Below are 41,537 nucleotides of genomic sequence, written 5' to 3'. Positions count from 1 at the left end.
CCGGCCTGCTCAACGGCAACCAGCTCGGCACCACGCTGCAGCTGCCGATCAACATCAGCGGCAACGCCGTCTCGCTGCTGGGCCTCTCGAACGCCTCGAGCTCGGGCGGGGCGCAGGCCTCCTCCTGCTGACCTCCCGCTGACGCTGGTGGCGGTATCCCCCTGATCCGCAAGCGGTCCGCCGCGAATGTTGGAATTTCGCCTCCGCGTCGGCTAACCTGAACGATCGTTAGGTATGAACGATCGTTCAGGCAGCCGACGCGGAGGTCGCACCATGGAGGGTGATGCCCTCAACCAGACGCGCAAGCGGGTCGAGGCCGGCGGCGGGGAGAAGTACCACGCGGCCAACGCCGCGCGCGGCAAGCTCTTCGCCCGGGAGCGCGTCGCCCTGCTCGTCGACGAGGGGTCCTTCGTCGAGGACGGGCTGTTCGCCAACGCGCTGGCCGACGGGCTGCCGGCCGACGGTGTGATCACCGGCTCGGCCACCGTCGACGGGCGACCGGTCTGCCTCATGGCCAACGACTCGACCGTCAAGGCCGGGTCCTGGGGCGCGCGGACCGTCGAGAAGATCATCCGGATCATCGAAAAGGCCTACGCCACCGGCGTGCCGATGGTGTACCTCGTGGACTCCGCCGGCGCGCGCATCACCGACCAGGTGGAGCTCTTCCCCGGCCGGCGTGGCGCCGGGCGCATCTTCCACACCCAGGTTCGGGCCAGCGGCAGCATCCCGCAGGCCTGCGCGCTCTTCGGGCCCTCCGCCGCCGGCGGCGCCTACATCCCCGCGTTCTGCGACGTCGTGGCGATGGTCGAGGGCAACGCGTCGATGTATCTGGGCTCGGACCGCATGGTCGAGATGGTCACCGGCGAGAAGACGACCCTTGAGGCGATGGGCGGCGCGCGCGTGCACTGCGCCGAGAGCGGCGTCGGGCACTTTCTGTGCAAGACCGAACAAGAAGCCATCGATGCCGTACGCCGCTATCTGTCCTACCTCCCGTCCAGCTGGACGTCGGAGCCGCCGGCGGCCGAGGCGCGGGCCGAGACCGGCCTGCCCGAGATCCCGGGCAACGAGCGGCAGGCCTTCGACATGCGCAAGGTCGTCAAGGGCCTGCTCGACGAGGGCTCGTTTTTCGAGATCCAGGCGCTCTGGGCGCGTGAGCTCACCGTCGGTTTCGGCCGCCTCGACGGGCGTACCGTCGGCGTCGTCGCCAACAACTCGATGTTCAAGGGCGGCGTGCTCTTCGTGGACTCCGCCGACAAGGCGACCCGGTTCGTCCAGCTCTGCGACGCCTTCAACGTGCCACTGCTCTTCCTCGCCGACGTGCCGGGCTTCATGGTCGGCTCCGCGGTGGAGAAGCAGGGCATCATCCGGCACGGCGCCAAGATGATCACGGCGATCTCCGAGGCGACCGTACCCAAGATCTGCGTGGTCGTGCGCAAGGCCTACGGGGCCGGCCTCTACGCGATGGCCGGCCCCGGCTTCGAGCCCGACGCCACGATCGCCCTGCCCACCGCCAAGATCGCGGTCATGGGCGCCGAGGCCGCCGTCAACGCCGTCTACGCCAACAAGATCGCCGCGATCGCCGACGAGGACGAGCGGGCCGCATTCGTCGCCGCGAAGCGCGCCGAGTACGAGCGCGACATCGACATCATGCGGCTGGCCAGCGAGCTCGTCGTGGACACCGTCGTGGAGCCGGCGGCGCTACGGGGTGAGCTGGTGCGCCGCTTCGCCGCGGCCCGGGCCAAGGACCGCGCGTTCTCCCGCCGTCGTCACGGCGTGACACCCGTCTGAAGCGCCGACTTCCAAGGAGGGATCACGATGGTTGACTTCACCCTTACCGAGGAGCTCGAGGCGCTGCGCTCCAACGTGCGCGATTTCGCCCACGACGTCGTCGCCCCGGTGATCGGCGGCTACTACGAGCGGCACGCCTTCCCCTACGACCTGGTCCGCCAGATGGGCAAGATGGGGCTGTTCGGGCTGCCCTTCCCGGAGGACTGCGGCGGGATGGGCGGCGACTACTTCGCGCTGTGCATCGCGCTGGAGGAGCTCGCCCGGGTCGACTCGTCGATCGCGGTGACCCTGGAGGCCGCGATCTCGCTCGGCGCCATGCCGATCTTCCGGTACGGCACGCGGGCGCAGAAGGAGCACTGGCTGCCCAAGCTCACCTCCGGCGAGGCCCTCGCCGCCTTCGGCCTGACCGAGCCCGGCGCCGGGAGCGACGCGGGCGGCACCCAGACCCGCGCGGTGCTCGACGAGGCGACGGACGAGTGGGTGATCAACGGGTCGAAGGCCTTCATCACCAACTCCGGCACCGACATCACCGCGCTGGTCACGGTCACGGCGGTGACCGGCGTCAACCCGGACGGCAGCAAGGAGCTGTCGGCGATCATCGTGCCGAGCGGCACGCCCGGGTTCACCGTCCAGCCCGGGTACTCGAAGGTCGGCTGGTGCGCGTCCGATACCCACGAGCTGAGCTTCGACGATGTGCGCGTGCCGGCGGAGAACCTGCTCGGCGAGCGGGGCCGCGGTTACGCGCAGTTCCTGCGGACCCTCGACGAGGGCCGGGTCGCGTTCGCCGCGCTCGGCGTCGGGCTCGCGCAGGGCTGCGTCGACGAGTCGGTCGCCTACGCCAGGCAGCGGCAGGCGTTCGGCCGGGCGATCGGGGAGTACCAGGCGATCCAGTTCAAGATCGCTGACATGGAGAGCCGGGCACACACCGCGCGGCTGGCCTACTACGACGCGGCGAGCCGGCTCGTCAACGGGCGGGACTTCAAGCGCCAGGCCGCCATCGCGAAGCTCTCGGCCAGCGACGCGGCGATGGTCAACGCGCGGGAGGCGACGCAGGTGCACGGCGGGTATGGCTTCATGAACGAGACGCCGGTCGGCCGGATGTACCGTGACGCCAAGATCCTGGAGATCGGCGAGGGCACCTCCGAGGTCCAGCGGATGATCATCTCGCGCTCGATCGGGCTGTAGGCGCCGCCTACACCGGCCACGTGTGGACCGGAACGTTCTCGTGCAGCCCCTCGGAGTACCGCAGCAGCATTTGTCGCAGCGCCAACGGCCGCTCGAGCCGATGGCGCTCCTGTAAGGAACGCACGACCTCGGTCTGCCAGGCGGCGCCGTTGCGCCCGGTGCGACATCGGCCCTCGATGACTCCGAGCAGCCGGTCCCGCGTCTGTGCCGGCACCCCGAAGCGGTCCAGGCCGGCCTCGGCCAGCGGCAGCAGTTCGCGCAGCACCAGGTCGGTCACCGGCACCTCGCCGCGCTTCGGCCACCAGACCCGCGCGTCGAGCCCCTCGCGAGCGGCGGTGTGGAAGTTCTCCTCGGCCGCCGAGAATGGCATCTGCGTCCAGATCGGCCGGTCCTGCTCGCATAACGCACGGACCAGGCCGAAGTAGAACGCGGCGTTGGCGAGCTGGTCGACCACGGTGGGGCCGGCCGGCAACACGCGGTTCTCGACGCGCAGGTGTGGGCGGCCGTTCATGATGTCGTACACCGGGCGGTTCCACCGGTAGATCGTGCTGTTGTGCAGACGCAGCTCGCCCAGGCGCGGCACCCCGCCGGCCTCGAGCACGGCGACCGGGTCCTCCTCCTCGGTGATCGGCAGTAACGGCGGGAAGTAGCGGACGTTCTCCTCGAACAGGTCGAAGATCGAGGTGATCCAGCGCTCGCCGAACCAGACCCGCGGGCGTACGCCTTGCGCCTTGAGCTCCTCCGGCCGGGTGTCGGTGGCCTGCTCGAACAGCGCGATGCGGGTCTCGGCCCATAGGCGTTTGCCGAAGAGGTACGGCGAGTTGGCCCCCACCGCCACCTGCACCCCGGCGATCGCCTGCGACGCGTTCCAGTACATCGCGAAGTCCTCGGGTGCGACCTGCAGATGGAACTGCACGCTCGTGCACGCGGACTCGCCCGCGATGGAGTCCGACTGGGCTTCGAGCCGCTCCTGCCCGCGGATGTCGAGCGTGATGTCCTCGCCTCGGGCGTTGATGATCTGGTCGTTCAGCAGCCGGTACCGCGGGTCGTTGGACATGTTCGCCAGCACCAGGTGCTCCGGGCGCAGCGTGGGCAGGATGCCGATGAGCACCAGTCGGGCGTCGGACTTGCTCGCCCGCTCGTCGGCGTGCACGAGGCTGGCCAGGATCTCCCGCTCGTACACGTCCAGGCCGTCGCCCTCGATCACCCTCGGGGCGACGTTGATCTCCAGGTTGAACTGGCCCAACTCGGTCTGGAACGTGGGGTCGGCGAGATCGGCGAGCACCTCGGCGTTGCGCATGGCCGGCTGGGCGTCCGGATCGATGAGGTTGACCTCGATCTCCAGGCCGGTCATCGGCCGATCGGAGTCGAACCGGAAATCGTTGAGCATGAGTGCGAAGACATCGAGGCAGCGGCGAACCTTCCGCCGGTATCGAGCGCGGTCCTCACGCGAGAAGGCTCCCCGTGTGACATCCTGGCCCATACCTGCCCCCTGGCCCCTCTTGGACCCCTCACGTTAGGAGTAGTCGAGAGGCACCGCTAGGGACAAAATGGACACACCGGCAGCCGACGGTGAGCAAAGCCTTGCGGAGGGTGGGAGATTTCGCCCACCCTCTGCACGATGACCAAACTCCGGCGCTTCGGAAATTTCTGTCTTGCCGGTTTCTTGGAGCGCGGCGGCTCAGGGCTGGCGCACGCCTTCGGCGCCGATCTCGATCTTGACCTTCCGGCCGACGAGGACGCCGCCGGTCTCGAGGGCCTGGTTCCAGGTGATGCCGAACTCCTCGCGGTCGATCTCGGTCGTCGCGCTGAAGCCGATGACCTCCTGGCCCCACGGGCTCTTCGCGTGCCCCTCGAACTCGACGTCCAACTCGACCTCGCGCGTGACGTCGCGGATCGTGAGGTCGCCGACCAGCTTGAACTCGTTGCCGGACAGGCCCACGACGCGCTTGCTCTTGAAGGTCAGCGCCGGCCACTGCTCGACGTGCAGGAAGTCCGGGCCGCGCAGGTGCCCGTCGCGGTCGGCCACGCCGGTGTCGATGCTCGCCGCGTCGATGCTCACCTCGACGTGCGACTCCAGCGGGTTCTCGGCGATGACGATGCTGCCGCTGGCGCTGGTGAAACCGCCGCGCACCTTGCTCACCATCAGGTGCCGCGCGGTGAAGCTGACCCGGGTGTGCGCCGGGTCGAGCTCGAACTTGCCCGGCGCCGGGATGGTGAGGCCCTGGTACTCGCGGGTGTTGGCGGGTGCCGTCATGGTGACTCCCTCGGTTGTGCGGTGTTGAAGAAGATTGCCTCAGCAAATGTACACTCAGCAGAGTCTTGTTCGTCAAGTTCTCTGCTAGACTGGCACTGTGGCCGACGAGATGCTGGAAGATCCGCGAATCACCGCCATGGGCCTGTTTGTGGAGGCCTTCACCGGGGTGAACGCGCGGCTCAACGTCCAGCTGGCCGAGCACGGCCTCGGCACCGTCGACTTCGAGGTGCTGGTGCGCCTGGCCCGCTCGCCCGGCAGTGAGCTGCGGATGACCGACCTGGCCGCGCAGACCGGCCTGTCCACCAGCGGTGTGACCCGGGTCGTGGACCGCCTGGAGCGCGACGGCCTGGCAATGCGCCGGGCCTGCCCGACGGACCGGCGCGGCTCGTTCACGGTGATCACGCCGGGCGGTCTCGCGAAGATGCGTGACGTGCTGCCCGGGCACGTGGCGCTGATCGAGGAGTGGTTCACCGGACGGCTGAGCCCGGCGGAGCTGGACACCCTGCTGCGTGGCCTGCGCACGATTCGCGACGCGGTCCGGCCGGACGCCACCTCGGGTGTCCCGTCGCTGCGCCCCGCTGCCTGATCGCCGCGGCGCTCGATGCGCCGACCCATGCCTCGATGCCTCATCGGCGTTTGCCGGGTGCGGGCCGGGATGCCGTCGCTGTGGGTCAGGTTGTGCACCGGCAGAATTACCGGCAGGTCCGAGTTCACTGTGGGTACAAGTCGGAAATCTCGGTCTTTTGGCTTTTCTGCTGGGATAACGTTCGCCGCCGGGGAGGCTCGGCGCGCCCCGGCGGGGCCGGCACGGACGAAGCTAGGTGGGCAGGCGTGTCAACGCGCCCAGGGGGTCTTCGTCCGTGCCCTTCAGGGTTGAAAGCAGCCGGTGCTCTCGCGGCAGCAGCGTCGCGTGGGTGCGCTCCCGCAGGCCGGCCAGATCCTCGAACGCGCGGTCACGCCGGTCCGGCCCGGCGGTCGCGGCCAGACCGGTGAGCGCCTCGAGCACGTTCCGGACGTCGTCCCGGCCGGCGAGCAGGTCGGCCGCGGACTCGAACGCGTTCGCCGCGGCGGGACGGTCGCCCCGCGCGAGCGCCAGGTAGCCCTCGATCATCGCCGCCGCACCGGCGCCGCCCGCAGACTCGGGAAGCTCGGCCAGTTCGGCCAGCATCGCCGTCGCCTCGGCCGGGCGGCGAGTCTCCGCGAACGCCTTGCCGAGGGTACCGAGCACACGCACGCGGTGCGCCGGGTCGCCGACCTCGGCGATCGTGGCCGCGGCGCGACGGGCCAGGTCGACCGCCTCGTCGAACCGCCCGTCCAGCCGTGCGATCTCGGCCAGGTTCGCCTTGGTGAGCGCCCGGATGCGCGCATCGCCGGCCTCGGCCGCGCGCCGGCCCGCCTCGGTGAGCCGGCGCGTGGCCGCCGCGAGGTTGCCGGCCAGCACGTCGTCGAACGCGAGATTGTTCTGCGCGACGGCGATCTCGCGCACCCGGCCGGTGCGAACGGCCAGGCCCAGCACGTGCTCGTTGTGCCGGCGCGCCTCGTCGGTGCCGCCGAGCGCCTGCCAGATCCCGGCTAGCAGGGCCCTCGCGGTCAGCTCTCCGGCCACGTCGCCGCGCCCGGTGATCACCAACAGTGCCTCCTCGGTCGCGCACAGCTCGCTCACCCCCTGGCCGTGCGCGGTGGCGAGCATGGCGGCGCCGATCTGCGCCAAGGCACGCACGGCGGGATCGCACTCCCGCGTGCGCCGGTCGTCGAGCAGCCGGCGCAGCAGCTGGTGCGCCTCCACGTGCCGGCCGCGCAGCAGGCACCAGCGCGGGATCGCTCCCGCCAGGCGAAGTGCGGTCTCCGGTTCGCGGACCGCGGCGTAGCGCAGCGCCGTGCGGATGTCGCTGTTGAGGTAGTCCAGGCGGGAGACCGCAGCCGCGCTGTCCGGGCCGGTCAGCTCGGCCGAGGCGCGCACGGCCACGCGGGTGATGACCTCGGCGTGGCGCAGCCGGGCGACACGCAGTTCGCCTGTCTCCGCGCACCGCTCGGCGGCGAAGTCGAGCACCACGTCGAGCAGCCGGAACCGCAGGTCGCCCGGCCCGCGCACGCTCACCAGGCCGAGGCCGACGAGCCGGTCCAGGACGGCCTCGACGTCCTCGGCCACACCGTCGAGCAGCGCTTCCGCGAGCTCCACGGACCACCGCCCGCGAAACATCGCCAGCCGCCGCAGCGCGGCCTGCTCCCGCTCCGCGAGTAGCTGATAACTGGCCGCGACCGCATCACGCAGCCGCCGCCCCGCCGGGTCCGTGGGTGCGAGGTCCAAGAGCCGGTTGCCGTACCGCGACAGCAGCTCCGGCAGTTCCAGCACCCGGCAGCGGGCGGCTGCCAGTTCGATCGCCAGCGGCAGCCCGTCGAGCCGGCGAACCAGCTCGGCGATCGGGTGGATCTCGTCGTCGCGGGCGGGCTCGCGGCGTACCAGCCGGAGCCGCTCCACGAACAGCGCCACCGCCGGCACGCGGCGCAGCGCGGCCACGTCGAGGGCGGTCAGGGCGACGTGCGGCTGACCGGGCGGCACCTCCAGCGGCTGGACCTGCCAGTCGACGGCCCCGGGCAACTCCGCCGCGACGGGCCGGCGGCTGGTGACCAGGATGCGTATCACCGGCAGCCGGGCCCGCAGCCAGCCGATCGCCTCGACGGCCGCGCGCGGCGAGCGGTCGATGCCGTCGACGACGAGCAGGGCGGGCAGAGCTGGCACAGCGGCGGTGTACCGCTCCACCAGCTCCTCGGCCCGGGCGACCCCGAACACGGCGGCGACTGCGGAAAAAATGTCGGTGGGCTGGGATATGTTGGTGATGCTCACTGAGACGGCGGTCCAGCCAGACGCCGCCGCCGAGTGCGCCACGGCATGGGCGAGGCCAGTCTTGCCGACGCCGGCCATGCCGATGAGTGCGATCAGTTCGGCGGCCGACCCGGGCCGTGGGAATGCTCCCTCTGCACCGGCGACGCCCCTGTCCCAGCTCTCGTCAGTTCCCCAGGCATCGCCCATGGCGCCGTGGAGCCCTCTGTCGCCTCGCCCGGAGATCGCGTTCGCCGCTCCTCGGGTCGCCGCCGCCTGGGTTGACGGCATGCCTAGCAGCGTGAGCAGTTCGGCAATGTCGGCATCGCGGCCGATGAGCGGGGGCAAGGTCGGCAGCGGCAGGGTGGTCGGCGGCCCACCGGGCATCGTGGCCACGGCCGGACCCACGGCTGGACCCACGGCCGGGTCGTGCGGTGGCGTCGCACCTAAACCGCCGGTCGATCCCCGGTGCGGCGGCGTTGAGCCGGGACCGCCGGTTGATGCCCGGTGCGGCGGCGTTGAGCCGGGATCGCCGGTCGATGCCCCGTATGGCGGCGTCGGGCGGTGATCGCCGGTCGATGCTTCGTGCGGTCGTGTCGGGCCGTGGTCACCTGTCGGTGTCGCGAGCGGCGGTGTCGCGCCGCGCTCGCCGAGGGCTGGGCCGTGTGCTTCTTCGGGTCGCTGGTGTCCGTGCGGCTCCGAAGGGCGACGTCCGGGGGATCGGTCGGTGGCGGGTGCCGCGGGATTCCGGGGGCGGGCGTGGCGCATCAGGCTGCCATGGCCTGCGGTGGGTCGCAAGCCGGTGCTCACCGGGCCGCTGTTCATATGTTGGGGCGTGCTCGTGTGATCAGGCGGGCGACCCGCCGGCGAAGCCATCGAACGGTCGCCGGGCGGTGTGGGCCACGGCGCTGCGGGTGGGGGCGCTGTCGCAGCGCCAGGCCGTGTGGGCCACGGCGTGGTGGTCGCGGGTGGGGCGGGGCCGGCGTGGCAGGCCTGGCAGGCGTGGCCGAGCTCGTCGGTTCCGGCGTGGATGGGCTGCGGGCCGCGTGGGTTCGGGATCGGTGGGCGGCCCGTGGCGGCGGTCAGGAACGCCTCGCGGTCGGCGCCCGTGAGGTCCAAGGCGTCGGCGAGCAGCGACACGGTGTTGCGCTGCGGACGGGCGACGCGGCCGCGCTCCAGCTCGCGGAGGGTGCGCACACCCAGGCCGGCCCGCGTGGCAAGTTCGTCCTGGGTCAGTCCCCTGGCTAGGCGGCGGGACCGCAGCGTCGCGGCGAAACCCGCTCCGGCGTTGCGCGGATCATGATCCGCAACTGGAGACATGTTGTGGAAGGGTACTGAGCGACGGGGGTCCGAAACAGGCACGCGTCGGAACCATGACCGTTGTCGGTATATCACGTAAAGACCGGTTTGCGGCAGCGGTGCGGGAAGCTCGAAGACGGTCACGTCGACGATGACGGCTCCCCGAGCCCGCCGTGGCTCGCGGGCGATTCGGCCGGCTTCCCGCGGCCGCGCTTTGTCCGGGACGTCGACTTGGCCAGCGCGATGTCGGTGGTCGAGTCGGTCGGCCAGAGCGGTGTGCCGGCGCCGGTCGAGGCCGAGGCCGACGATGACAAGGCCGACGATGACGAGCCGGCCGGGGCGGGCTCCTCGCCGGCGGTGTCCTCGGCGTAGGCGCGTCCGGCGGCGTCTGACGAGTACGTGCGGCCGACTGACTCGGCACTACCGTACGCCTGCGACGGCGCGTAGGCGTCGGATTCCAGGTCGGTGGCGGAGTTGAGCCCGGCCCCGACGGGGACCGGCTCCCGCGACCAGGAAGCGTCCGAGCCGCTCAACGGGCGCAGCGGGTCGGTGTCCGACTCATCGTCGGTGTGGCGTCGGGCCTGGGCGGCGTCGGCCTCGGCCAGCGCTGCGGCCCAGTCCGAGTACTCGGCGGCGGCGCGGTCGTCGCGCTCGGCGGCGGCCGCGCGGCGCTCGGCCCGGGACTTGGCGAGGGAGCCACGGGGGCCGATCGCCGACACGATGACCGACCCCGCCAGGCCGGTCAGCACCGCGTACGGCGCGATGACGAACGCCGAGAGGTGCTGGTCGTGCTCGCCGAGGGCGGGCGTGGCCAGGATGTAGGCGATGTCCACCAGCAGCGGGCCGGCCATGCCGGAGACCGCCACGCCGACGCGGTTGTCCCCGCGGCGACCGGCGGGCCAGGCGGCGAGGACGCCGATGACCAGGGCGATGGCGAGCATGAGCAGGGCGCCGGGCAGGTTGACCATGCCGCGGACCCAGGTCGCGTCGGTGAACCGCCAGGTGCCGAGCTGGGCGGCGGTGGCGGTGTCCCCGTCGGCGTGCACGACGTCGGCGACCGCGACCACGGCCAGCGTCCACAGCCAGGCGGACGAGGCGATGATGTTCGCGGCGATCGCCCGGGCGGCGAGCGCGCCGACCGCGACCAGCAGGCCGACGATCAGGCCGGCGATCGCGTATCCGCCGGCCGCGAAGTACGGCGCCACGTTGTCCGGCCGCGGCGTGCGCGCCGGGATGGCCACCAGCGGCACGATGATCAGCGAGCCGACGGCGGCGGCGAGCGCGATCACCACCCGCCAGGCCACGATCAGGGCCTGTCCGCCGGCGCTGTCCGGGTCGGCCGGGACGGGCGCACCGGCGCCGGCGAGCCGATCGGCGCAGATGGCGCCGATGACGGCCGAGGACGCGGCGAGCCACGCCACCCAGGCGAGGCTGCTGACCCAGACGGTGGCGCTGTCGCCGGTCGGCTGCCAGGAGATGATGCCCAGGCCGTAGCCAAGGCCGAGCTGTGCGGCACCCGCGCCGGCCGCGACGCCGACCGCCGTGAATATTGAGGTTGCCCAGCTTCGTGCCGCCATGCCGCGCAGCGTACGCCCAGCCGTCCACCCGGGCGAGTCCAGAAATCGGGCCGGATCGCCGGTGTGCTGAAGGCCGCGTGGAGTCATCTGACGCCGGGCGGGCGGGTAGGCCGGACGAGGTGGTGAACTGGAGATATGGCGAACAGCCCGGACCGGTCAGCCGACGACGACGACTCCTCGACGCAGCCCTTCTGGCCGTTCGGCGAGGACGGCGAGCGGGACTGCCACGGCGAAGAGCCGGAGCGCGAGAGTCACGAGGACGCCGAGGCCACGCAGGTGCACCGGCCGTCGGACGCCACCACGCAGGTGCACCGGCCGGCCGATGAGGCTACGCAGGTGCACCGACGGTCGGACGAGGCCACGCGGGCCAGCGGGCCGCCGGACACGATTCGGGTCGACCGGCCTTCGGAAGCGACGCGGGCCTATCGGGCGCCGGACGTGACGCGGCTGGAGCGGCCTGCGGGCCGGGACGAGCACGTGGGCGAGCGGTGGTCGGCGCGGGCCGGGGTGCCGGTGCCAGGCGATCCGTCGCCGCGGCGGCCCGCGCCGCAGGAGTGGGCGGGCGGGGAAGAGGACCCGTACCAGGGGCGATCCTGGTACAGCCCGGTGATCGTCGGCGTCATCGCGGTCGTGCTCGTCGGGGCGTTGAGCGTCGGGCTGTACCTCATTTATCGCGCCACCGCGAGCGGGCAGAACGCGCCCGGCGGGGTGGACCCGACGCCCGCCACGACCGTGGCCTCAGCGCCGGCGCCGTCGAGCGTGCCGCCCGAGTCGTCGGCGGCGCCGGCCTCGGAGGCGCCGGCCACGTCGAGCGCCGCGTCGCCGCCCGGGCGGGTCGTGATCCCGCCGCTACGCGGCTACACGCTCGCGGAGGCGACGGTGAGGCTGCAGGTGCTCGGGCTCAACCTCGACGTGCAGCGGCGGGTCGACGACTCGCTGCCGCCGGGCGAGGTGCTGTCGTCGCGGCCCGGCGAGGGCGAGACCGTGACGGCGGGCGACACGGTGACCCTGATCGTCGCGGCCGCCCCGTCGCCGTCGCCGTCACCGGCGTCGTCCAAGCCGAAGCCGCAGCCGCAGCCCAGCGCGTCCGCCAGCGGCTGACCCGAGACGTGCTGGGACGCGGGGGCGACGCATGAGGGGGGCGCGGGGTCGGCCGCCCGGCGGCCGACCCTGGCGAGCGGTCTCAAGCCGACCGTGACCGGCACGCCCGCGCGCGCCGGTGTTGTGGCGCGCTGGGTGCGGGCCGCGAAACCCGGCTGCAGGCCCTGGAGCTGGACGAAGATGGAGCGGCGTTCCACCGCGTCGCCCGCCGCGTTGAGCTGGTATCCGTCCAGCCAGGCCCATCCGTCATACGTCTGCCAGTCGTGCACTCTGATCACCCGGAACAGCATCGGCTGCGTGAACTGGACACTCGCGGCCTTGGTCACGCGCAGCACGTCACCGGTTCTCGGTAACACGGTGGGACTCCTGTCTTCGGTCGGCTTGTGAGGGGGAAGGTCGGTCACGGTGCTCGTCGCGGGGGCGGGTCCGTAACCGCCGATCGGTCCGATCGTTGGTCGCTGCGTCCACTGGAGGCGGATTGTTAAGGAAAGTGAACAATCCGTAACCCCAGCCACACGCACAGGTTGCCCGAGAACAGGGATCAATGCAACTTGCAAGACGAAGTTTCCGCCATGGGTATGAGTCGCCGAATGCCGTGCCGAGTCGCCGCGCGCGGCTTTACGCTGTTGCGCTGATCTATACGTAAGTTATCTACGTAGGTCCGGCGGCGCGGAGGTGCGACACGTGGTAAGTCGACGAGGCAGCCCGACCCTCCGGCGCCGGCAACTGGGGATGGAGCTGCGGCGGCTGCGCGAGGCCGCGCACGTGACCATCGACCAGGTCGCCGAGCGGCTGGAGTGCTCCGGATCCAAGATTTCGCGGATCGAGACGGGTCAGACCGGTGTGACCCCGCGCGACGTGCGGGACATGCTGGACATCTACGGCGTAGATCCCGGGTACGCCGACCAGTTGTTGAAGTTCGCGCGTGAGGCGCGGCAGAAGGGTTGGTGGCAGCTGTACGGTGATGTGCTCACGGGCGCCTACGTGGGGCTCGAGGCCGCCGCCGATCACATCCGCTCATACGAGGCCTTGGTCGTTCCCGGTCTGCTGCAGACCGAGGAGTACGCCCAGGCCATGATCTACGCCGCCCGTCCCGACATCGGCGCCGCCGAGGTCGAGAAGAGGGTGCGTGTCCGTATGGGCAGACAGTCGTTGCTCACTCAGGATGACCCGATCGACCTCTGGGTGGTGCTGGACGAGGCCGTCCTACACCGTCCGGTTGGGGGAGGTGGGGTCATGCGTCGTCAGCTTGAGCACCTGAGCCTGGTAGCGACCTGGTCGAACGTGACCCTGCAGGTCCTGCCCTTCTCCGCCGGCGCACACGCCGGGATGGACGGGGCTTTCACGACGTTGCTGTACGACGAGTCCGCCGGGCAGAGCTTCGTGTTCGCCTCGAATGCGGCTGGCGGTCTCTTTCTCGAGAAGGACGACGAGCTGCAGCGCTACGGATTCATCTTTGACTGCTTGCGCGCCAACGCACTCCGTCCGGACGAGTCAGTGTCGATGTTCGTGAAGCTGGCAAAGGAGCTGTAGTGAAAATCGAAGCCAAGGGCTTCGCCGTGAACCTCGACGGTGCGGCGTGGCGCAAGAGCACCCGTAGTGGTCCGTACTCGGACAACTGCGTCGAGGTCGCATTCGTCGGTGGCGCGGTGGCCCTCCGCGACTCGAAGGACAGAGCCGGAGCGGTACTGCTGTTCACGCCGGAGGAGTGGCTGGCCTTCGTCGACGGCACCAAGGACGGCGAGTTCGACCTGGCGTGATCGCACGCCGGGCGCGACCGGCCGGCCCGTTCCGCGGCGTAACGCCTGCGGGGCGGGCCGGCCGTTTTCGGCGAATCGCACCGTATTGCAGTACTTCCCCGAGCGAGATAAGGCTTCCTACTGTGAGCATTGGCCCCGAAAACTTCGCCAACGGATCGTCGAAGATCGACGACCGTTTCTCCGGGCAACTGGGTAGCTACCGTCCGGGCGGTCGCCGGGACGGCATCGGCGACGGGCCGCTCGACGAGCTGTCGCCGCCCAACGGCTCGCCGCTGGACCAGGCGTCGATGCCGCTGGACATGACGCCGCCCGAGCCCTCGCTCGTCGCGGATCTCGGACCGCTGACCGGGGGCGCGTTCAGCGCCGGATCGCTCGGTAGCGGGCCGCTCACCGAGCCGATGCTCGGCCGTGATTCGTGGGTGGACACGCCGAGCGGCTCTTTGGCCGACCACCCGCTGCTGCGCGGCCTGTTGATGGAACTGCCGCCGAAGGGCACGCCGCCGCAGCAGGATTGGCTGGACCGCTGGTTCGAGGCGGCCCACAGCATTCTCAAGCTGATCTACTCGCAGGAGGCGCGGCCGCTCAAGTAACGCGAGCGTACGCACCTGCCTGTCTATCGACAGGTCGATCCGCACCCTGTAAAAAGCAGGGAGGACTCGACCTGGGGAGGTCGGACGGGCTCCGGGGTGCGCCGAGCGCGGCCGGAGCCCGTCATGAGCACCCCGCTCCGGCGTTGTTCGACCCGTGGGGCGCGGCCGGCGTCCGCGAGTAGGGCACGGATCTCTCTCAAGACCGCCGGATAGCGGCCGATGTGGGCAGTTGCGCAAGATCAGTGAAATCGGCCGAATGTCCGATTGGTCGCGCAACGTTCGGTCGGGTGGCTTTTCGCAAAGTTGATGGTCGATCTTGAAATGTCCGCTTAGCTTGGTCGGAGTTTGCCGGTGGTGAGGGGGATGCAGGGGTGAGTGACGTGTCAGATCTGATCTTCGCGCTCGTGAGCGGCGGCGGCCTGCTGGCCCTGAGCATCGGCGCTTTCGGCGTCCTGGACGCCTACCACAAGCGTGGCATCGGCAAGAAGCGAGTCGACTGGTTGATCGGTCTGTACGCGCTCGGCGTCGTCGCGAACATCGTCGCCTACGTGATGCTCGACCGCTGGTACATCGCCGCGCCGCTGGCGCTCATGCTGTGACCGGCCGAGCGCGCCTTCGACAAGCGGGGCACCTTCAAGCGCCGCACCGCCAAGGTTGACGCCATCACGGGCCGCTGAGAGCCCACTGCGACGGCGACCGGCCCAGAATTGATGTGATATTTCCGGCAATTTCGGACACATCCGCATACCGTGGAACGACGCGAATGGGCGCCCAGAGGGGCGCCCATCGGCGTTTCAAGAGGTTGCGCAGAGCCTGCTCAGAGCTCGTTCAGAGCACACTCAGAGGCCATTCACAGCTGATCAGACGGCGAAGGTCTTCAGAGGTTCCGTGGCCGGCGGTGGCGGGGTCGCGCGCCACAGGCGGGCCTTCTGCGCGCCCAGCCGGGCCAGGTAGTTCGGGTTGAGCAGGATGTACCGCCGCCACAGCCGCTTTGGTTCGAGCCCGAGGCGCCACAGCCACTCCAGGGCGTACTTCTGCATCCACGCGGGCGGGTTCTTCAGGCCGCCGGCGTGGTAGTCGAACGCGGCGCCCACGGCGAGCATCGGGGCGTCGACGAGGGGCTTCATCGCGTAGACGAAGACCTCCTGCCGCGGGCAGCCAAGGCCCACCATGACCACGCGCGCGCCCGAGGACTTGATCCGGGCGGCGATCTGCTCCGGCTCGCCGGCCTCCGCCTGGCGGAACTTCGAGGGCTCCATACCGGCGACCTTCAGGGCCGGGAACCGCTCCTGCAGCTTCTGTGCCAGCCGGTCCAGCGTCTCCTGGGTCGAGCCGTAGAAGTACACCGGCAGGCCATCCGCGGCGCTCGCCTCCAGGACCTTCAGCGTGAGGTCGGGGCCGTAGACGCGGTCGGCGAGGCGGGCGTGGTGCAGCAGGTTGAGTGCCCACCGCACCGGCTGGCCGTCGGGGGTCACCAGGTCGAACGAGTTGAGCCGGGCGCCGTGCGCCTTGTCCTGCACGCCGGTCATCACGCCGTGCACGGCGAGCGCGGTGACGGCGAGTGGGCGTCCCTCGTGGGCCGCGCTCATCACCTTGCCGACGGCGCTGTCGTAGTCGACGGCGCTGACGTCGACGCCGAGAACGTTTCGCTTGCCTCTGTCAATCACTGTCGATCCCGACCCGTCTCAGGCTTCCGGGGTCCACTTACCGACGTTGGCCTCGTAGATCTCCTGACAGATCGTCGGTACGTCGTAGACCTGCTTCCAGTCCGGGTAGTCCTGCTGGAACCGCTCGTTGGACCCGATCCACCAGATGTGGTCGCCGACCCGGTTGGCCTCGTGATACTCACTGATCATCTCGTTGCCGGTGATCCGCTCGGCCAGCTTGAACACCTCCAGGTGCGAGGTGTTCGAGTGCCGGCCGCCACCGAGGTTGTAGACGGCGGCGCTGCGGGGCGCCCGGAAGAAGGCCTCGAACGCGGACACGACGTCGTGAGAGTGGATCGCGTCGCGGACCATCTTGCCCTTGTAACCGAAGATCTTGTACGTCCGCCGCTCCATGTTGCAGCGCATGACGTAGCCGAGGAACCCGTGCAACTCGGTGGCCGAGTGCGCCGGCCCGGTGAGCGTGCCACCGCGGAAGCAGGCCGTCTTCATGTCGAAATACCGCCCGTATTCCTGCACCATCACGTCCGCGGCGACCTTCGAGGCCCCGAAGACGGAGTGCAGGCAGGCGTCAATCGACATGTCCTCCTTGATGCCGTTCTCGTATTCGTGCCCCGGCTCGATCTCCCACCGGGTCTCGAGCTCCTGATAGGGCAGCGAGTTGGGCCGGTCCCCGTAGACCTTGTTGGTGGAGCAGTGGATGAACGGCGCCTCGATGCAGTGCTCGCGCACGTTCTGCAGGAGGTTGAGCGTGCCGCCCGCGTTGACGTCGAAGTCGGTGAACGGGTCGCGCACCGCCCAGTCGTGCGAGGGCTGCGCGGCCGTGTGAATCACGACGGCGATGTCCTTGCCGTACCGCTTGAAGATCCCCGCGACCGCATCGCGATCCCGGATGTCGACGTCATGGTGCGTGTAGGAGTCCCCGAGGTCACTCGTAAGGCGGACAACGTTCCAAGCGGTGGAGGCCTCGGACCCGAAGAACCGCTTCCGCATGTCGTTGTCGATCCCCACGACATCCAGCCCTAGCGAGGCAAAGTGCCGGACGGCCTCCGACCCGATGAGCCCGGCCGACCCGGTAACAAGTGCGACACTCACGAGCCAGACCCCCACCAGAGACGACATCCAAAACCAAAGCAGCATACCCGCGCCCAACAGTAGGTTCTGTCAAGGCGGGAAGGGCCGCCAGCCAATGCTCTTGCCCCACGGACCAGGCAGGAAGGCGCCCCAGCGCCGACCGCTGTCTGACGGGAGCAACGCCCCGCAACTGAAACGAACCGGAGCCAAAAAGCAGCCAAGCGAAGCGAAGGCGCAAGGAGCGCGAGCGACGCACGAGCCCCAGCCACCGGGAAGGGGGGTGTGGGTGGGCGAAGCCCCCCACCTTGAGCGAGCGAAGCGAGCGGAAAGGATCCACCGCCGAAATGGCGAAGTGGCCCCTGCCACTGAGCAGGAGCCACCCTCGGCGGTGGGGAAGGAGGGAGTTGAACCCTCACGCCCTTTCGGGCACACGGACCTGAACCGTGCGCGTCTGCCATTCCGCCACTTCCCCTGGTCACGAGTAACCTCGTGGCCTGGCGCGTCAGAGCATACCTCGCACCTACTCGGCGAAATCACCGGGTAGGCCTTAGGCTTCCCTGGGCGCCACGGAAGAGTAGCACGGGCCAACCGGTCAGCTTGCATACGGGCGTGCGACGTCCGGATACCATCATGACCTCGGAACCCGAGGAGGAACCGGTGAGTGTGCTGCAGCGCTTCGAGAAGCGCCTAGAGGGCCTGGTTGAGGGGGCCTTCGCCAAGGTCTTCAAGGGGGTCGTCCACCCCGTGGAGATCCTCAACGCCATGCAACGGGAGGCGGAAGCCCACAAGGCGATTCTGGCCGGCGGGCGCACGCTCGTGCCGAATCGTTACGTGATCGACCTGTCGCCCTATGACCACAGTCGGTTGGCCCCGTATGCCGCCGCGCTCGCGCAGGAGCTCGCCCAGTCGCAGGCGGAGTTCATCGGTGAGCAGGGCTGGACGGTGTATGGCGATGTCATCGTCGAGATCGAGCGCGGCGACGGCCTTGACACCGGCATGTTCCGGGTGACCGCGGAGGTTTACACCGGCGGCGATGTCGCACCGCCACCGACCCCGGATCCGTATGGCGGCTACAACCAGGGTGGCGGCGGTTACGACCAGGGTGGCGGTGGCTATGGCCCCCCGCCCGGCGGCCCGGCCCGCAACGTCCGACTGGTGTCCGGCGACGGGCGAAGCTACCCTCTGTCGATTGGTTCGACCGTGATTGGCCGGGGCGACCAGGCCAACATGCGACTCCCCGACGTCGGTATCTCGCGGCGCCACGCGCGGCTCGACTTCGACGGAGCGCAGGTCGTGCTGACCGATCTCGGCTCCACGAACGGCACGATGGTCAACGGACAGCGCGTCTCAGCGGTCGCGTTGAACCCAGGTGACATGATCCAGCTCGGCACGACCACGCTGACCTACCGCGTGGATGGATGACCGTACTTCACGTAGGCGGATCTGAATGAGCGCGTCGTAGATGGAATTCGTCATCACGGTTGCCCGGTATGGGTTGCTCGTGCTGCTGTGGATCTTTGTATTCACGGTGGTGGGAGTGATTCGCCGGGATCTGTTCGCGGGCTCGCGTTCGAGCCGGATCGTCGCCGCGCCTCGGGGGGTCGGTGCGATGACGACTCCCGGCCGTCCGGCGAAGGTCAAGCGCGGCAAGACAGCCAACCAGCTCTTCGTCACCGCCGGTGCGCTGGCGGGCACTCGCATCACCCTCGGCGAGGCGCCCATCACCATCGGCCGGGCCGAGGACTCGACGTTGGTGATCACCGACGACTACGCCTCGTCCAAGCACGCCCGCCTCGTGCCGCGCGCAGGCCAGTGGTATCTCGAGGACCTCGGCTCGACCAACGGGACCTACCTCGACAAGACCAAGGTCAGCGCACCCACCCCCGTCCCCCTCGGCGTGCCGATTCGCATCGGCCGCACATCTCTCGAGTTACGGTCATGACCCTCACCTTGCGCTATGCGGCTCGCAGCGACCGCGGTCTGATCCGGAGCGGGAACCAGGACTCCGTCTATGCCGGACCGCGGCTGCTCGCCGTTGCCGACGGCATGGGCGGCATGGCCGCCGGTGACGTCGCCAGCAACATCGTCATCGCCACCATGGCGCCGCTCGACGAAGACGTGCCCGGCAATGCCATGATCGACACGCTGCGCAACGCGGTCGATCTGGCCAACCAGCAGATCCGGGACGCGGTCGAGGAAAACCCGGCCATGGAGGGCATGGGCACGACCCTGACCGCCATGCTGTTCTCCGGCACCAAGATGGGCATGGTCCATATCGGCGACTCCCGCGCATATTTGGTGCGCGACGGCGAGTTCGCCCAGGTGACCAAGGACGACACATACGTCCAGATGCTCGTCGACGAGGGCCGCATCAGCATCGAGGAGGCCAACAGCCACCCGCAGCGCTCCCTGCTGACCCGGGCGCTCGACGGCCGCGACGCCGACCCCGAGTATTCGGTGCGCCAGGTCAAGCCCGGCGACCGGTATCTGCTGTGCAGCGACGGGCTGTCGGGCGTGGTCAGCGCGGAGACCATCGAGTCGACGCTGCGCGAGTACGTCGACCCCAACCAGTGCGCCGGCCGGCTTATCGAGCTGGCCCTGCGCGGCGGTGGCCCCGACAACATCACCGTGATCGTCGCCGACGTCACCGACGAGGACATCGTCGAGGAGCGGCCGATCGTGGGCGGGGCCGCGGCGCAGGACCGGGGCATGGCGACCTCCGCCGACCAGTCGATGTCCTCGGCCCGGGGCGCCGCGCTCTCCGCGCCGCGCCCGCCTGTGCCGCAGGACGAGCAGCCACGCCCGCAGGACTCGGTCGCCGGCCGCCAGGACGGGGAGGAGCAGCGCTCCCGGCGCCATCCGGTGCGCACCACGATCCTTCTCGTGGTGCTGCTCGGGCTGCTCGGCGGCGGACTCTGGTATGGCTGGAGCGTCACGCAGTCGCGGTACTACGTGGGCGCCACCGAAAGTGGCCGGGTCGCGATCTTCAAAGGCGTGCCCGGCGAGATCGCGTGGCTGAAGCTCGGGCACGTGTATCAGGAGAGCGCCACGCTGACGCTCGACGACCTGACACCGGCCGCACAGGGCACCGTCAAACAGGGCATCCAGGTCGAGAGCCTGGAGAAGGCCCAGGAGAAGATGGCCGCGCTGGAGGACCCGAGCGACCCCTCGCACAAGCAGGACGACTGCCCGCCGACGCAGCCTTCGGAGTCGTTCTCGGCGCCCGTCTCCGTGGCGGCGAGCTCCAGCGGCAGCGCGTCCGCGCCGGCCAGCGGCCCGGCGCACTCGGCGAGCCCGCCGTCGCCGGCCGCCGAGCCGAGCCTGCCCTCCACGCCGACCCCGGCCCCCGCGACCAGTTGTTGATCGTGTCGGGGCCGAACTGACGTGCTGAGGGGAAGAGGAAGCCAGTTGTGACCGCCACCGCCATCCCGTCGCCCATGAGCGGCGAAGCGGGCGTTTCCGAACCCGCCCGCCCGCACACCCGGCGCAACGTCGAACTGGGGCTGCTTCTCTTCGTCGTCGTCATCCTCACCGTGTTCGCCGCGGTGGTGGAGGGCAACGCTGCCGGCGAGGTCACCTCGCACTTCTGGGTCCAGCCCGCGATGCTCGCCGGCATCTTCGGCGTCGGCCACGTGGCGGTGCGGTTCCTGGCGCCGTACGCCGATCCGGTGATTCTGCCCGCGGTCGCGCTCATCAACGGCCTCGGTGTGATGTTCCTGCGCCGGTTGGACCTGGCCGGCGTGAAAGCGCCGCAGCGGGCCAACCTGGACGTGTTCGTCGGCGACGGCTTCCGCCAACTGGGCTGGACCGCGGCCGCCGTGATCGGGGCCGCCGTGCTGCTGGCGATCGTGCGGGACCACCGGTCGCTGTCACGATACGCCTACACGCTCGGCCTGACCGGCATCGTGCTGGTGCTGATCCCGGCGGTGCTCCCGGCGAAGTACTCGGCGATCAACGGCGCGAAGCTGTGGATCAAGCTGCCCGGGTTCACGATCCAGCCGGGCGAGTTCGCCAAGATCCTCCTGCTGGTCTTCTTCGCCTACTACCTGGTGCGCAAGCGCGAGGTGCTCTCGCTGGCGAGCAAGCGGTTCCTCGGCATCGATTTCCCGCGCGGCCGCGACCTCGGGCCGGTCGTGCTCGTGTGGCTCATGTCGCTGATGGTGCTCGTCTTCGAGAAGGACCTGGGCACCTCGCTGATGTACTTCGGCCTCTTCGTCGTGACGCTCTACGTCGCCACGGAGCGGGTCAGCTGGCTGATCATCGGCCTGGGCCTGTTCCTCGGAGGGGCGTTCCTGGCGTACTTCCTGGGCAAGAGCGTCGGCGGGCCGTTCCTGAACTTCTCCGAGCGCGCGACCACGTGGCTCGACCCGTTCGGCGACGCGGACGACAAGGGTTACCAGCTGGTCCAGTCGCTACTCGGGCTGGGCACCGGCGGGCTTACCGGCACCGGCCCCGGCGCCGGCCAGCCGAATAAGGTGCCCGAGGTGCGCACGGACTTCATCTTCTCCGGTTTGGGCGAGGAGATCGGCCTGTTCGGCCTGACCGCCCTGCTGGTGGTGTATGTCCTGCTCGTCACGCGGGGCCTGCGCGCCGCGATCAACGTGCGGGACTCCTTCGGCAAGCTGTTCGCCGGCGGCCTCTCGTTCACGCTGGGGTTGCAGGTGTTCGTCATCGTGGGCGGTATCAGCCAGCTCATCCCGCTGACCGGTCAGACCACGCCGTTCCTGTCGGCGGGTGGCTCGTCGCTGGTGGCCAACTGGCTGCTGATCGGCCTGCTGCTGCGGATCTCCGACGCGGGTCGCCGGCCGGCCGGCGGGGCGCCGGCGATCGGGCTCGGCGGCATCGCGACCGGAGGGGGCGGCGGCGCGCCGGTCCAGATCAAAGAGATGCCCACGGAGGTTGTGCGATGAACGCCCCGCTGCGCCGGGTCGGCGTCGTGGTGATGGTCCTGTTCGCCCTGCTGTTCCTGAACCTGAACTACCGGCAGGTGGTCAAGGCCGATGCCTACCGCACCGACTCGCATAACCGGCGGGTGCAGACGGCGGAGTACGAGCGGCCGCGCGGCAAGATCGCCGACGCGAAGGGCACCGTGCTCGCCGATGCTCAGTCCACCGGGAACTCGCTGAAGTACCTGCGCACGTACCCGCTCAAGGAGGAGTACGCGCACGTGCTGGGCTACAAGCCGGTCACTCCCATGGTGGCGACCGGCCTGGAGAGGCTCAACAACGACTTCCTCGTCGGCACCTCGGACAAGCAGGCGGCCGACCGGATCGCCAGGCTGTTCACCGGCAAGGAGCCGGCCGGCGGCAACGTGCTGCTGACCATCTCCAAGGCCACGCAGGACACCGCCTACCAGGCGTTGGGGAACAACAGGCTCAAGGCCAAAAGTGGCGCGGTCGTCGCCATGGACCCGTCGACCGGCGCGATCCTCGCGGAGGTGTCGCTGCCGAGCTACGACCCCAACCTGCTGAGCACCCACGACACCAGCGCGGCCCGCGCGAACTACAACACGCTCAACAACGACCCGGCCAAGCCGCTGCTGAACCGGGCCGTGTCGGAAGTCTTTCCGCCCGGGTCGACCTTCAAGATCATCACTTCGGCGGCGGCGATGACCGCGGACTCGTCACTGACCCCCGACTCGGTGGTGCCGGGCGGCGAGTTCTACAAGCCGCCGCAGGTCTCGGACTTCCAGATCAAGAACGCGCACACCGGCGTCTGCCCCGACCAGATCACGTTGAAGCAGGCCCTGACGGTGTCGTGCAACACGGTGTTCGCCCGGATGGGTGTGGAGCGGATCGGCGCCGATAAGCTCAAGTCGATGGCCCAGGCCTTCGGCTTCGAGCAGGAGCCCCGCTTCATCGAGGACCAGGACCGCAACTACTGCGGCGTCGTGGCCAGCCGCACCGGCCCGATGACCGCCGGCTCGGACAACCGCGTCGACCCGCCCGCCGTCGCTCAGTCGAGCATCGGACAGCGCGAGGTGAAGATGTCTCCGCTGCAAGGCGCCATGATTGCGGCGACGGTTGCCAACGGCGGGAAGCAGATGCGCCCGTATGTTGTCGACCGCCTGCAGAACTCCGACCTGTCGATCGCCGACCACACCGAGCCCAAGACGCTGCGCACTCCCATCTCCGCCGACGTCGCCCGCGAACTGCAGGACATGATGTTCAGCGTCGTGACGGCCGACGACGGCACGGGTAAGAGCGCTCGCATCCCGGGCTTGCAGGTCGGTGGTAAGACCGGTACGGCGCAGGACGGTGAGGATGCGGAAGACCACGGCTGGTTCATCGGTTTCGCCCTGAAGGACGGCAAGCCGATCGTCTCCGTCGCGGTCTTCCTCCAGAACGCCGGCAAAGGCGGCAGCGCCGAGGCGGCTCGCATCTCCGGTCTGGTCATGAAGGCATACGCGGACGAAAAGGGCATTCGATAATGAGGTGCGCGACATGTTGAGCGCCGGCACCACCCTGGGCGGGCGCTACCGCCTGGACGAACGCATCGCCGGCGGCGGTATGGGTGACGTGTGGCGCGGCACCGACGAGGTGCTCGGTCGCACGGTCGCGATCAAGGTGCTGCTGTCCGCGCTGATGGAGGAGCCCGGCTTCGCCGAGCGCTTCCGGGGCGAGGCGCGCACCATGGCGACCATCAACCACCCGGGCGTCGTCGACATCTACGACTACGGCAGCGAGAACGGCACCGCCTTCCTGATCATGGAGTACGTGGAGGGCGACGCGCTCTCCCGCACCCTCTCCCGGGTCGGGCGGCTCACCCCGGCGCGCGCCATGGCGCTCATCGCCCAGGCCGCCGACGCGCTGCACGCCGCGCACGAGAAGGGCATCGTCCACCGCGACGTCAAGCCGGGCAACCTGCTCGTGCGCCCCAACGGCACGCTGGTGCTCACCGACTTCGGCATCGCCCGTTCGGCGGCCGTCGCCCAGCTCACCGCGGCCGGCTCGGTGCTCGGCACCGCCTCCTACATCTCGCCCGAGCAGGCGTCCGGCGCCCAGGCCACCCCGCTGTCCGATGTGTACGCGCTCGGCGTCGTGGCCTACCAGTGCCTGTCCGGCGTGCGGCCGTTCGAGGGCGAGAACCCGCTCGAGATCGCGATGCGGCACGTGCGTGAAATGCCGCCGCCGCTGCCCGCGGACATCCCGCCGCCGGTGGCGCAGCTGGTCGAGCGGGCCATGGCCAAGGACCCGGCCGCACGCTGGCCCAGCGCCGCGGCGCTCGCCCAGGCCGCCCGGCGCGTCTCCGGGCAGCCGTCCGGCGGCGGCACGGCCACCGGCCCGGCGGTCCCGCCGGGCGGTATGCCGATGGGCCCGCCCGGGTCGCCCGTGGGCCAGCGCAACCCCGTCTCCGGGCCGCCGGTCTCCGGCACGCCCGTCTCGCCCGGCTATGGGCACCCGATGTCCGGCTCGCCGATGTCCGGCCCGCCGACTTCCGGCGGGGGCGGCACGCGCATCATGACCGGCGCCGTCCCGCCGCCGCCCGGCCTGGCCGCGGGCCTTGGCGGCCACGACGCGCGCGGCGCGGCCGGCGTGCCCCCACCGCCGCCCGGCGGCGACACGGCGACCTTCCTCGGCTCGACCGGCGGTTACCAGCCGCCGCCCCCGCCGGTGAACTCGGGCGCGCGCAAGCGCAGCGGCGGCAACAGCCTGGTGCTCGTCGGCATCGGCGCGGTGGTGCTGCTGGTACTGGTCGGCATCGGCGGCATCTATCTGGCCACCAAGCACGACTCCCCGCCGGCGAACAACACGGCCAGTAACGCCAGCTCGCCCGTACCGACCACCGCCGCCCCGCCGACCAGCGCAAAGCCGAGCAGCAAACTGGTGATGGTGGAGTGCAAGCCGAAGTTCCCCCAGCCGGCCGACATCTACAAGAGCCAGCTCGAGCGCAAGGGCCTGGTCGTCACCATCGAGGACAAGGCCACCAAGAACGTCATCCCGAACACTGTCGTCGAGGTCAAGCCGTGCGGCCAGGTGCCGGAGGGCACCGAGGTCACCATCTACGCCAACCGGGGCCCGCTCGAAGAGCAGCCCTCGGAGCCGGCGGGCGAGCCGACCGGCAACACCGGTCAGTCTCAGTCCCCTCCCGCACCCCGGACCAGCGCGTCAGGCTGATCCAGACTGACCGGAACGACCCGAATGTCTTCTCGTCGCAAGACGTGGCAAGGTAAGTAGTCGATGACCGAAGGACGACACGACATGACCGCCCAGCCGCGCCTCCTCGGCGGCCGCTACCAGGTCGGGGAGTTGCTCGGCTATGGCGGAATGGCCGAGGTCCATCGGGGTCGCGACCTGCGGCTCGGCCGCGACGTCGCGATCAAGACGCTACGCACCGACCTCGCTCGCGACGCCACCTTCCAGTTGCGGTTCCGCCGGGAGGCACAGAACGCCGCCTCCCTCAACCACCCCGCGATCGTCGCCGTCTACGACACCGGCGAGGAGCGCGGTCCGGCCGGCGAGGAACTGCCGTACATCGTCATGGAGTTCGTCAACGGCCGCACCCTCAAGGAGGTGCTCGCGGCCGAGGGGCGGCTCATGCCCCGGCGGGCCCTGGAGATCACCGCGGACATCTGCGCCGCGCTGGAGTTCAGCCACCGGCACGGGATCATCCACCGCGACATCAAGCCGGGCAACGTGATGCTCACGCAGACCGGCCAGGTCAAGGTGATGGACTTCGGCATCGCCCGGGCACTGGCCAGCGGCGCGACGACGATGACGCAGACGTCGGCGGTGATCGGCACGGCGCAGTACCTCTCGCCGGAGCAGGCCCGCGGCGAGCCCGTCGACGCCCGCTCCGACGTCTACGCGAGCGGCTGCGTGCTGTTCGAGCTGCTGTGCGGCCACCCGCCGTTCGTCGGGGACAACCCGGTGTCGGTGGCGTATCAGCACGTCCGGGAGGACCCGCGGCCGCCGAGCAGCAGCAATCGCGATGTCACGCCCGAGATCGACGCGGTCGTGCTCAAGGCGCTGGCGAAGAACCCGCTCAACCGGTACCAGAGCGCCGGCGAGATGCGCGCGGACGTCTTGCGTGCCGCCGCCGGCCGCCCGGTGTCGGCGCCGCCGGTGATGACCGAGGAGGAGATGGCCTCGGTCATGGCGGAGCAGAACACCGCCAACCGGCCGCCGCCGGCCTCGCGCCAGCCTGCCCGCGCCAACCAGCGGCAGAAGCGTAAGAGCTCCACCGGCGTGGTGGTCGCGCTGACCGTGCTCGGCCTGCTCGCCGTCGCCGCACTGTCGATCGGCCTCTATCTGGCCAACAAGGAGCAGCCGGTGCCGGTGCCGAGGATCACCGGTCGCACCCAGGCCGAGGCGCTCAGCGTGCTGCGGCAGTCGAAACTCAACGGCGACCCGCGGCAGGACCCCTCCCAGGACTGCCAGACCGGTACCGTGCTCACGCAGAACCCCGAGGCGGGCAAGCAGGTCAAGCCGGGGTCCCAGATCGACTTCACGGTGTGCGGCGAGCCGACGCTGGTGGCTGTGCCGCCGGTGATCCGGTTCAGCAAGGACGACGCGGTGCAGCAACTGCGGGCGGCAGGCCTCACACCAGCCATCGACTTCAAGGACGCGGTCGAGCCCAAGGACGAGGTTGTCCAGTCCGACCCGCCGGTCGGCACCCAGGTCAAGCCGGGCGCGACGGTCACGATCTACTTGTCGAAGAACAATCAGGCGGTCATGCCCAACGTGATCGACAAGACTCCGGCGCAGGCCGAGGCGCTGCTTACGCAGGCCGGCTTCACCAACGTCAGCACGCAGTCGACCTCGATCACCGACCAGTCGAAGGACGGGCTCGTGGTCGGGGCGAGCAAGACGATCAACAAGGTCTACGCCAAGACCGATCCGATCGTGCTGCGGATCGGCAAGTTCGATGACGGCGGGGGGCCGACCCCGAGCCCGTCGGGGTCGGCGTCGGTCAAGCCGAGCGGCAGCGCGAGCCCCTGATCAATTTCGAGGCGTCACTACGTTGCGTGCCCTGTGGATAACTGGCCAGTTATCCACAGGGTTGTGCACAGCCGGATCCGCTAGGCGAACGCCGCGAGCCGCCGGTCCTCGACCTCGGCGACGAGCTGCGGTGCCCGCTCCAGCGCGTCCGGCAGCCCGCAGACGGCCAGCCAGTTCGCCAGCATCAGGTGTCCACCCTGGGTGAGCACCGACTCAGGATGAAACTGCACGCCCTCGATCGGCAGCTCGCGGTGGCGCATCGCCATCACCACGCCCGACTCGGTGCGGCCGGTCACCTCGATCTCCGGCGGGAGCGTCGACTCCACGACCGCGAGCGAGTGGTACCGCGTGGCGATGAACGGGTCCGGCAGCCCGGCGAGCACGCCTTGGCCCTTGTGCTCCACGAGCGAGGTCTTGCCGTGCAGGAGCTCCGGGGCGCGGGTCACGGTGGCGCCGAACGCGGCGCCGAACGCCTGGTGGCCGAGGCAGACGCCGAAGATCGGGAGCTTTCCGGCGTACTGCTCGATCACCGCCATGCAGATCCCGGCCCGCTCCGGCGTGCCCGGGCCGGGGGAGAGCAGCACGCCGGCCGGCCTCGCCGCACCGACCTCGGCCACGGTGATCTCGTCGTTGCGCCGGACGTCGCACTCCACGCCGAGCTGGCCGAGGTACTGCACCAGGTTGAAGACGAAGGAGTCATAGTTGTCGATGACGAGGACGCGCAATCGGCTCACCTAACTCGGTAGTACAACGGGCGGCTTTGTGGCCTTGGGGCTCGTCGATGGCGGCGGCGCCGGGCTTTCCACGGTCAGATCCGCGCCGGGGTCGGTGGTCTCCACCTGGACGTCGTAGAACGGCAGGATCGGCTCGACGGCGGGGAAGACCTCATACCACAGCAGAGCGACGGCGCCGGTGATGAGCATCGCCGAGACCAGCGCTTTGAGCTGCCACTGCTTGAACGGGATGTGCCGCCAGATCCAGGAGTACACGCGCTCAGCCCTTCAACTCGGCCGGGTCGCCGGCGGAGACGGGCTGGCTGCGTCCGAGCTCGGCGTGCACGACGAGCCGCTGGTAGTTGTTGTACTTCGGGTTGCAGGTGGTCATCGTCAGCATCGCCTTGGTCGGCGTCTCGCCGGGCTTGTCGGGCACGGGCGCCACCACCTGCACGGCGGTCGGCAGCACGACCTGGTGGCCGGTGACCAGATAGACATACCAGGTGGTGGCCGTCTTGACGATCACCGGATCGCCGGGCTTGAGCTGGTCGAGGTCCCACCAGATGGCCGGCGTGCGGTGCCCGGCCATGGAGAAGTTGCCGATCTGCCCCGGCATCGCCGTGTCCGGGTAGTGGCCCGGCGCGTAGCGGATGTCGGCCGGCGTGACGCCCTGCACGATCGCCCACTTCTTGTTCAGCCGCGGGATGTGCACGGAGGCGATGACGGCGCCGTTGGGCGGCTTCGCCGCGGCCGGTGTCGCGCTGGGGCCCACCGTCGGCTGCTGCGCCCACTGCTGCTCGAGCTGGTGGTTGAGCTCGTCCTGGTGCGCGTCGACGATCGCCGACTTGCCCCAGACCTCGTAGCTGGCGAACAGCAGCACGATCAGGCCGAAGGTGATGAGCACCTCGCCCGTGCCCCGGCTGATGGCGCGCGCGACCGAGCCGAACGTTCTCCTGGTGTGTTGGGAGTACACGCTCCGGTACCCTTCCTCGGTGCGGACCGGGCGCAGTGGCACCACGATGGCGCCCTTGGGCGCCCCCGCTGCGTTTGGCTGGTCCTCGCGGGTGGGCGGGGCGGGTTCGTCGGGCCTGTCGGACCGGGGCCTCGGCGGACGTTTCCTCAGCACCGCGGTCGGGTCCGCGGAAGGTTCACCGAATTTCCGAATATAGGCGGTTTCGCCGGCGTTGGGGGCGGCTTTCGGAATTATCGCGGTCGCGTCGCCCGGATCCTCAGCCCTGATGCGGGGCAGCCTCGCGGTGGCGATGTCGTCCTGATCGAGTGCCCGGTGACGGGGGCGGTGACGGGGGTGGGGGTGGGGGTGGTGGTCCATGCCGGCCTACCCCGATCACGACCCGGACCGTGCGGCGCGCAGCGCCGTCGAGCCGTCATACGCCTTGGCCTGCACGTCCGCCTCCACACGCACCTGGTAGCCGAGCCCGAAGGTGTCGGCGGCCTCCTTGAACAACCGAACCCCCTCGGAGACTTCGAGCGCACGCTGAAGTCCAGCCTGGTCGCCGATGGCGGCGATCTCGAACGGGGGCGAATAGACCTGGCCGTCGAGCAGTAGCGTGTTACCCACGCAGCGTACCGCGCTTGTCGAGATGACCCGGACACCCATCAGCGTCATCGCCTCGGCCCTGCCGGACCACAGCGCGTTGACCACGGCCTGCACATCCTGCTGGTGAACGACTAGGTCATCGGGAGTGGCGCCGGCCGGGCGGGAGCCGTCGGCGCGGCGCGGGGCGTCGTTGAGCACGACCACCACGCCAGGGCCGCGCACGGCGGTCAGCCCGGCGGCGGCCTGCTCGGCGTCGCCGCGCTGGCGCTGCTCGTCGACCTGGCCGTCGGTGCCCGCCTGGCGCCGCTGCTGGGTGTCGATCTCGGCGCGTAGCCGGGCGGCCCGCTCCCGGGAGGCGGCGAGCTCCTGCTTGCGCGCGCCGATCAAGTTGGTCAGCTCCGGCCGGCGATCGTCGCGTAGATCGGTGCCCTTGGCGGTCGCGGCGCTGAGCGAAAAGAGCATCCCGGCCACCGCGAACACCACGGGAGTGAGCACCGACCAGGCGAAACTGCGCTCCGGGCGGCGGCGCGGCAGCATGGCGCGACCGAGCCGGCGCATGGCGCGGGTCCACGAGGAGCCGCCCGATGTGTACTCCACCACGACCCCTCCCCGCACGCGCGTGCCGACTTGACTACGCTAGTCGCAGAACATTATTCAGGCTGACGCTGGCGGAGGTGGCGGCGTCAATGGATAGTGTTGGCCAGACGACCCCTCCAGGAGAGCGCCGTGCCGAAGTCGACAGTTCGCAAGAAGAAGGTCTACACGCCCCCCGCGGAGCTACGCCCGCAGGAGACGGCGGCAGCCCGGCGGCGGCCGAGCCCAGTATGGGTGCCGGCGCTTGCGGTGGCGTTTGTTGTGGTCGGCATCGCGTGGCTGGTGGCGTATTACCTCACGCAGGGGTTCTTCGACGTCGACTGGCTATCCGCGCTCGCCGATCTGAAGTACTGGAACCTCGCCATCGGCTTCGGGTTCCTGGTGGCATCGCTCGGAGTCTTCTCCAAGTGGCGCTGAGCCACTGAGACATTCGCCCCCTCGGCCCGCCGAGGGGGCGAATGTGTCACATCTGCCGTGCAGGAGTCGATCCCGCGCGTCCCGTGGCCTAGCGTTTGCTGCGACCAACTTCACGTTACCTGCAAGTAACAGCAGGTGACAAAGGGGCTAAGGTCACCTGAGGATTGGTTCAGGCCTTGGACCGTGGGAGGCTTCGGCATGGGTGCAGTGCAGATCTTGGCGACGAGCGTCGCGGCGGCCATCACCGTCGTCGCGGTGATTCTCGTCGTGCGCACCGTGCGGCGGATGCTGGCCGTGGTGCGGCTGGGTCAGCCCGACCCGACCCGCGGCGACAACAAGGGCCTGCGCCTGCGGAACATGCTGGTCGAGACCCTCGGGCACACCCGGATGCTGCGGTGGACCGTCGTCGGTGCCGCGCACTGGTTCGTGATGATCGCGTTCATCGTGCTGTCCCTGCTGGTCATCGAGGCCTACTTCGAGGTCGTCAAGCCCTCCAACGGCCTGCCCCTGGTCGGCGCCTGGAACATCTATGGCCTGGTCACCGAGTGGATCGGTGTGCTGGGCTTCGTCGGCATCCTGGTGCTGATCGGCGTCCGGCTGCGCAACCTGCCGAGCAACCCGGGGCGGCGGTCGCGCTTCACCGGCTCGACGATGTGGCAGGCGTACTACGTCGAGTACACGATCCTCGCCGTCCTGCTCTGCGGCTTCTTCATTCGCGGCTTCAAGGCCGCCAACCACGAGCTGGAGTGGCCGACCTGGGCCGCGCCGGTCAGCCACGCGGTGGGCTCGGTGCTGCCGGCTTGGCCGGCCGCGATCAGCCTGATCGCGATGTTCAAGATCATCATTTCGATGACCTGGGTCATCGTCATCGCCAGCAACATCACGATGGGCGTGGCCTGGCACCGCTTCCTGGCGTTCTTCAACATCTTCTTCAAGCGCGACCCCGACCGGAAGGGTTCGGGCCTCGGTGCGCTGCGCCCGATGACCAGCGAGGGCAAGCCGCTGGACTTCGAGGAGGCCGACCCGGAGAAGGACCAGTTCGGCGTCGCCCAGGTCGAGCAGTTCAGCTGGAAGGGCATGCTCGACTTCACCACCTGCACCGAGTGCGGGCGGTGCCAGTCGCAGTGCCCGGCCTGGAACACCGGCAAGCCGCTGTCGCCGAAGCTGCTGATCCTCAACCTGCGCGACCACGCCTATGCGAAGGCGCCCTACCTGCTCGCCGGCGGCGGCAAGACGCTCACCGGCGAGGAGAAGGCGACCCAGGAGCAGCTGGCCAAGATCGACGTGCTGGCGCTGGCGGAGGCGGAGCGGCCTCTCATCGGCGGTGTCGACGAGCTCGGCGTCATCGACCCGGACGTGCTGTGGTCGTGCACCACCTGCGGCGCGTGCGTCGAGCAGTGCCCGGTGGACATCGAGCACGTCGACCACATCGTGGACATGCGGCGGTACCAGGTCCTCATCGAGTCGAACTTCCCGACCGAGGCCGGCGTGATGCTGCGCAACCTCGAGAACAAGGGCAACCCGTGGGGCGCGGCCCAGTCCACCCGTGACGACTGGACCAAGGGGCTGGGCTTCGAGGTGCCCAACGTCGCCGAGGTCACCGACGGCGACTTCGAGTACCTCTTCTGGGTCGGCTGCGCCGGCGCCTTCGAGGACCGGGCCAAGCGGACCACGCGGGCCGTAGCCACGCTGCTGCACGAGGCCGGCGTGAAGTTCGCCATCCTCGGCCAGGGCGAGACCTGCACCGGCGACCCGGCCCGGCGTATCGGCAACGAGTTCGTCTTCCAGATGCTCGCCCAGCAGAACGTCGAGACCCTCAACGAGGCCGGCGTGAAGAAGATCGTGGCGACCTGCCCGCACTGCTTCAACACCCTGTCGAACGAGTACGGCCAGCTCGGCGGCCACTACGACGTGATTCACCACACGCAGCTGCTCGCCCAGCTCGTCGCGGCCGGCAAACTCACGCCCGTCCAGCCGCTCGACGGCACCGTCACCTACCACGACCCCTGCTACCTGGGCCGGCACAACCGCGTCTTCGCGCCTCCGCGCGAGGTGCTCGGCGCGGTCACGGGCCCGTCCACGGACGGGGCCGGCCTGGTGGAGATGGACCGGTTCGCGGAACGCTCCTTCTGCTGCGGCGCCGGCGGCGCGCGCATGTGGATGGAGGAGCGCATCGGCAAGCGGATCAACGTGGAGCGGGTCGAGGAGGCGCTGTCGACCGGCGCGAAGACGGTGGCGGTCGCGTGCCCGTTCTGCCTGACGATGCTCGGCGACGGCGTCACGGGCAAGAAGTCCGCGGGCGCGGCCCCGGACGACGTCGAGGTCGTGGACGTGGCGTCGGTGCTGCTGAGGGCCGTACAAAAATAGGGATTCATGGCTCCGGTCCGTGCAACTTGCGACCGCTCCTCCCGTGAGACCCCAGGTCCGCGGCGCCAAGACCGCGGAGTCGCCGGGCGGTCCGAATCGGCCTAGACGGTTCGGACCGCCGGGGTTGGCTCGGATTCGCCGGTGCCGGGCGGTTCGGGCCGGGCGGTTCGGGCCGGGCGGTTCGGGCCGGGCGGTTCGGGCCGGGCGGTTCGGGCCGGGCGGTTCGGGCCGGGCGGTTCGGGTTTGTCGAGCACTCCGTGCCGCGACAAACCCGACATATCCTGATCTAGTGGGTTAGCTCCAGACCTAGCGCTGGCCGGGTCGCGTTCATGGCCAGGCACCAGCGCGACCAGACGGCTACCGCCACGGCGATGACCCGCAGGCCGTGCAGGCCCACGACCCAGGCGGTCCTGCGCGCCCGGGACCAGCGACTCCGTGTGCACGTAGGTCCAACCGGGCCCGCTTGGCCTTGGCGCTGGCGCTGCCCATGGCGATGCCCGGCCGCGAGCGCGATATACGCGCCGCTCAGCGCCGCTCCCATCGGCCTTCCTCAACACTTCGACGTGTGTGCTCGCACCGGCATCAGTGCTGCGCAAGTCGACGCAAAGCCCCCGAAAGCAGGATGACTTTCCACATATCTTGATCGCCGCGGGTCGCCGTCCGGCTCCGGTCTGTGATCCTCATCTGCCAGACTGCCATGGGCGGGTTTGGGTTCACGTGGAACAATCGGGGCACACCTGAAGGGATCGTCGCGCGAGCGTGTGGACCACACTGTTGCCCCTGCTGGCGTTCGCGCTGCTCACCGCCGCGAACGCGGGCTTCGTCGCCGCCGAGTTCTCCCTCGTGACGGTCGACCGGGCAGAGATCGAGCAGCGAGCCAACGCCGGCGACCGAAAGGCCCGCACGGTCCGCCAAGCTCTGCGCGAGCTGTCGTTTCAGCTCTCCGGCGCGCAGCTCGGCATCACCCTCGCCGGACTGCTGACCGGCTACCTGGCCGAGCCCGCGCTGTCCCGGCTCTTCGCGCCACTGATACGCCCCGTGTTCGGCTCGATGACTGACGGCGCCGGGCACGTCATCGGCCTCATCGTGGCCACGCTGGTGTCGATGCTGTTCGGCGAGCTGGTGCCGAAGAACGCCGCGCTGGCCAAGCCGATGCCGGTGGCCCGCGCGACCGCCGGCCCGCAGCGCATGTTCTCGCGGTTCTTCTCCTGGCTGATCACGCTGCTCAACGGCACCGCCAACTGGGTGGTCCGGCGCTTCGGCGTCGAGCCGCAGGAGGAGCTGGCCAGTGCCCGCTCGCCGGAGGAGCTCGGGCTGCTCGCCGCGATCTCCGCCCAGGCCGGCGCGCTGCCGAAGGAGACCGCGGTGCTGCTGCAGCGCACGATCCGCTTCGGTGACAAGCGTGCCGCGGAGGCGATGACCCCGCGCGTCGACGTCGTCTCGCTGCGTGCCGACGCCACCGTAGCCGACCTGTTGGCGACCTCGGTGCAGACGGGGTACAGCCGCTTCCCGATCTATGTGCAGACCCTCGACCAGGTCACCGGCGTCGTCACCGTCACCGACGCGCTTGGTGTGCCGCCGGTGCGCCGTCCCACGACGAAGGTCGCCGCGGTCGCCCGCGAGCCGGTCTTCGTGCCGGAGAGCCTCGACCTCGACGGCGTCCTCGAGGCTCTACGCAAGGGCAACTCGGACGTCGCGATCGTCGTGGACGAGTACGGCGGCACTGACGGCGTCGTGACCGTCGAGGACCTCGTCGAGGAGCTGGTCGGCGAGATCGTCGACGAGCACGACGTCGAGGAAGAGCCGACCACCGCGCACGGCATGCCCGACCTCACCGTCCCCGGCGCCGAGCGCACCCTGCTCGTCGACGGCGTGCTGCGCGAGGATGAGCTCGCCGAGCTGACCGGGTTCCACGTGCCGCCGGGCCCCTACGAGACGCTCGCCGGGTTCCTGATGGCGCGGCTGGGCCATATCCCGACGGTCGGCGAGACCTGGAACGAGGACGGCTGGGAGTTCACCGTCGTTGAGGTCGACCGCCGCCGCATCGAACAGGTCCGCGTCGTGCGGCCGGAGGTGCCGGTCGATGACTGAGCTGTTCGTCACGGTCCTGCTGCTGTTCGGCAACGGGTTCTTCGTCGCCGCCGAGTTCTCGCTGATCGCCTCGCGCCGCACGGTGATCGAGCCCATGGCCGCCACCTCGCGTCGCGCCCGCACCGCGCTACGCGCGATGAACGAGATCCCCCTCATGATCGCCGGCGCCCAACTCGGCGTCACGATCTGCACCCTGGGCCTCGGCGCGCTGGCCGAGCCGGCCCTGGCGCACGGCCTGCGCGGCCCGTTCGAGGCGCTGAGCGTGCCGGAGCGTCTCGTCCACCCGATCGCCTTCGGTCTGGCCTTGGGCGTGGTCGTGTTCGCGCACACGGTCGTCGGCGAGATGGTGCCCAAAAACCTGACGCTGGCCTCCCCGGATCGCGCGGTGCTGTGGCTCGGCCCGCCGATGTACGCCTTCTGCATGGCCACCAAGCCCCTCCTCGTCGCTATGAAGTGGGCCTCGCGCACGATCCTGTCCCTGTGGCGCATCGAGGCGACCGGCTCGGTCAAGACCGTCTTCACCGCAGAGGAACTGGCCGGCCTGGCCGCGCAGGCGACCACCGAGGGCCTGCTGGCGCCCGAGGAGCACGCGCGCATCGCGGGCGCCCTGGCCCTGTCGCAGCGCACGGCCCGCGACGCCCTGCGTCCCTGGGCCGAGATCACCACGATCGCCGAGGACGTGTCCCCGGCCTCCCTGGAGGTCCTGGCCACGCGCACCAACCGGTCGCGCTTCCCGGTCGTGGAGCGCGCCAGCCGCCGCGTGCTGGGCTTCGTACACGTGAAGGACATGCTGGGCTTCGTCGGCCCGCAGCGGCGTGCCCCGATCCCGTCCGAGCTCATCCGCCCGCTGGGGATAGTCCCCCCGAACCGCACTCTGGCCGAGCTCCTGCTGGCGATGCGCCGCGAGCGTCAGCACATCGTCCTGGTCAGCGACGGCCGGGTACCGCTGGGCGTGGTGACGCTGGACGACGTCCTGACCGCCGTCGTCGGCGAACCGGTGGCCGGCGGGCCGAGGCCGGCGACCCAGACCGCCTGAGCGCGACGCCCTCCTGCCGTCAACAGTGGATCCGCTGAGCTGCGTGGTCGGCCAGCGTCAGAGAACTTTCACGTGCTCACTCCTCGGCCAGCAGCCGGGCGTTTGGCAGGCTGCGCAGCGAACGGACCGGCAGGATCGCGGCCGCGACGGCCAGGAGCGTGCCGGCGAGCGCTGCGGCGGCGGCCACGGCGTTCGAGGTGGCCGTGAGGTCTGAGTTGAGCAGTGCGGCGGTGCCGAGCGCCGCGCCCACGCCCGTAGTCGCGCCGAGGACGCCGAGGGCCAGCGCCTCGTACGCGGCCAGGCGGGCCAGCGGCGAGTCCGCCCAGCCCACCGCGCCCAGCAGCGGGAACTCGGCGGCCCCTGCGGAAGAGCAACTGAGCGCGGATAAGCGAGATCAACTGGCACTTCTGGCGTTAGTGGGGCCTAGCAGGTTCCGACCAGTCGGCGGCACTCGGCCAGTGCAACAACGACCGGCTGGGCCTGGTGGGCGCGCACACCCCCGAGGTCACAGACCGTCGCGACGAAGAGGATGAATGCCGGCCTGTCCCGCGGTTTGCCGGAGGTCGGGACGGCGAAGCAGGCCAACAGATGGCTCACCGGTCACCTCCGTCGCCCTGACCAGCGCAGGCACGGCCGACTCCCGGGCCCCGCCCCATTCGCCTGAATCATCCATCAATTTCGATCTTACGTCAAGACTCAAAAAGACCGCAATCGTTGTCGCGATTGTGGTGGTAATGGGCTTATCTGATTGTCGCTCTATGATCTCTATTTCATGATCAACTATTGTCGAGGTCGATCCCTGTCGGTACCTTTCTACCGTGCGGTCAGATGAACCACCCGCCAGTCAGGTAAGCATACCGACCGGTAAGCCGAGGACGGGCCGAGGAGTGGGCCTGAGTGCTTTATTCGCTGCGCCATGCTGCCTGCGCCTCCGCCAACTCCTCGTCAGTGAACTCGCCGCGTCGAGCGACATGGTCGTCCACAATCTCCTGTGCCTTCAGCAATGCGACAGCCGGATCCCCGTCGCGCGAACGTCTCGGTACGGTGGTCGATCTCGACTGCATAGCTCGCTGCCGTGTAGGCGGCGAGGCACCCGTGTTCGCATGGTGGCACTGCCCCGATTGGTGCAGCCAGGACGAATGCCACGGCGGCGACACCTTCGACTTTGGTAACGGCGCCGACACTACAAGTCGCCTTCATTGTGGTGTCGTCTTTGCAAGCACCGTGCCCGATGTCGATGGTGGCACCATCGATATCGAGATCAAGGTAGAAGCTGTCGAAGACAGCACTGAAGGATTCCTTGCACTGCCGACCGTGAACATCAATTTCGGCCATCTGATCACCTGGGCGGACACCGCACAGCAGGTCGTCGACGCGATTCTCGCCGCGACGGAGCTTGCTCGCCGACCGCTGCCATCAACCTGATCGGCGAGCGTGGCTCCTAACTGAGTGGCACTGGCTCCCAGAAAGGCGACCCACCAGCCGTGGCGTCCGGGCTCAAGGATGGTTGAACGCGACTGCCGAAGCCGAGCAAGGAAGGTGATCGCGCTCCGAGCCCGCTCGGCTGGCTGCGGTGGCCTGATGGCTGGGCGGCTTCGAGGGTCCTGACATGCAAGCGGCCCTGGTCAGGGCATCTCTCCTGACCAGGGCCTTCGTCGTGGAATGGGTGAAAGGGACCCGAGGGGCGGGCGGGGAGCCTGTCCCCGCCCGCCTGTGCGCTGGTTGTGCGGCTACGAGTCGAAGCCCACGAGGTAGCCAAGTGTCATGTCCGGCAGCCGCACGCTGCCCAGGATTGCGCCGCCAGCGCTGAACACGGTCAGGAACGGGTCCACTGAGCTGCCGTTGCCCCGGTTCCGGTCGGCGATGAGCACCACCCGACCGTCCGCGGTGAACGCCCCGGAGATCGGCGAGCTGCCCGCCTTGTCCTGCGCGTTGTCGAGGCTGGTCACCTGGCCGGTAGCGGTGTCCACGATGACGTACTGCTCCGGCGGTGAGCAGCCGCACGATGCGGAGTCGGCCACAGTGGCCACCAGCAGGCGGGTCGACCCGTTCTCGGCTGCGACAACCTCAATGGGTTGCCGACCGGAGGGCCAGTGGGCCGTGACGGTGCGGGGGGCGGCGCCGCCATCGATAGCCACCAGGTGGTTCTTGGCTCCCGAACTCGACACCACGTACGCGGTCGCTCCGTCGACGGAGCCGGGGCTGCATTCAACGTTTCCGGTGGAGGTGCCGAGCGTCTTCCGTTCGGTGCCGTTGATGTTGACAGTCTCGAGCGTGGTGCCCTTGCCGTCGGAAGAGAGCGTTTGGAACAGCAGATGACGGGAGTCAGCCGTCCATGTGGCTCCCACGCACGCGAGCGTTCCAGTGGCGGCGACCACGGTCTTGACCTGGCTACCGTCCAGGGCACTGATTTGCAGCTTGCCGTCGAGCAGCCAGGCGACGTGCTTGTGGTCCGGCGACATTGCCATCAGTGGCGGCCCGTTCGGCGGCTGGACAGTTGGGCCCTTGACGGTCGTGATCTTCTGCCAGTCGCCGCCCGGCGCCCGGTGGAGGAGGTCGTTGGTGGCGGTGCCGTTGTTCTTGTCGAGCCGGAAGAGGTACATGCCGGGCACGGAGGCGCCGGTCGGGGTGGTGGTCGCGCTTTCGCTCGGGGAGGGCGACGCCGAAGCTGTCCTCGACGGCGAACTCGAAGCCGTCACCGAGGAGCCCGGCAGCGGCGGGGAGTTGTTGCCGCGCGGGTTGGTGGCATAGGCGGCCACCGGGATGGCAACGAGTACGGCGCCCAGCAGGCTGAGCATGGTGTAGCGGTTTCGGCGCTGGACGGCCACCGTGCGGCGTACTGCGGCGGTACCCGGAGCCTGCTCGGCGGTGCTGCGCTCGGCGGCGGCGAAGTCGTCGAAGGCGTCGTTGAGCAGGTGGTCGAACTGGTCGGTCATCATGGTCTCCTTTTACGGCTGAAGGTGGCTGGCGAGGGCGGCACGGCCACGGCTGAGCCAGCTCTTGACCGTGCCTTCGGCGACGTCCTCCTGCTCGGCGATCTCGGCCACCGACAGGTGCCCGAGATAGTGCAGGACGACGGCCTTGCGCAACTGCGGAGGGATCTTCGCGAGGGCGGCGACGAGCGCTACCCGGTCCGGTGACGGGCCGTCCGCGTGCTCCTCGCGCTGCCGGCGCAGAAAGTTCATCGAGGTCTGCTGCCGGCGCAGCCGGCTGGTGGCCAGATTCCAGGCGACCCGGCGCACGAAGGCGTACGGGTCGTCGTAGCGACAGATCTTCTTCCACTTGCCGTACGCCCGGCAGAACGCCTCCTGGACCAGATCCTGCGCCTCGGCTCGGTCGCCGAGGTAGGCGAAGATCTGTCCCCGGAGGACGTCGAATTTCGCGGCGTAGAACTCGTCGAAGTCGTGAGCCGACGACTCGGCGCCGCTCCGGTAGGTGGCCGCGGCTGGGGTTGTCACTGCGGTCACGCTGTCCTTCCTCCCGTGTCTCGCCGCCCCTGTGACGGCATGACAAACACGTGGAGGCCGGAGTCCAGGTTGCGAAGATTTTTTTGGGCGGTCCCCTGCGCGACCTGACCAGCGCGCCCGCCCCTCGCCGGCGATTGTCTTGGCGGCGATGTCCCGGCGGTACTGGGCACCGGCGAAGTCGATCCGCGACAGCGGGCGTAGACGTGCTCCCCGGCCTGCGCGAGGTCGTCGCCGGTCGCCGTGGCGCAGGGAACCCCGCCACCCGGTCGCAGGCGGCCGCATGCGTTAACGCCGTGTCTCGGTCGTCGGTGGCTGCACGCGGTCGAGTAATCCCGACCCTTCCATGCCTGCCGGTGGATCAGTCATCGCAGCCCTGAAGTCCGGCCGTTGCATGGACATCTGCAGCTGGTCGGGAATGAAGAACGGCCAGGGCACCTATGGTGACCTGGCCGTTCTATCGGAGCGGGTGAAGGGAATCGAACCCGCACTTGTCAGCTTGGGAACTGGGCAGGCTGGCGAGTGCGGACTGCGTCATCGCGGCCGCCTCCGCGAGTTCGGTTTGGCTCCAGCCGTGGCATTCGCGAAGCTCCCGAACCGCCCGCCCCAGCTCGAACGCGAGCTTGGTCGACTCGTGCACGTCCGTGACCGGCTAATCGGCTTGCAGTAGCCGTTGCTTTGCCTGCCGCTGTACCGCGGTCACTAGCACGACGCCCGCCACGAGCAGCGACATCAGCATCCACGCGACGGTGTACCTGCGGCCGGCGCTCGGGCCTTCCAGGAGTCTCGTGAGGAGCATCAGCACCGGTCCGAGCATCAGCACCGCGGGCCACCAGGCGCGCCGGTCGTGCCGGCGGGTGAGCAACACGCCCAGGCCGATGGCCGCCAGTGCCAGCAGGAACCCGGCCCGGGTAAGGGTCTCGCCCTGCGGCCCGGCCAGCAGCGCCATCGCGGCCGCCGCGCCGGCGGTGCCGGTGATCGCCGCGGTGCCCCGCAAGCCGCGGCGAGCCGGTGCGGCTAGCGCCACCAGGCCGAGCGCGATCTGCGGCAACAGGACGAACATGGGCGACACCAGGTCTGACGTCACCTCGGTGGCCGGGACCAACGCGGAGGGCAGGAGCAGCGCGGTGGTCAGGGCGATGGCGACCCCGAGCGCCCAGCGGGCGTAGCCGGCCAGAGCGGCCAGTGGTACGAGCAGCCAGATTAGCCAGGTCCCCGCGTTGAGGATGTTGACCGGCCCGGCATCCGGGTTCCAGTTGGCGAAGGCGTTCGGGCCGTAGCGGTCCGAGACGCCGAACATGAAGGTCGTCCAGAGCGCGGCCAGCACGGTGGCGGCTGTCACCGCGAGGGTCCCGGTGATCGGCAGAGCGTCGGTGAGGCTGCCGGCGTTGCGCGCCCGCAGGTGCTGGCGCAGGCCACCCGTCAGCAGGTCGACGACGTCACCGGGCCGGGGCCAGCGCTGCCCGGCGGCCGCCAGCTCCAGGTAGGTGCCGACGATCTCGGGGCCGCGCTCGGCCCGGTAGCCGGCCGGGTACCAGCGCAGCAGCTTGGTGTAGCGCGCACTCAGCTGGGCGGTCATGCGGCACCACCGGCGAGGCGCAGTGCCGGACGGGCGTTGAGGCGGCTGGTCGCCGCTTCGACGGCTCGGCGCATGCGCTCCGTCTCGGCCCGCAGCAGCGTGCTGCCCTCCTCGGTGAGCCGGTAGTACTTGCGGGCCCGGCCGTCGACGATCTCGATCCGGTCCAGCGTCACCAGATTGTCGTCGGCGAGCCGGTCGAGGGCGCCGTAGAGCGTGCCGGGCCGCAGCGACAGCCGACCTTGCGACAGCTCGGTCACCTCCAGGATCAGGCCGTAGCCGTGCATCGGTTCCTTCGCCAGAGCAGTCAAGATCAGGAACGTGGGTTCCTGAAGCGGCGTCTTCATACCCGGAGACTATCGATGACATGATATCTTCGCAACGAAGATATAGTCGCGGACGTAAAATGTCAGGTGAGGGCGATGCCGTCGCGCTGGGGTGCGGTCGCCGCCGCGGCGTGGCGCAGCGCCTTCCATATCGCGGCGATGCCGGGCGTGCGCCCCGGCGGCCTGGGTAGGCGGTGAGAGTCGCGTGTTGCAGACGTTCCTCGACGATCGGGTACGCGGCGACCTAGATGATTGATGCCTTGAAGATTCGGGCGTGTGTCGCTGCTGGGTAGATGCGGGGAGGGTGTCCAAGATCGGCGTTGCTGACCCAGCCGCCG

37 protein-coding genes, 1 tRNA gene and 2 pseudogenes are annotated in these 41,537 nt (G+C 69.7%); 21 read left to right on the top strand and 19 right to left on the bottom strand.

The genetic code is table 11. The features are described 5' to 3' along the window. The first annotated feature begins 5 nt into the window (after window positions 1-5). The 3 genes from AB0367_RS28220 (at window position 6) to AB0367_RS28210 (ending at window position 2,973) form a co-directional block, all read left to right on the top strand. Window positions 6-131, top strand: a complete 126-nt coding sequence (locus AB0367_RS28220; protein ID WP_366229536.1) for a chaplin family protein — start codon at window positions 6-8, stop codon at window positions 129-131. A 142-nt stretch (window positions 132-273) separates the two neighbouring features. After that, window positions 274-1,788: an acyl-CoA carboxylase subunit beta gene (locus tag AB0367_RS28215; protein WP_366229464.1), complete on the top strand. Its 1,515-nt coding sequence runs from the start codon at window positions 274-276 to the stop codon at window positions 1,786-1,788. A 27-nt stretch (window positions 1,789-1,815) separates the two neighbouring features. Continuing rightward, window positions 1,816-2,973: an acyl-CoA dehydrogenase family protein gene (locus tag AB0367_RS28210; protein WP_366229463.1), complete on the top strand. Its 1,158-nt coding sequence runs from the start codon at window positions 1,816-1,818 to the stop codon at window positions 2,971-2,973. A gap of 7 nt (window positions 2,974-2,980) precedes the next feature. On the opposite strand, the gene AB0367_RS28205 is transcribed toward AB0367_RS28210, so the two are convergent. Next, on the bottom strand, window positions 2,981-4,456 hold the full coding sequence (locus tag AB0367_RS28205) for a glutamate--cysteine ligase (RefSeq protein WP_366229462.1): 1,476 nt from the start codon (window positions 4,454-4,456) through the stop codon (window positions 2,981-2,983). Window positions 4,457-4,654: 198 nt separating this feature from the next. Further along, a complete protein-coding gene (locus tag AB0367_RS28200; RefSeq protein ID WP_366229461.1) occupies window positions 4,655-5,230 on the bottom strand; it encodes a YceI family protein in 576 nt (191 codons plus the stop codon). A 97-nt stretch (window positions 5,231-5,327) separates the two neighbouring features. Between AB0367_RS28200 and AB0367_RS28195 the strand changes: the two genes are divergently transcribed. Beyond that, the gene (locus AB0367_RS28195) at window positions 5,328-5,816 is read left to right on the top strand and encodes a MarR family transcriptional regulator (protein WP_366229460.1); all 489 of its coding nucleotides are present in this window, start codon (window positions 5,328-5,330) and stop codon (window positions 5,814-5,816) included. Window positions 5,817-6,047: 231 nt separating this feature from the next. Here the strand turns inward: AB0367_RS28195 and AB0367_RS28190 are convergent, their stop codons facing one another. The 3 genes and pseudogenes from AB0367_RS28190 to AB0367_RS28180 all read right to left on the bottom strand — a co-directional run bounded on the left by AB0367_RS28190 (window position 6,048) and on the right by AB0367_RS28180 (window position 10,927). Then, on the bottom strand, window positions 6,048-8,471 hold the full coding sequence (locus AB0367_RS28190; protein ID WP_366229535.1) for a tetratricopeptide repeat protein: 2,424 nt from the start codon (window positions 8,469-8,471) through the stop codon (window positions 6,048-6,050). Between the two features lie 657 nt (window positions 8,472-9,128). Continuing rightward, window positions 9,129-9,371 (bottom strand): annotated as a pseudogene (locus AB0367_RS28185) (helix-turn-helix transcriptional regulator); the annotation flags it as partial. Between the two features lie 119 nt (window positions 9,372-9,490). Beyond that, window positions 9,491-10,927 (bottom strand): hypothetical protein, encoded by a 1,437-nt coding sequence (locus AB0367_RS28180; protein WP_366229459.1) that lies wholly within the window; start codon window positions 10,925-10,927, stop codon window positions 9,491-9,493. A gap of 135 nt (window positions 10,928-11,062) precedes the next feature. On the opposite strand from AB0367_RS28180, the gene AB0367_RS28175 reads away from it, so the two are divergent. After that, window positions 11,063-12,028 (top strand): PASTA domain-containing protein, encoded by a 966-nt coding sequence (locus AB0367_RS28175; protein ID WP_366229458.1) that lies wholly within the window; start codon window positions 11,063-11,065, stop codon window positions 12,026-12,028. A gap of 158 nt (window positions 12,029-12,186) precedes the next feature. Here the strand turns inward: AB0367_RS28175 and AB0367_RS28170 are convergent. Continuing rightward, window positions 12,187-12,384, bottom strand: a pseudogene (locus tag AB0367_RS28170) (hypothetical protein); the annotation flags it as partial. A 376-nt stretch (window positions 12,385-12,760) separates the two neighbouring features. On the opposite strand from AB0367_RS28170, the gene AB0367_RS28165 reads away from it, so the two are divergent. The 4 genes from AB0367_RS28165 (at window position 12,761) to AB0367_RS28150 (ending at window position 14,977) form a co-directional block, all read left to right on the top strand. Further along, entirely contained in the window at window positions 12,761-13,561 is an 801-nt protein-coding gene (locus AB0367_RS28165; protein ID WP_366229457.1) for a helix-turn-helix transcriptional regulator, read from the top strand. After that, complete coding sequence (locus AB0367_RS28160) at window positions 13,561-13,788, top strand: DUF397 domain-containing protein (protein WP_366229456.1); 228 nt, start codon at window positions 13,561-13,563, stop codon at window positions 13,786-13,788. Before AB0367_RS28165 ends, AB0367_RS28160 begins: the two co-directional genes overlap by 1 nt. Window positions 13,789-13,910: 122 nt before the next feature. Beyond that, on the top strand, window positions 13,911-14,378 hold the full coding sequence (locus AB0367_RS28155) for a hypothetical protein (RefSeq protein WP_366229455.1): 468 nt from the start codon (window positions 13,911-13,913) through the stop codon (window positions 14,376-14,378). A gap of 380 nt (window positions 14,379-14,758) precedes the next feature. Next, the gene (locus AB0367_RS28150; RefSeq protein ID WP_366229454.1) at window positions 14,759-14,977 is read left to right on the top strand and encodes a hypothetical protein; all 219 of its coding nucleotides are present in this window, start codon (window positions 14,759-14,761) and stop codon (window positions 14,975-14,977) included. A gap of 261 nt (window positions 14,978-15,238) precedes the next feature. Here AB0367_RS28150 and AB0367_RS28145 read toward each other — a convergent pair whose 3' ends face one another. From AB0367_RS28145 to AB0367_RS28135, 3 genes are all read right to left on the bottom strand, one after another. After that, a complete protein-coding gene (locus AB0367_RS28145) occupies window positions 15,239-16,045 on the bottom strand; it encodes a WecB/TagA/CpsF family glycosyltransferase (protein WP_366229453.1) in 807 nt (268 codons plus the stop codon). 18 nt (window positions 16,046-16,063) lie between these two features. Beyond that, window positions 16,064-17,137, bottom strand: a complete 1,074-nt coding sequence (locus tag AB0367_RS28140) for an NAD-dependent epimerase/dehydratase family protein (protein WP_366229452.1) — start codon at window positions 17,135-17,137, stop codon at window positions 16,064-16,066. 368 nt (window positions 17,138-17,505) lie between these two features. Continuing rightward, window positions 17,506-17,588: transfer RNA gene (locus AB0367_RS28135), tRNA-Leu, on the bottom strand. A 158-nt stretch (window positions 17,589-17,746) separates the two neighbouring features. Between AB0367_RS28135 and AB0367_RS28130 the strand changes: the two genes are divergently transcribed. From AB0367_RS28130 to pknB, 7 genes are all read left to right on the top strand, one after another. After that, the gene (locus AB0367_RS28130) at window positions 17,747-18,538 is read left to right on the top strand and encodes a DUF3662 and FHA domain-containing protein (RefSeq protein WP_366229451.1); all 792 of its coding nucleotides are present in this window, start codon (window positions 17,747-17,749) and stop codon (window positions 18,536-18,538) included. Between the two features lie 40 nt (window positions 18,539-18,578). Next, the gene (locus tag AB0367_RS28125; RefSeq protein WP_366229450.1) at window positions 18,579-19,058 is read left to right on the top strand and encodes an FHA domain-containing protein; all 480 of its coding nucleotides are present in this window, start codon (window positions 18,579-18,581) and stop codon (window positions 19,056-19,058) included. Then, a complete protein-coding gene (locus tag AB0367_RS28120) occupies window positions 19,055-20,479 on the top strand; it encodes a PP2C family serine/threonine-protein phosphatase (protein WP_366229449.1) in 1,425 nt (474 codons plus the stop codon). Before AB0367_RS28125 ends, AB0367_RS28120 begins: the two co-directional genes overlap by 4 nt. 74 nt (window positions 20,480-20,553) lie before the next feature. After that, the gene (locus AB0367_RS28115) at window positions 20,554-22,026 is read left to right on the top strand and encodes an FtsW/RodA/SpoVE family cell cycle protein (protein ID WP_366229533.1); all 1,473 of its coding nucleotides are present in this window, start codon (window positions 20,554-20,556) and stop codon (window positions 22,024-22,026) included. After that, window positions 22,023-23,546, top strand: coding sequence for a penicillin-binding protein 2 (locus tag AB0367_RS28110; protein WP_366229448.1), 1,524 nt, complete (start codon window positions 22,023-22,025; stop codon window positions 23,544-23,546). The genes AB0367_RS28115 and AB0367_RS28110 overlap by 4 nt, the downstream gene beginning before the upstream one ends. Before the next feature lie 13 nt (window positions 23,547-23,559). Further along, window positions 23,560-25,233, top strand: coding sequence for a protein kinase (locus AB0367_RS28105; protein WP_366229532.1), 1,674 nt, complete (start codon window positions 23,560-23,562; stop codon window positions 25,231-25,233). An 84-nt stretch (window positions 25,234-25,317) separates the two neighbouring features. After that, entirely contained in the window at window positions 25,318-27,057 is a 1,740-nt protein-coding gene (gene pknB, locus AB0367_RS28100) for a Stk1 family PASTA domain-containing Ser/Thr kinase (protein WP_366229531.1), read from the top strand. Window positions 27,058-27,137: 80 nt separating this feature from the next. On the opposite strand, the gene AB0367_RS28095 is transcribed toward pknB, so the two are convergent. The 4 genes from AB0367_RS28095 to AB0367_RS28080 form a co-directional block, all read right to left on the bottom strand. Continuing rightward, window positions 27,138-27,782 (bottom strand): aminodeoxychorismate/anthranilate synthase component II, encoded by a 645-nt coding sequence (locus AB0367_RS28095; RefSeq protein ID WP_366229530.1) that lies wholly within the window; start codon window positions 27,780-27,782, stop codon window positions 27,138-27,140. A gap of 9 nt (window positions 27,783-27,791) precedes the next feature. After that, on the bottom strand, window positions 27,792-28,046 hold the full coding sequence (locus AB0367_RS28090; RefSeq protein WP_366229447.1) for a hypothetical protein: 255 nt from the start codon (window positions 28,044-28,046) through the stop codon (window positions 27,792-27,794). 4 nt (window positions 28,047-28,050) lie between these two features. Continuing rightward, window positions 28,051-28,743 (bottom strand): class E sortase, encoded by a 693-nt coding sequence (locus AB0367_RS28085; protein ID WP_366229446.1) that lies wholly within the window; start codon window positions 28,741-28,743, stop codon window positions 28,051-28,053. Between the two features lie 372 nt (window positions 28,744-29,115). Beyond that, window positions 29,116-29,925 (bottom strand): DUF881 domain-containing protein, encoded by an 810-nt coding sequence (locus AB0367_RS28080; protein ID WP_366229529.1) that lies wholly within the window; start codon window positions 29,923-29,925, stop codon window positions 29,116-29,118. Between the two features lie 129 nt (window positions 29,926-30,054). Here AB0367_RS28080 and AB0367_RS28075 point away from each other — a divergent pair, with 129 nt between their 5' ends. From AB0367_RS28075 to AB0367_RS28060, 4 genes are all read left to right on the top strand, one after another. Further along, window positions 30,055-30,339: a cell division protein CrgA gene (locus AB0367_RS28075; RefSeq protein ID WP_366229445.1), complete on the top strand. Its 285-nt coding sequence runs from the start codon at window positions 30,055-30,057 to the stop codon at window positions 30,337-30,339. Window positions 30,340-30,537: 198 nt separating this feature from the next. After that, on the top strand, window positions 30,538-32,706 hold the full coding sequence (locus AB0367_RS28070; protein ID WP_366229444.1) for a (Fe-S)-binding protein: 2,169 nt from the start codon (window positions 30,538-30,540) through the stop codon (window positions 32,704-32,706). A 759-nt stretch (window positions 32,707-33,465) separates the two neighbouring features. Further along, the gene (locus AB0367_RS28065; protein WP_366229443.1) at window positions 33,466-34,797 is read left to right on the top strand and encodes a hemolysin family protein; all 1,332 of its coding nucleotides are present in this window, start codon (window positions 33,466-33,468) and stop codon (window positions 34,795-34,797) included. Next, window positions 34,790-35,833, top strand: a complete 1,044-nt coding sequence (locus AB0367_RS28060; protein WP_366229442.1) for a hemolysin family protein — start codon at window positions 34,790-34,792, stop codon at window positions 35,831-35,833. Before AB0367_RS28065 ends, AB0367_RS28060 begins: the two co-directional genes overlap by 8 nt. Window positions 35,834-35,909: 76 nt before the next feature. Here the strand turns inward: AB0367_RS28060 and AB0367_RS28055 are convergent, their stop codons facing one another. Next, a complete protein-coding gene (locus AB0367_RS28055) occupies window positions 35,910-36,164 on the bottom strand; it encodes a hypothetical protein (RefSeq protein WP_366229441.1) in 255 nt (84 codons plus the stop codon). Between the two features lie 713 nt (window positions 36,165-36,877). Between AB0367_RS28055 and AB0367_RS28050 the strand changes: the two genes are divergently transcribed. Then, entirely contained in the window at window positions 36,878-37,258 is a 381-nt protein-coding gene (locus tag AB0367_RS28050) for a hypothetical protein (RefSeq protein WP_366229440.1), read from the top strand. Window positions 37,259-37,563: 305 nt separating this feature from the next. Here the strand turns inward: AB0367_RS28050 and AB0367_RS28045 are convergent, their stop codons facing one another. The 5 genes from AB0367_RS28045 to AB0367_RS28025 all read right to left on the bottom strand — a co-directional run bounded on the left by AB0367_RS28045 (window position 37,564) and on the right by AB0367_RS28025 (window position 41,220). Then, window positions 37,564-38,769 carry a hypothetical protein gene (locus AB0367_RS28045; RefSeq protein ID WP_366229439.1) on the bottom strand — a complete coding sequence of 402 codons (1,206 nt, stop codon included), beginning with the start codon at window positions 38,767-38,769 and terminating at the stop codon, window positions 37,564-37,566. Between the two features lie 12 nt (window positions 38,770-38,781). Further along, entirely contained in the window at window positions 38,782-39,291 is a 510-nt protein-coding gene (locus AB0367_RS28040; protein WP_366229528.1) for a SigE family RNA polymerase sigma factor, read from the bottom strand. Between the two features lie 463 nt (window positions 39,292-39,754). Then, window positions 39,755-39,937, bottom strand: coding sequence for a helix-turn-helix transcriptional regulator (locus AB0367_RS28035; RefSeq protein ID WP_366229438.1), 183 nt, complete (start codon window positions 39,935-39,937; stop codon window positions 39,755-39,757). Between the two features lie 12 nt (window positions 39,938-39,949). Further along, window positions 39,950-40,876 carry a hypothetical protein gene (locus AB0367_RS28030; RefSeq protein WP_366229437.1) on the bottom strand — a complete coding sequence of 309 codons (927 nt, stop codon included), beginning with the start codon at window positions 40,874-40,876 and terminating at the stop codon, window positions 39,950-39,952. Then, window positions 40,873-41,220 (bottom strand): PadR family transcriptional regulator, encoded by a 348-nt coding sequence (locus AB0367_RS28025; RefSeq protein WP_366229436.1) that lies wholly within the window; start codon window positions 41,218-41,220, stop codon window positions 40,873-40,875. The genes AB0367_RS28030 and AB0367_RS28025 overlap by 4 nt, the downstream gene beginning before the upstream one ends. Window positions 41,221-41,537: the final 317 nt, after the last annotated feature.

The sequence above is a fragment of the Dactylosporangium sp. NPDC051484 genome (assembly GCF_040689395.1).
Taxonomy (GTDB): Bacteria; Actinomycetota; Actinomycetes; order Mycobacteriales; family Micromonosporaceae; genus Dactylosporangium.
The sequence above is the reverse complement of the archived record's forward strand: the minus strand, read 5'-3'. Positions and strand labels throughout refer to the sequence as shown.

Coding starts and splice junctions, on each gene's coding strand:
- AB0367_RS28215 (WP_366229464.1), top strand. CDS start 274: ATGGAGGGTGATGCCCTCAACCAGACGCGCAAGCGGGTCGAGGCCGGC.
- AB0367_RS28210 (WP_366229463.1), top strand. CDS start 1,816: ATGGTTGACTTCACCCTTACCGAGGAGCTCGAGGCGCTGCGCTCCAAC.
- AB0367_RS28205 (WP_366229462.1), bottom strand. CDS start 4,456: ATGGGCCAGGATGTCACACGGGGAGCCTTCTCGCGTGAGGACCGCGCT.
- AB0367_RS28200 (WP_366229461.1), bottom strand. CDS start 5,230: ATGACGGCACCCGCCAACACCCGCGAGTACCAGGGCCTCACCATCCCG.
- AB0367_RS28180 (WP_366229459.1), bottom strand. CDS start 10,927: ATGGCGGCACGAAGCTGGGCAACCTCAATATTCACGGCGGTCGGCGTC.
- AB0367_RS28175 (WP_366229458.1), top strand. CDS start 11,063: ATGGCGAACAGCCCGGACCGGTCAGCCGACGACGACGACTCCTCGACG.
- AB0367_RS28165 (WP_366229457.1), top strand. CDS start 12,761: ATGGAGCTGCGGCGGCTGCGCGAGGCCGCGCACGTGACCATCGACCAG.
- AB0367_RS28130 (WP_366229451.1), top strand. CDS start 17,747: ATGACCTCGGAACCCGAGGAGGAACCGGTGAGTGTGCTGCAGCGCTTC.
- AB0367_RS28125 (WP_366229450.1), top strand. CDS start 18,579: ATGGAATTCGTCATCACGGTTGCCCGGTATGGGTTGCTCGTGCTGCTG.
- AB0367_RS28120 (WP_366229449.1), top strand. CDS start 19,055: ATGACCCTCACCTTGCGCTATGCGGCTCGCAGCGACCGCGGTCTGATC.
- AB0367_RS28115 (WP_366229533.1), top strand. CDS start 20,554: ATGAGCGGCGAAGCGGGCGTTTCCGAACCCGCCCGCCCGCACACCCGG.
- AB0367_RS28110 (WP_366229448.1), top strand. CDS start 22,023: ATGAACGCCCCGCTGCGCCGGGTCGGCGTCGTGGTGATGGTCCTGTTC.
- AB0367_RS28105 (WP_366229532.1), top strand. CDS start 23,560: ATGTTGAGCGCCGGCACCACCCTGGGCGGGCGCTACCGCCTGGACGAA.
- pknB (WP_366229531.1), top strand. CDS start 25,318: ATGACCGCCCAGCCGCGCCTCCTCGGCGGCCGCTACCAGGTCGGGGAG.
- AB0367_RS28070 (WP_366229444.1), top strand. CDS start 30,538: ATGGGTGCAGTGCAGATCTTGGCGACGAGCGTCGCGGCGGCCATCACC.
- AB0367_RS28060 (WP_366229442.1), top strand. CDS start 34,790: ATGACTGAGCTGTTCGTCACGGTCCTGCTGCTGTTCGGCAACGGGTTC.
- AB0367_RS28045 (WP_366229439.1), bottom strand. CDS start 38,769: ATGACCGACCAGTTCGACCACCTGCTCAACGACGCCTTCGACGACTTC.
- AB0367_RS28030 (WP_366229437.1), bottom strand. CDS start 40,876: ATGACCGCCCAGCTGAGTGCGCGCTACACCAAGCTGCTGCGCTGGTAC.
- AB0367_RS28025 (WP_366229436.1), bottom strand. CDS start 41,220: ATGAAGACGCCGCTTCAGGAACCCACGTTCCTGATCTTGACTGCTCTG.